The sequence below is a fragment of the Streptomyces sp. SD31 genome, from assembly GCF_052068475.1.
Classification (GTDB): Bacteria; Actinomycetota; Actinomycetes; order Streptomycetales; family Streptomycetaceae; genus Streptomyces.
The window spans coordinates 457,241-513,350 of sequence record NZ_JBQHCX010000001.1 but is presented as its reverse complement, the minus strand read 5'-3'; the positions used below and the strand labels follow the sequence as shown (position 1 = coordinate 513,350).

Genomic DNA, 56,110 nt, shown 5'->3' with positions numbered 1-56,110 from the left:
TCCTGAACCACGGCCCCGAACTGGCCCAGTCCGACCGGGGCCTCGCGCCGCGGGCGCTCCACGACATCCGCGCCGCGGTGGCCGCGGGGCGGTTCGAGGTGGAGGACCCGGACCTCGCGCTGGCGGTGACGGCGGGCGCCGTGCTGGCACTGGGCGCGCTGCTGCACGCGCAGCCCGACCGCGACGACGCGAAGTCCTCGGACATGGTCGCCCACGGCCTGCTGCGGCAGTTCGGCATCCCCGCCGACGAGGCCGAGCGGATCTGCTCGCTGGAACTGCCGGATCTCGACCTTGTCGACAACCTCGTCGGCTGAGCACGGCGTGCTGCGACAGCGCCGGGTGGGCCGGGACGCGCTCGGTGCGCGTCGGGCGGTACCGAGGCGGGGGCCGGGCGGGTGTGTGGTGGGGCGGCGTGGCGCCGGGAGGCATCGTGCTGGACGCCTGCCTCTCCAGAGCGGCGCCCAAGGCGGGCCGGCGGTGTCGAAGGCCGCCGACGCCTGAGGGTCCCCGGCCCCGAGGCGGCTGCTGGGTTCGGCGCGGTCGCCGGCGGGGCGCCGGAACCGAGTCCGCCGGTCGGACCCGGCGGGCTCGGTGTCACTCCTGTGCCGTGCCCAGGTCACGCTCCAGCGCCCGGCCTATCCTGGCAGTGAGTGGCAGGAGGTCCCCGTGTGAGTGCGTATCGGGGTCGTACGGTCATCGCCGCGGCCGCGCTGTCGCTGGTCGTGTCGCTGACTGCCTGCGGTACGGCCGGGGAATCCGCCGGGTCGGGCGGGGTCGGCTCCGGTGAAGGCGGCTTCACGGTCGGGCTGTTGTTCAGCCAAGTCGTCCAGACCCGCTGGGAGAAGTTCGACAAGCCCCTGATCGAGAAGAAGCTCAAGGAGCTGTGCGAGGACTGCCGGGTGGAGTACGGCAACGCCGAGGGCGACGTGGCCGCCCAGCAGCAACTGGTGGACACCCTGATCAACAAGGACGTCGAGGTCCTGATCCTCAGCGCCGTGAACTTCAGATCTCTGCGCTCCGCGGTCGAGCGGGCACACGACGCGGGCATCCCGGTCATCGCCTACGACGGCCTCGTCGAGGGCCCGATCTCGGCCTACGTCTCCTTCGACAACGAACGGGTCGGCAAGCTCCAGGGCGAGGCGCTCCTCAAGGCCATGGGCGACAAGGCGGACGGCGGCCGGATCGTCATGATGAACGGCCCCCAGACCAGCCCGACCAACATCGCTTTCAAGAGGGGCGCGCTGTCCGCCCTCGAGGGCAAGGTCGAGATCGGCAAGACGTACGACATCCAGGGGTGGAAGCAGGAGAGCGCCCACGCCAACATGGTCCGCGCCGTCGCCGCCCTGGGCGCCGACGGCATCGACGGCGTCTACGCCGCCAACGACGGTCTCGCCTCCGGCGTCATCTCCGCCCTCAAGGCGTCCAGTATCGAGCCGCTGCCCCCTGTCACCGGCCAGGACGCCGACCTCCCGGCCGTGCAGCACATCATCAGCGGCGAGCAGTACATGAGCGTCTACAAGCCCTTCAAGGCCGAGGCCGACGCGGCCGCCGAGATGGCCGTCGCCCTCGGCCGCGGCGAGAACCTCGACGACATCGCCGAGACCACGGTCGACACGGCCACCACCAAGGACATCCCCGCGATCCTGCTCGACCCCATCCCCGTGACCGTCGACGACATCAAGGACACCGTGCTCAAGGACGGCGTGTACACGACCGACCAGATCTGCACCCCGAGGTTCGCGGCCGCTTGCGAGAGGGCCGGGCTCATCGAGTGACGGAGTGCGCTCGCCGGGCACGCCGCACGGCCGGCCCCGCTGGAGCGCGGGGCCGGCCGGATGGGTCGGAGGCTGGTGCCCACGTCCCGAACGGATGGGTCAGAGGGTGGTGCCCGGGTCCCCCGGGCGGATGCGGCCGCGCCAGCCGCCGCTCGGGCCGCCGCCGCTCTCGACGTAGTCCTTGAAGCGACGCAGGTCGCCCTTCACCCGTCGGTCGATCATGCCCAGCGCGTCCGCGCCCTTCTCGGCGGCGCCGGTGGGCTCGACGTCCATCGTGAGCTCCACCCGGGTGTGCGAGTCGTCGAGGCGCTCGAAACGGACCATGCCGCGCTGCTCGGTGTCACCGCCGATGGACCGCCAGGTGATCCGGTCGTCCGCCAGCTGGTCGACGATCTCCGTGTCGAACTCGCGCCGGATGCCCCCGATGCTGGTGGTCCAGTGGTTGTGCCGGTCGTCGAGCTGCGTGACCTCCTCGACGCCCTCCATGAAGTTCGGGAAGTCCTCGAACTGCGTCCACTGGTCGTACGCCCTGCGGAGCGAGACGTCCACGTCGACTGTTTCCTTGACCGTGCTCATTGATGCCTCCTTGTCCGCTCTTCACCGAGGCCGATCTGCGGCGGGCGGGCCGGCCTCGCTGTGCGTGTGCGAAGCGCCGGGTACCCGGGAAACCCGACGCTTCACGTGCCCCGCCCGGGGTACCCCGGGGCCATGAGAGTCAGCGCGCTGGACGTCGGCTCCAACACGGTCCGGCCGACCGTGTGCAAGTAGGGGACGGGGTGCCGCTTCCGGTGCACACCGTGGTGCGCGACACCCTTGCTGCCGCTCGGCGCCAACCGTCCGTTCGTCGCGCGGGTCCTGCGCCGACGTGACCTGCGCCGGGCGCCGCCGGCAGGGACCGTGGTGAGGTGCCGTCGGCGGACCTCACCACGAAGCCACGAAGCCACGAAGCCACGAAGCGACCGGCGGTCAACTCCTCATCCCGGGTGCTCGGACCGCTGATCCGGGGGCACGCCCCCGCCTTCGCCGCCGCCCTTGTCGCCCTTGTCCGTGCCATGGGCCTGGCCGCCCTCGGCCCGACTCTGGCGGGCCTTGAGTTCGGCGCTGTCCTGGGGCGTGGCACCGCCCTTGGCGCTGCGCCGCTGTTCCGGCTGCTGTGGGTTGGACATGTGCGGGCACCTCGCTCGCGTCGTAGGCGTCGTTCGGATCGACCGAGTTCCCCGGAGGGTCCGTCCGAAGCCCCGGCATACCGACCGGACCGCAGGGCACCCAGCCCCTCATGGGTGCGAACCACGCCGAGGCCCCGATCCTCGAAACACTCGCCCGGTACCAGCACGTCGACGAGTTGGGGTTCACTCCCCCAGGCCACAAACATGCACGCGGCGCGGATCCACGCGCCCGCGCCGTGCTGGGCGATGCCGTGTTCTTCGGCGACGTCCTGGCCAACGGCGGCCTGGACGACCGGCTCGCCAGGGGCGGCGTGCTGGAGCGGGCCGAGAACCTCATGGCCGACGCGGTGCACGCGGACCACACCTTCTTCTCGACCTGCGGCAGTTCCCTGTCCGTGAAGGCCGCCATGCTGGCGGTGACCCGCCCCGGCCACCGGCTCCTCGTCGGGCGCGACGCGCACAAGTCGGTCGTGGCCGGGCTCATCCTGTCCGGCGTCGAGCCGGTGTGGGTGGAGCCGCAGTGGGACGCCGCCCGGCACCTCGCCCACCCCCCGTCCACGGCCGCCTACGACAAGGCGTTCGCGGAGCATCCGGACGCGGACGGAGCCCTGGTCACCAGCCCCACGCCGTACGGCGCCGCGGCCGACCTCGGAGGCATCGCCGAGGTCTGTCACCGGCGGGGAAAGCCGCTCATCGTGGACGAGGCGTGGGGAGCGCACCTTCCCTTCCACGACGATCTGCCGGCGTGGGCCATGGACGCGGGCGCCGACATCTGCGTGACCAGCATCCACAAGATGGGCAGCGGACTGGAGCAGGGCTCGGTCTTCCACCTCCAGGGCGACCTCATCGACCCCGCCGAACTGGCCTCGCGGGCCGACCTGCTCGGCACGACCAGCCCGAACGTCCTGATCTACGCCGGCATCGACGCCTGGCGTCGGCAGATGGTCCAGCACGGTCATGAACTCATCGGCGGGGCCCTGGAGTTGGCGGCGCGGACCCGCACGGCCATCGAGGCGATCGACGGCTTCCACGTCAACGACGCGACCGACTTCTGCGGCCCGGGACTGGCCGCCGACTTCGACCCTCTCCCCGTCGTCATGGACATCGGCGACCTCGGCACCAGCGGCTACCGGGCGGCCGACTGGCTGCGGGCTCACCATCACCTCGACGCCCACCTCTTCGACCACCGGCGTATCAGCGCGCAGCTCACCCACGCCGACGACGAAAAGACCACCGCGCGGCTGCTCACCGCCCTGCGCGAGCTGGCCGACCACGCCGGCGAACTACGGGACGACCCGCAGGTCGCCGTCCCATCCCCGGCCGAGCTGCGGATGGACCAGGTCCTGCTGCCCCGGGACGCCTATTTCGCGCCGCACGCGAAGGTCTCCGCGGCCGAAGCCGTCGACCGGATCGCCGCGGAGATGATCACGCCCTACCCGCCCGGCATCCCCGTGGTCCTGCCGGGCGAACGCCTCACCCAGCCGGTACTGGAATACCTGGTCACCGGGGTGGAGGCGGGGATGTTCCTTCCGGACGCGGCCGACCGGCGCCTGGACACCGTACGGGTGGTCGCGGAGCACTGAGTACGGGTCCTCGCGGAGCACTGACGCCTCGCGAGCGCCACCCGCCCTACGCCCGGGACCGGGCCCGCAGACACCGGCGCAGCTCCTCGGCGTACGGCACGACGACGCCCAGCCCGATCACGGCGGCGAGCCCGGCGAGATACGCGGCCGACGGCGGACGTTCCTTGGGCAGCAGACGCCAGTCCTGCGGATGCGGTCCGCCGCGCAGAGTCGAGCGGACCTGGTCGGGATGGAGGCAGGCGGTGAACGCCAGGGCGGTGAGCGGCAGCACTTCGAGGAAGCTGTGGATGTGCTGCTCGATGGGGCGGACCTCGCGCCGACCGGTGGCCAGCGACACGTCGTACAGCGCGGTGGCACCGTGCGCCACGGCGGACGCGCCCATCGTGCTGAGCACCAGGGGATTGACGCGGGCGAGCCACCCCATGACGACCCACAGGGGGAGAATCCCGAGGAGCAGGAACCGGCGGGCGGCGTCCTCCACCTCGGGGTGGACGGTTCCTGTGCACCCGTTGTTACGCCCGTCGGGTCGCCGGGTACTCGCCAGCGCGTTTGCAGTACCGCACCACACGTGCCACCCGGGAGAGGCGATGCCTGATTTCGGATACTTCCTGTCGTGCGAGGAACACACCCCGGCAGAGCTCGTCGATCAGGCGCGGATGGCCGAGCAGGCGGGCTTCGGCTCCCTGTGGATCTCGGACCACTACCACCCGTGGAACGACAACCAGGGCCAGAGTCCGTTCGTGTGGACGGTGATCGGCGCGCTGTCACAGGCCGTCTCGCTGCCCGTGGAGACGGCCGTGACCTGCCCCATCGTGCGCACCCACCCCGCGGTGATCGCCCAGGCGGCCGCCACGAGCGCCGCACAGTTGGGCGGCCGGTTCCGGCTGGGGGTCGGCACCGGTGAGGCCCTCAACGAGCACATCCTGGGCACCCACTGGCCCGAGGCGCCGGTACGCCTGGAGATGCTGGCGGAGGCCGTACAGATCATGCGGCAGCTGTTCACCGGCGAGGAGACGAGCCACTACGGCAAGCACTACACCGTGGAGAACGCCCGCCTCTACACCCTCCCCGACGAGCCGGTACCCATCGACGTCTCCGCCTTCGGTCCCCTGGCCGCCGAGACGGCGGCCCGCATCGGCGACGGGCTGATCACGACCACGCCCGACACCGCCCTGATCGAGCGCTTCCGCCGCGCCGGCGGCGGCACCAAGCCGGTGTACGGGGGACTCAAGGTGTGCTGGGGCACGGACCGGCAGGAGGCGCTGCGCACCGCGCACCGCCTGTGGGCGAACGAGCAACTCCCCGGTGAACTCGCCCAGATCCTCCCCACCCCGCGCCACTTCGAGCAGGCATCCGAGCTGGTCACGGAGGACCAGGTGGCGTCGGCCGTGCCGTGCGGTGACGATCCGGATACGCACATCGAGGCCCTGACCGCGTTCATCGACGCGGGGTTCGACACGGTGTACGTCAGCCAGATCGGCAAGGAGCAGCGGAGCTTCTTCGACTTCTACCGTACGAAGATCCTCCCGCAGCTGCGTGGCTGACGGCACCGGACGGACGGCTCAGGTCGTGGAGCGGCGAACGGACCAGACGGGGCTCGCTCTCATCGTGGTCGACATGATCAACACCTACGACCACGAGGACGCCGAGCTGCTCGTGCCGTCCGTCCGGCGGATCGTGCCCGTCCTGGCGGAGCTGATCGGCCGGGCCCGCGAGGCGGACGTACCGGTGATCTACGCGAACGACAACTTCGGCTCGTGGCGCTCCCACCACGGGGAACTCGTTCAGACCGCGCTGGCCCGGCCGCACGCCGACCTGATCGAGCCGATACGGCCCGACGACGAGTCGCTGTTCGTGGTGAAGGCCCGCCATTCCGTCTTCTACGAGACGCCGCTGGGCTACCTCCTGTGGCGCCTGGGCGTCGGACAAGTGGTGCTGACCGGTCAGGTCACCGAGCAATGCGTCCTGTACTCCGCGCTGGACGCACACATCCGCCATCTGGAGGTCACGGTGCCCAAGGACGCCGTCGCCTCCATCCATCCCCATCTGGCGTCCGCCGCCCTGGAAATGATGGAGCGCAACATGGGCGCCCGCATCCTCACGGCGAAGGAGGTCGCCTTCTGAGGCCACTGTGACGGCGGCTCCTGGCGGGGACAGCGGGCCCCTAGGGGAGCGCGTGAGCATGCTTTTCCACCCGATATTCCCAATCTCGAGGTAGGTGTCGCCCTGACCGAGGCGGGCCTGAGCCACCCGGGGTTCTACAGCGTCGTCGCCGAACTCGACGGGCGAATCGTGGGCAGCAACTTCCTCGACGAGCGGTCGGCCGTCGTCGGGGTCGGGCCCATCACCATCGATCCCGCGGTGCAGAACCGGGGTGTGGGCCGCCGGCTGATGCTGGACGTGATGGGCCGGGCCGCCGAGCGCAGGGTGCCGGGGATCCGGCTGTTGCAGAGCGGGTACCACAACAGATCGTTCTCGCTGTACGCGAGCCTGGGGTTCGTGTTCCGGGAGACGGTGGCATGCATGCAGGGGCCCGCGTTCTCGCGCGCGGTGCCCGGGCACACTGTCCGGGAGGCCACGGACGCGGACCTCGGAGCATGCAACGAACTGTGCCGGCAGGTCCACGGCGTCGACCGGGGCGGCGAGGTCGTCGACGCGCTCAAACAAGGTACGGCCCGGGTCGTCGAGCACCAGGGGCGCGTCACGGGTTACGCCACGGATCTGGCGTTCTTCGCGCACGCGGTCGGCGAGACCAACAGCGACCTCCAGGCCCTGATCGGCTCGGCTTCCGCCTTCGGCGGCCCCGGCTTCCTCGTCCCCGCGCGCAACAGCCAGCTGCTGCGCTGGTGCCTCGCCAACGGCCTCAAAGTGGTGCAGCTGCTGAGCTTGATGACCATCGGGCTCTACAACGACCCCACCGGGGAGTATCTGCCCTCGATCCTCTACTGAGAGGAGGACGCGGCGGCCCCACGGACACGGGACGGCGCCGACCGCAGTTCGGACTCGCCCTAGGCCGTGACGGTCACCTCGTCTCCGACGCTCACCCTGCCGGGCCGGAGCACGGAGAGCTTCGCGCCGAAGGCGACTCCACCCTCGGTCGCCCGCCGGTAGCCGGCGAGGGTGCGCAGTGGCTCCGGGCCCGCTCGGCGCCCGGACTCCTGCTCGACCAGGGTGACGGCGCAGCGGATGGCGAGCTTCGCGTAGCCCAGCTCGGCGGTGCCCGTCGTGAGGCGGTGGGCCCGGTCCTCGGTGTGCGGCTCGTCCCAGCCGTCGATCACGATGTTCGGGCGGAAGCGGTTCATGGGCAGGGGCGCGGCGCCGCGTTCGGCCAGTTTGCGGTTGAGCAGGGCGAGGGTGGCGCGGGACAGGACGTGCAGCGCACAGCTGTCGGCGTAGCCGGAGGTGCCCGGGATGCAGCCGTCGGTCACTCGGTCGTGTTCCGGCGGGACCCGTACGAGGCGACTGCGCACGCCGAGCACGTCGGAGAGCCATGCGGCGGCCGTGTCGCCCTGGTCGATGCCCTGGTAGGCCGTACCGAACAGGTCCACGGGGCGGCGCGCACCCGACGTGTCCACGGCGAGGTCCAGCTGCTCGGCGTCCGGCGCGCGGAGGGTGAGCCGTCCGCCGTCGTCGCTGACGGCGGGCCGGATCAGGGCCAGTCGAGGATCGCGGCGCTGGCTGCGGTACCCGCCCTCTTCACCGACGACCATGAAGCTCCGGTCGTGCGCGAGCCCGGCGGGCGTCAGCAGCGCCTCGCGGGCCGACACCCCGGCACACCCCTTGACGGGGTAGTACGACAACTCGACGACGCGGGCCATGGCGTGCCCTCCGTTCCCCAGGGTCCAGGCGGTGACGAGGGCGAGGGTAAAGCCGTCGCAGCTCTTGGCGCCCGCATGCGAACGCGTAGGGAACTGCGCGGCGACGCCGACGGCAGCCCCGGACCGCTGACCTGGCGCCTGCTGTTCTCCTGCGCCCTGCCGTAACGACAGGCCCTAGTCGGCGAACCCGTCGCGCACGTTGTCGAAGACGGGGCGGAACGTGTCCCATTCGGCGTCCGGGGCCGACAGGTAGATGTCGTACTCCCGGCCGCCCGCCTCGCCGTACCCGAGGTCGATGGCGCGGAAGACGCGGGCCCGGCCGTGGAAGGTGAACTCCCACACCGCGGCCGGCTTGTCCTTGAACGTGGTCTTCTGCATCCGCAGCCTGCGGTACGTGGAGTAGTTGGCCTTGGTGTTCGCCTCGATGTCCTTGAAATGCTCGATGGGGTGCGAGCCGGCCGGGTCCACCATGCCGATGGTGATGCCGGCCAGGCCGGTCGGATCGGTGTAGGTGACCTCGTCGGCCGCACCCTTCTTCCGCTTCCAGCCGTCCGGCACGGGAAAGGAGACGCCGAGCTGCTTGTCGCGGACCAGGTGGTAGCCGTCGGGGACGGGCGAGGGGGAGGTCGACGGGGTGGGGGCGCTGCTGGTCCTGCGTGTGTCGGCCGCGTCACCGTCGCCACCCTGCGAGGACACGTAGAGCGTGCCGGCGGCGGCGAGCGCGGCCAGCGCGACGGCGACGGCCCCGAGGGTGCGCCGCCCTCGCTTCCGGCCGCCCCGGCCGTCCTGGTGCGGTGGCGCAGGCAGGGGCGGCTGCGGCGGAGACGTCGGCGCGGTGTCATGAGTGCCGGCGGGGTCGTCGTGGGCGGCCCCGGCCGACAGCGTGGTCGTCGGGCCGCCGGACCAGGTGGCCCGCAGGGCTCGTTCCGTCTGCTCCGCCGTGGGCCGGTCCTCCGGGTTCTTCGACAGCAGGACCTCGATGAGCGGTTCCAGCGGGCCGGCCTGCCGCATCGGCTGCAGCGGGTCCACGGCGATGGCGTACGCCGTCTCCATGGCGGTGTACCGGCGGTACGGCGGCCTCCCCTCGACCGCCTGGTACAGCGTCGCGCCCAGTGACCACAGGTCGGAGGAGGGGCCGGGCTTGTGGCCGCGGATCCGCTCCGGGGCCATGAAGTCGATGGAGCCGACCATCTCCCCGGTCTGCGTGAGCGTCGAGGTGCCGGCGGTCTGCGCGATCCCGAAGTCGGTCAGGACGACCCGGCCGCCGGCGCCGAGCAGGACGTTGCCGGGCTTGATGTCGCGGTGCAGGACGCCGGCGGCGTGCGCGGCCCGCACGGCGGCGATCATGCCGAGGCCGATGCGGGCGGCCTCCTCGGGCGGCAGGGTGTGCCCGCCCTTGAGGACGTCGCCGAGGGTGGGCGCCGGGACGTACTCCATGACGATGCAGGGCCGGCCGTCGTCCTCGACGACGTCGTGCACGACGACCACGTTGGGGTGGACCACCCGGGCGGCGCTGCGTGCCTCGCGGCGGGTGCGCTCATAGAGCGTGGCGACCTCGGCGTCGGACAGATGCGGCTGCGTGTGCAGTCGCTTGAGCGCGACGCGGCGTGCGAGCACCTCGTCCTCGGCCAGCCACACGGTGCCCATACCGCCACTGCCGACGGGCTCGACGAGCCGGTAACGCCCGGCGACCAGCCGCCCCTCGTCCGCCACAGCCCTGCCCTCCGCCTTGCTCTGCCCCCTTCATGTCACTTCGCCCTGCACAGTAACCGACCCAGTTGAGAGGCCGGAGGCGGGTCCGGCGGCGGCAGGCCTTGGACGAGGGCCGAACGGACCCGGCGGTGGGTGGGATGCCACCTCACCCATGCGGGCGTATTGTCCGCTTATGGCTCCCCGGATGTCACCGACGGCAAGGGGTGAGGGCGTGGGGGGCGCCGCCCGCGCCGTGGCCGACCCGGGCTCCGGGCCGCAGGTGCTGGCGCCGGTCCTGGTGGAGGCCATGCGGGACACGGGTGCCTGTGTGGGCGCGGTGTATCTGCTGCGGCCGGGCGAGCGGGTGCTGAGGCTGGCCCTGTTGAGCGGAGTCCCGTGGGAGATCGCCGCGCCGTGGGCGAGGGCCGCCCTGGGTGCTCCGACGCCGGTGGCGGACGCCCTGCGGGAGCGTCGCCTGGTGTGGCTCGGCGGTCAGGAGGAACTGGCCCGCCGGTACCCGCAGACGGCCCTCGTACTGCCGTACCCGTTCACGCTGGCCGCCGCCGCGATCACCACCGACGGCACGCAGTGGGGCGGACTCGTGCTCCAGTGGCCAGGGTCGCACCCCGAGGAGCTGCGCCCGGCGGAACGCGACGCGATCGGCGAGGTCTGCCACCGCCTGGGCCTGCTGCTGCGGGCCGCCGCCGACAGCGGCCGCCCCGTACTGCCGCCGACCGAACCGCTCCTGGTGCCCCCGCCCGGAGCCGGCGCGTCCGAGGCGTCCCCGGCCCAGGTCGCGGTGGCTTTCGCCGCCCGCCTTCCCGGCGGCTGCTGCGCGTTGGACGTGGACGGGCGGATCGGCTTCGTCACCGCCACCGCCGCCGACCTCCTCGGCGTCGGCACGTCCGATCTGCTGGGGGCCCGGCCGTGGGAGGCACTGCCCTGGCTGAACGACCCCGTCGCCGAGGACCACTACCGGGCGGCGGTGGTCAGCCGCCGGCCCACGTCCTTCACCGCCCTGCGCCCACCGGACACCTGGCTGTCGTTCCGCCTCTACCCGGACGCCTCGGGCATCAGCGTGCGCATCGTCCCCGTCCCCGCGACGGGCGCCCCGGACAATCCGCGGCCGCCGGGCCCCGCGCCGCCCGCCGCCACCGGCCGGGCCGCCGCGCTGTACCACTTCATGCACCTGGCGGCGACGCTCACGGAGGCCGTCGGCGTGCGGGACGTCGTCGACCGGGTCGGCGACCAGGTGCCGCACGGCACCGGAGCCCGGGCCCTGGCGCTGATGACCGCGGAAGAGGGCAGGCTGCGGATCATCGGCCACCGCGGCTACACCGACGAACTCATGAGCCGTCTGGACGCCGCCCCACTGACCTCGCCGACCCCCGCGGTGCAGGCCCTGACCAGCGGCATCCCCAGCTTCTTCGCCACCTTCGCCGACTTGAGACGCGCCTATCCCCCGGCGGTCCTCCAGGACGACATGGCCGCCTGGGCCTTCCTCCCGCTGATCACCTCCGGACGCCCCGTCGGCTCGCTCGTCCTCGCCTACGACCGCCCCCATCCCTTCCCTCCCGAGGAGCGCGCCGTCCTCACCTCCCTGGCCGGCCTGATCGCCCAAGCACTGGACCGCGCACGCCTCTACGACGCCAACCACGAACTCGCCCACAGCCTCCAGGCCGGCCTGCTGCCCCACGCCCTGCCCCACATGCCCCGGCTCGACGTGGCCGCCCGCTACCTCCCCGCCGGCCGCGGCATGGAGATCGGCGGCGACTTCTACGACCTCATCCGCCTCGACGACACCACCGCCGCCGCGGCCATCGGTGACGTCCAGGGCCACAACGTGCAGGCCGCCGCGCTCATGGGCCAGGTCCGCACGGCCGTGCACGCCATGGCCGGCTCACCCCCCGGCGAGGTCCTCGCCCGCACCAACCGCCTGCTCACCGACCTCGATCCGGGCCTGTTCACGAGTTGCCTCTACGTCCATCTCGACCTGGCGCACCACAGCGCCTGCCTGGCCAGCGCCGGCCACCCGCCGCCCGTCCTGCGCCACCCCGACGGACACACCGAGGTCCTGCGCCCGCCGCCCGGCCTCCTGCTGGGCATCGACCCCGCCGCCACCTACCCGGCCATCGAGATCGCCCTGCCGCCGGGTGCCGTCCTCCTGCTGTACACCGACGGCCTGGTCGAGGTCCCCGGCGTCGACCTCGACGAGGTCACCGACGCCCTCGCCGCCCGGCTGGCAGGGGCCGGCACCCTGGAGGTGGAAGCCCTCGCCGACACCCTCGTCCACGACGCCCGGGAGTACGCGCACCGCAGCGACGACGTCGCCCTGCTCCTCATCCACGCCACCGCCTGAAGTGCCTCGGGCAACGCGCGCGGCGTTCGGCGGACCCGGGCGGGACGCCCGGGACATGATGACGGGCCAGGAGATGACCGGGCAGCGGGCCGGCCGCCGGGGAGCCGGTGCCGCCACCTTTTCCTGAACTGCCGCACGGGGTACGAGCCGTGGCCGCCGATGGCGCGAACGGCGTCACGGGCCGACGACCAGGGCGCGACACGGCGCCGTCAGGGGCGTGTCCCGGGCGTCGGCCCGCACCGAGCGCCAGCCCCAGGACCGTAGGGCCCGAAGGGTCGCGGTGTCGCCGCGGTCGACCAGCGTGACGCCGAGCACGGCGGGATGGCCGGCGAGCCCGGCGGCGCGGTCGGCGAGCAACCGCCGCTGCAGGCGCCGGGCGAGGTTCCAGTCACGGCCCGGGTTCTGGGTGTGCACCCGGGAGTCGACCAGGAGCCCGGCGACCGCGAAGAGCCTTCCGCAGGCGGCGAGCCCGAGCAGATCCCGGGGGAGGTACCCGTCCAGGCCTCGCCACCAGGGCCCGTGCGCGGACACCGGAAAGCCGTAGGCGCACCCCGTCAGTGCAACTCCTTCCCGCTCCGCGACCAGCAGGGCGAAACCCGGTCGCTGCACCTCGGCGGCGAGCCGCCGCAGGAACAGCTCGCGCTCCAGGTTCCACGCCTGCGGATCGGCCCCGGAGGTCTGCGCGTACAGATCGCCGAGTTCCTTGCGCCGGTCCTCGATCTGCCCTCGGGACAGCGGGCGGATCCGTTCCCCTTCCAGGGGCGACGGCGCTTGCCGGCCCGGATGGGCGGGCACGTTGACGGCCATGAGGCGGATCCTGCCCCGGGCCCGGACACGGCCGGCCCGGCGTCGTGGCTCACCGAGAACGGCGCCGCCTGGCAGTGGGCGCGCGAAGAGCCCTCGGCACTTTCACCGTACTCCCGCCCAGGTCCGGCCAGGAGCATCCGCGCAGGCGCACCGGCGAGCCGGGCCGGGGACCGGGCGCAGGAGTAGCGTGGGACGAGACGACCAGGACAAAGGTGAGCACAGTGCCCGGTACCGATCCCCCACCCGCCACGGGACTGCTCGCGGACGGAGCCCACGAGTCCCTACGTCCCGGGACGGCACTTCTCCGGTTGGAGACGACACGCGACCGCCAAGGCGTCCTCGACGGCGCGTGGTGGCCGCGCTCCCGTGACGTCGCGGTCGAACTGCCCGGCCTGGTCGGCGCGCTGACCGAACACCTCGGGCCCATCGCCCGGCTCGGCCTGGACTCCGCCGCCTGGGACGGACTGCCGACGCGCCTGGTCGTCGACGGCCGGGTCGTGCACCTCGACGCCTCGTCCGTGGGCGACGACACCGTCCTGGTCACCCGGGGCGATCAGGACCTCTTCTCCCTGCTCGTCGTACCGCCGGACAGCCCGCCCGACGCGGCGCGCGCGGCGATGGCCCAAGCGGTGCGCGCCGACAACCTCAAAGGGGCCCGGCAGATCCTCGTCGACACCGTCGGTGCCGAGCCCCTCTCGGCCCCCTTCGGCAGCGCGGACACGGGGCAGCCATGATCCACGCGGCCGATGTCCGGGAGTGGCGCGAACACGACGTGGTCGACCCCAAGGGCCACAAGATCGGCACCCTCGAAGCCGTCTACGTGGACACGGCCACGGACGAACCCGCCATGGCGACGGTCCGTACGGGCCTGCCCACCCGTCAGCGTCTGGTCTTCGTCCCGCTCGACGAGGCGATCCTGGGGCCCGACTACCTCAAGGTCCCGCACGCCAAGGGGACGGTACGGAAGGCGCCTTCGATCGGGACGGACGACGTCCTGCCCGCCGAGCAGGAGGAGACGATCTTCCGCTACTACGACCTCGCCTACCGGCCGGGGGTCCACGGCGAACGTCAACTCGCGCGCCGCTGACCGCCAGGAGGTGATCGGGTCGATGGCGACGTCGTTTCTGCTACTCCTGCTGGTGGCCGTGGCCCTGGGAGTCATCGGTGCGGCGGCGGACGGCCTGGGCTATCTGCTGGCCATCGGGGTCGTGATCTTCGTGGCCGATGTGGCGTTCTTCGCAGTGGTGGGATTTCGGCGCGCCCGCCGGCGCCCGGTGCGCTGATGACCCTTGAGCAGCCCGGCCAACGCGGCGGAAGAAAGTCTGTCGCGGCTGGACCACATTCTCCGCTTGCCGGAGTTAGGGTTGTGCCGCGTCCGCGAAACGAAGGTGCCATGCCCGCTGAGAACGCCCCCGTCGCCGGAAACCTCGACGACGACGACTACCCCGCCTACACCATGGGACGAGCCGCCGACATCCTCGGCGCCACCCCCGCCTTCCTCCGGGCCCTCGGGGAAGCCGAGCTGATCACCCCCCTGCGTTCGGAGGGCGGCCACCGCCGGTACTCCCGCCGCCAGTTGCGGATCGCCGCCCGCGCCCGAGAACTCGTCGACCAGGGCACCCCCGTCGAGGCCGCCTGCCGCATCGTCTCTCTGGAGGACCAGCTCGACGACGCCCTCCGCCGCAACCGGGAGACGCGCCGGAAGCAGGACGAGCACGGCGCAAATATCTAGTCCCGCCGGTACAGAATTAGGGGCCCCGGCGGGATGAGAATTCCCGAACGGACCCGAAAATGTACGGGCGCCTGCCGCCCGACCTGTGTTAGCGTGATAGCAGTTGCAGTTTTGGTTGCCAGAGACTTGTTTCTTTGCAGAGCTTTCCGGATCTTTCCGGAGGGGTGATCATCGCGGCGACTCGGATCCGTAAAGTGCGGAATCCGGCACTGCCCCCCAAGGGAGATTCAATATGGCATCTGGCACCGTGAAGTGGTTCAACGCGGAAAAGGGCTTCGGCTTCATCGAGCAGGACGGCGGCGGCGCTGACGTGTTCGCCCACTACTCGAACATCGCCACCTCCGGCTTCCGCGAGCTTCAGGAAGGCCAGAAGGTTACCTTCGACGTCACGCAGGGCCAGAAGGGCCCGCAGGCCGAGAACATCGTTCCCGCCTGACGCTGACGCGACATGTGGCTGGGGCCCGCGCTCTTGTGGTGCGGGCCCCAGCTCATTGTTATCCCCGCGTTCCCGGAGTACCCGTTGTTCCCGGAGTACCCGGAGTTCCCGGATTATTGACAGCCCCGGCTTCAGCGCCGAGCGGCCTTTCGCATTCCCTCGGCTCATTCTTGTGAATCCGCGCGCGGCTCGTGATCGCGCGGTCGGACTTCCTCGATACGCCGTATCGAGGAAGGTTCCTCAATGAACCGCACCCGTAGTACCGGCGGCAGCTCAGGTCGCTTCCGTACCGGCAGAAACTCCACCCGCTCGGCAGGCAGCCCTCGCGGCAACCGCTCGCGCGCGCAGGAGACCGGTCGGCAGAGCCCTCGCGCGCGCTCCGCCGCACGGCCGCAGGAGTTCACCCTGCCGGTCACTCTCACCGAGCCGCTCCCGGCGGTCGAGACCTTCGCCGAACTGAAGCTGCCCGCCCGTCTGCTGGCCGCGCTCGGCGACGAGGGCGTGACCGTGCCCTTCCCGATCCAGGCGGCCACGCTGCCGAACGCGCTCGCCGGACGGGACGTGCTCGGCCGAGGGCGCACCGGTTCGGGCAAGACGCTCGCGTTCGGCCTGCCCGTGCTGGCCCGGCTCGAGGGACAGCGGGCCCAGCCCCGGCAGCCGCTCGCCCTCGTCCTCGTACCCACCCGGGAACTGGCCCAGCAGGTCACCGACGCGCTCACCCCCTACGCCCGCGCCCTGCGCCTGCGCCTCGCCACCGTGGTGGGCGGCATGGCGATCGGCCGCCAGGCCAGTGCCCTGCGCGGCGGCGCCGAGGTCGTCGTGGCGACGCCCGGCCGCCTCAAGGACCTCATCGAACGGGGCGACTGCCGGCTGGACCAGGTCGCCGTCACCGTCCTGGACGAAGCCGACCAGATGGCCGACATGGGCTTCATGCCGCAGGTCACCGCGCTGCTCGACCAAGTCGGTCCCGACGGCCAGCGGTTGCTGTTCTCGGCCACCCTGGACCGCAACATCGACCTCCTGGTACGCCGCTACCTCCACGACCCCGTGGTCCACTCGGTCGACCCGTCCGCCGGCGCCGTCAGCACCATGGAGCACCATCTGCTGCACGTGCACGACGACGACAAGCACGCCACCGCGACCGAGATCGCCGCCCGCGACGGGCGGGTGATCATGTTCCTGGACACCAAGCACGCGGCCGACCGGCTGGCCAAGCACCTGCTGTCCGTCGGCGTGCGTGCCTCGGCCCTGCACGGCGGCAAGTCCCAGCCGCAGCGCAACCGGACGCTCGCCCGGTTCAAGGACGGCCTCGTCACGGTCCTGGTGGCCACCAACGTCGCCGCCCGCGGGATCCACGTCGACGACCTCGACCTCGTCGTGAACGTCGACCCTCCCGGCGACCACAAGGACTACCTGCACCGCGGCGGCCGTACCGCACGCGCCGGCGAGTCCGGCACCGTCGTCACCCTCGTCCTGCCGCACCAGCGGCGCGCGATGGACCGCCTGATGGCCGACGCCGGCATCACACCGCGTTCCGCCCGGGTGCGTCCGGGCGAGGCCGAACTGCAGCGCATCACCGGCGCCCGTACCCCCTCCGGTGTGCCCGTCACCCTCCCCGCACCGGTCCCGGAGCAGAGCGAGCGCCCGAAGTCCGCCGGCCGCGGGCGCAGGGGACAGGCCGCCGGCCGCGGTGAAGGCGGACGGGGCGGCGGCCGTGGCGGCAGCGGACGTACCAGCGCCCGACCCCGTCGCTCCACGCCGCGGAACAACCCATAGCCAAGGCACCGGGACTCAACTCCCGGCGGTCGGGGCGAGCCCTCGCCCGTCCTGCCCGCCCCGACGAAGAGGAGAAGCCCTTGACGCCGACCGCTGCGCACACACGGCGGGCCCGCACCGCCGACGGCACCGGCCTGACCGCCAGTGACGCCATGCACGCGCCCGGACCCCACGTAGACGATCACATGACCGTCGACGTGGCCCTGTCCGTGCTGATCAGCGCCCGCGTCCCGCACCTGCTCCTCCAGGACGAGGACGGGCGGTGCACGGGCCTGGTCACCCGGGCCCAGCTCGCCGCGCACCGCGGTGGTGGCTCGTGGTACAGCGACCGGACGCGGCTGCGGGACATCCCGCTCGACCGCGGACCGTTCACCTCGTCCGTGGCCGTACTCAGCGAGGCGGACGCCGCCATGCGGGTGCGGACCCTGGATGTGTCACCCGTGATCGACGAGCACGGCTACGCCCTGGGCGTCCTCGCTCGGATCTGCTGACCGCCTTCGCGCGGTCGACCCCTACGGCGTTTCTCGCCCAACTCTGTGGAGGCATCCATGCGTTGTGTCATCGCCCGTTTCCCCTTCGACCTGACCAAGAGCGAGGTCGAGCACTCGATGAGCGGCGTCACGCCCGAACCCGTCACCGGCGTGGCCGTGACCATCGAGCAGCGCGTCTACCCCGTGATGCAGGTCGGCGAAGTGATCACCAGGCAGAACCGCCGCGACTTCACCACGGGTGAGATGCGCCGCGCGCTGACCCGCCTCGGCTTCACCTGCCACGAAGCGGCTCCCGCCAGGCCGGCCCAGGCCACTCAGGCTGACGAAGGTGCGCTCGGCTGGTGACGTCTGGGGTCCCGACCCGCCGCGGGACCCGTGGTCGGGCTAGGCTCCTGAGGCATGACGCACCCTGACGACCTGCTCGTCTCGATCGCCGCGATGGTGGAGTCGCGGCACAGCAGCCAGATGTCCCTGACCGTGGTGATCCCGGGAGCCGTCATCACGGGACGGCTGGCCCCGGAAGCCCTGTGGAAGGAGCGGGTGGCCGAAGTCCTGCGGGACTCAGCGCACCTGGGGCAGTTCGCCGCCGCTTTCACCTCGCACCAGGCAGGCGGCGACCGCCCGCCGGAGCACGACAGCCGGCCCACCCACCTGCACTTCCACGTCGCCCGGATTCTCCAGGGCAGCTTCGGCATCCCCGACACGGGTGGCATGTACCGCGTCGCGCTGGAGGACGTGAGCGCCTGGACCATCGGGGACATCGGCTATTCGGACCAGTAGGAGCCTGTGAAGAAGCCCCCGGCCCCTCCCGCTGTGTGCGGGGAGGGGCCGGGGGCTGACGCGCTACTCGGTTCGCGTGGCGTCGTCACCCGTCACGTCGGTCACCGTCCAGCGCTGGTTGGCACCGGAGTTCGCGAGCCATACGCCGACGGAGGCGCCGTCGCTCGTGGACTGGCCGGAGACGTCCGCGAGCCGGCCGGTGGCGGCGTTGACGAGGGTCCAGGTGCCGTCGCCGGTCGTCGACATGATCCACTGGGCGGCGCTGTCGCGGGTGCCCTCGTCGGGCTCGGCCACCAGGGCGCCGTCGCGCACCGCCAGGCGCTTGCCCGCGGTCGCCTCGGTGAAGGCGTACCGCTTGCGGTTGTCGGTGCCGCTGATCTGCTCCAGCCGCCACTGCTGACCGCTGGGGTCGGCGGCGTCGGCGGTCTTGATGACCAGGCCGGTGCCGTTGTCGGCGATGGTGAGGTCCTTGCCGCTCTGGGCGCCGGTCAGCCGGTAGGTGTGGCCCTCGCGCAGCTCGGCCGCGTCCTTCGCGACGCCGGACACGCCCTTGACGAGGAACGACGTCACGGACTGGGCGGGCACGGTGAGCGTGGCCTGCTTGCCGGTGACCCGGACCGCCCGCTGCCGCTCCAGCTTGCCGTCGGCGCTGGTCACCACCGGGGTGACGGTGGCCCGGGAGGAGATACGGCCGAACTTCGACAGGTCGAGGGTGACCTCGCGCGCCTCGGTGGTGCTGTTGACGTGGACGACGGTCGCCGCGTCGCCCTTCTTGGCGATCGCCGCGGTGCTGGAGGTGTCGTTCGTCTTGATCAGCCGGTCGCCGGGCTTGATGTAGTGGGTGAAGTTCCGGGCCGTGTCGAACTTCGTGTTGGTGTAGATCGGGCAGGACTCCAGGGTGTCCTTCGACGTGCAGCTGAACGACAGCTGGATCGAGCCCCAGTTGCCGCCCTTCGCGGACTCGCCGCCCGGCTTCATGTTGTCGTAGTCCTCGACGGGCTGCCAGAACACCCAGGCGCGGGGCTCCAGTTCGCGCAGGTCGTCGACGATGCGCTGGGCGAGGCCGAGGCCGGGCCGCATGTCGGTGAAGCTCTGGCCGTCGCCCCAGTCGCCCTCGACCTCGCTCATCCACAGCGGCTTGTCGGCGGCCTTGGCCAGGTCGCGCACGGTGGTGCGCTGGCCGGTGCCGTAGGTGTGGACGTTCATCTGGGCGACGAGGTCGCGGACCTCCTGCGGGTAGGAGTTCCAGTTCGTGGCGAACGTGCCGGGGTTCGTCTCGTCCATCGCGGAGATCTCCGCGCCGGTCTTCGACTCCTCCAGGGTCGGGGCCAGCGCGCGCAGCACCTTCTGCTGGAGCTCGGGGCCCATGTGGGCGCCCTCCTGACGGCCGCCGACGGGCTCGCCGTCCGCGCCGAGCTTGGTGCCCCAGTAGTTGGTGTTCGGCTCGTTGAACGGGTCCAGGGTGTCGACCTTGATGCCGTGCGCCTTCTCCAGGCGTTCGGTGGCGCCCACCAGGTACTTGGCGAAGTCGTCGACGGACTCCGTCTTGAGCTGGTCCTTGCCCGCGTCGAAGTTGCCGGAGACGTAGCCGCTCTCGGTCATGAACCACGGCGGGGAGTTGCTGAACGTCTCCCAGTGGGTGATGTCCTTCTTGATGCGGTCGACCCACCAGCGCTGCGTCTTGTCGGCCTTGTTGTTCCAGTCGGCGGGGTCGTCGGCGTCCCACCAGTCGACGTCCTCGCGGGTGGTGCCCGCCGGGGCCTTCCACCAGCCCTCGACCGCGCCGCCGGCGCGCAGGTAGTCCTTGACGTCCGGGGCGTTGCCGCCGCCGATGTTGTAGCGGGCGATGTTCAGGGCGAGGCCGTCGTCCCCGAAGAGGAGCTTCGCCAGCTTCTCGCGTATCGCGGGCGGGTAGTCGCCGGTGGCGTTGGCGAACCAGACCAGGCTGGTGCCCCAGCCCTCGAACTTCTCGTGCTTGTAGGAGGGGTCGGGCTGGACGGTGACCGCGGCGGTCGCGGTCGTGTCCGCGTGCGCGGCGGGCAGTGCGGTGGCGGCCAGAACGGTCCCGGTCGCGAGGGCCGTGACGCCGATCCCCAGGAGGCTTCTCTTACGGGTGCGGTGTGCCATCTCGAGTACTCCAGCTCTTCTGTGCGCCGCGCGTCCCGGCGGGGCACAGAGATCGGGACCGCAGGGTGCGGTTCGGTGCGGTTCGGTGCGTTCTCGTATGGTTTTGGCTCGTAATGTTTACGTAAACATCCGCTGGCGGGATGTCTACACTGTGCGAATCTCAGCGGTCAAGGAGTTGTCGATGGACGCACGCACCGCGGGAGGACGTACGCGCAAGCGCGCCGCCCGCCCCCGCCAGGGCGCCTCCATGGCCGACGTCGCCCGCCTCGCCGGCGTCTCCTCGCAGACCGTCTCCCGTGTCTCCAACGGCTTCCCGGGCGTGACCGAGGAGACCCGGCAGCAGGTCATGGCCGCGATGCGGGAACTGGGCTACCGGCCCAACAGCGCCGCGCGGGCGCTCAAGCGCGGCGAGTTCCGCACCCTCGGCGTGATCACCTTCTCCCTGTCCACCATGGGCAACATCCGCACCCTGGAGGCGATCGCGACCTCCGCCGCCCAGCACGGTTACGCCGTCACGCTGCTGCCCGTGGCCGTCCCCACCCAGGACGAGGTGAACGGCGCCTTCTCCCGACTCGGGGAACTCGCCGTGGACGCGGTCATCGTCATCATGGAGATCCATCTGCTCGACTCGGCGACCGTCTCGCTGCCGCCCGGCGTGCAGGTCGTGGTGGCCGACTCGGACGCCGGCGACCGCTACACCGTCGTCGACACCGACCAGGCGGGCGGCGCCCGCGACGCCGTACGGCATCTACTGGACCTCGGCCACGACACGGTGTGGCACCTGGCCGGGCCCGAGGGCTCCTTCGCCGCCCAGCGCCGTGCCAACGCCTGGCGCTCCACCCTCACGGAGGCGGGCGCCGTCCCGCCACCCCTGGTGCGCGGCGACTGGTCGGCCGAATCCGGTTACCGGGCCGGCCTGCGACTGGCCGAACAGCGGGACTGCACGGCGGTGTTCGCCGCCAACGACCAGATGGCGCTCGGTCTGCTGCGTGCCCTGCACGAACGCGGCCTGAGGGTGCCCGACGACGTCAGCGTCATCGGCTTCGACGACATCCCCGAGTCCGCGTCCTTCCTGCCCCCGCTCACCACCATCCATCAGGACTTCGCGGAAGTGGGCCGCCTCTGCGTCGAGGGCGTCATCGACAAGATGCGGCACACCGGCACCGCACACGGCACCACCCTCGTCCCGACCCGCCTCGTGCCACGCCGGAGCACGGGGCCGCGGCCTGCGCACCGGGGCGGCTAGGACGCCTTTCGGCTGATCGTCGAACGGTTACCGGCTGATGGAACTTCGGCGGGCTCCTGGGAGTTGGCAGGAGGACGCGCGGAACTCACGCGGACGACCGGAACGACACGGCTGAAGCCGAGGTGGCACGGATGGCGATGTGGGATCGGATCAAGGACCAGGCGAAGGGTCTGCAGCAGCAGGCACAGGGGGCGCGGGGCGCGTCCGCCGGTGGACACGGCCGGCCGGGTTCGGGGTCCTCCGGGGGATCGAAGGCTCAGCTGGTGAGCGCGCTCAAGTCCCAGCTCACCTCGCTGAAGACGGAGCTGAAGAGCGGTGCCTACCGGGACGCCAGCATGGCCATGTGCGCCCTGGTCGCCGCGGCCGACGGCCAGGTCGACCCGGCTGAGCGCCAGCATGTGGAGTCGCTGATCCTGAACAACGACGTGCTGCAGAACTTCCCCTCCGAACAGCTGCGGCAGCGCTTCAACAAGCACGTCGACCAGATGGGGTTCAACTTCCAGCAGGGCAAGGCCGAGGCCCTGCAGGAGATCGCCAAGGCCGCGAAGAAGCCGACCGAGGCCAGGGCGGTCGTACAGACCGGATTCGTCGTCGCGGGTGCGGACGGGTACATCGCGCCGGCGGAGGAGCAGGTCCTGCGCGAGGCGTGCTCAGTGCTCAACCTGTCTCCCCAGGAGTTCGGCCTCTGACCGTCACTCACCGAGGCGGCCCCGCCGGGAAAGGGGCCGCCCGGCCGGCGCCGACAGGTCGCGGTAGTGGCTGACGTGGATCGAGCCCATGAGGGCGATGCCGACCGTTGAACCGGCCTCGTGTCGTTCATCGCGGAGGCTTTGAGGTTACGTAATCCCGGTCAACCGATCGCGTCCAATGCATGAAATCCCCTGGCGTCGCTCAGCTCGGCCCAAACCGTCTTGCCGTGCCGGGCGTGCCGCGTACCCCAGTGCTCCGCGAGCTGCGCGACCAGCAGCAGGCCGCGTCCCCCCTCGTCGAGGACGCGGGCCCGCCGCAGGTGCGGGGTGGTGTTGCTGTCGTCGGAGACCTCGCACAGCAGGGTGCCGTCGTTGATGAGGCGCAGCCGGATGGGCGGGCGGCCGTAGCGGATGGCGTTGGTGACCAGTTCGCTGACCACCAGTGCCGCGGTGAAGTCGAGGTCCTGAAGGCCCCAGCTGCCGAGCTGCTCGGAGACGCTCGCCCGGGCCCGGGAGACGGCGGCGGGATCGGCCTCCAGGTCCCAGGTGACGACCTGCTGGGCGCCCAGAGCGTGGGGGCGGGCCAGGAGCAGGGCGACGTCGTCGTCCGGGCGGTCCGGCAGCAGGGCCTGGAGCACCGCGTCGCAGGTGGCCTCCAGGGATGCGGCGGGCCGGGCCAGGGCCTGGCGCAGGAGCTCCAGGCCGGTCTTGATGTCGTGGTCGCGGGACTCCAGGAGGCCGTCGGTGTAGAGGGCGAGCAGGCTGCCTGAGGGCAGGTGGGCCTCGGTCGCCTCGAAGGGCAGGCCGCCCAACCCGAGCGGTGGGCCGGGGGGCAGGTCGAGGATGTCGACGGAGCCGTCCGGGGCGACCACGGTGGGCAGGACGTGCCCGGCGCGGGCGAGACAGCATCGGCCGTCGACGGGGTCGTAGACGGCGTACAGGCACGTGGCGCCGTTTTCCCCGCCGGCGTCACTGTCCGGGTCGGCGGACAGGCGCAGCACGACGTCGTCCAAGTGGGTGAGGAGTTCGTCGGGCGGCAGATCGATGTCGGCGAGCGTGCGTACGGCAGTCCGCAGCCGGCCCATGGTGGCGGCCGCCTGGATGCCGTGCCCGACGACGTCGCCCACCACCAGCGCGACCCGGGCCCCGGACAGCGGGATGACGTCGTACCAGTCACCGCCCACACCGGCCCCGGCGCCGGCGGGCAGGTAGCGGCAGGCGACCTCGACGGCCGACTGCTCCGGCGTGTCCTGCGGGAGCAGGCTGCGCTGCAGGGCCAGGGCGGTGGCGCGGGCGTGGGTGTAGCGGCGGGCGTTGTCCACGGCCACGGCCGCCCGGGCAACGGTCTCCTGAGCGAGCAGCAGATCCTCGTCGTCGAAGGGATCGCGTCCCCGGTGCCGGAAGAACTGCGCGACGCCCAGGGTGGCGCCCCGGGCGCGCAGCGGTACGACCAGCGAGGAGCGGGCGGCGTCGGTCCGGTGCAGGGAGGGCTGCCCGAGGGTCAGGGCGCGCTCCGGTGGGGAGCCGGCCGGACAGGTGTGCAGCTGCTGGGTGCCCACCGCCGGTTCCGGGTTCTCCTCGCCCGCTGAGCGCTGGGCGACCCGGCGCAGTACGAGCGTGTCCTCGGCCGCGGTGTCGGGTTCGGTGAACGCGGAGTCGAGCAGGTCGACGGTGACCCGGTCGGCGAAGTGCTCGGTGGCCAGGTCCGCCAGTTCCTGGCTGGTGCGGGCGATGTCCAGGGTGGTCCCGATGCGCATGCCCGCCTCGTTCACCACGGACAGCCGCCACCGCAGCCTGCGGTCCCGTTCCTCCTGGAACGCCAGGACACCCTGCTCCGAGATGCGGTCCACGTACACGGTCGACGTCGCGATCAGCTTGCGGGCCGCCGCGCTGACCAGTGCGGCATCGCTGGTGAGCCGGGGCATCTCTGCGAGCAGCCGGTCGAGGATCAGACTCTGCCCGAGGCGGAAGGCCCGCAGAATCCCGCTGAGGGGCTTCCCGCGCCGGGCCAGCCGACGGACGCGCTCCGCGTCCGCGGGGGGCAGTGCGATCCGGCTCGGCTCGACTCCCTGCTCGATGCCGAACAGGCCGGCCATGACGTGCTCGGTGACGTTCTCCAGCGCGATCCGCGCGATGTCCGGGTCGTCCCACAGCTCGGGAACCTCACGCCGCAGGCACCGCTCCACGTCGTGGATCAGCTGGTCCGCTCTCGGGCCGAGCTCATGTGCGGCACGGGACACCAGGGTGTCCGCGGTGAACTCCACACCACCGACGGTACGCCCCTGGAAGTCCCGTTCGCGCCCGCTCGTGCAAGGCGTCGTCCAGCTCGGCACCCTCGCCGATGTCGTCGGCGCTGCCCGGCCGGGCCTGAATGGACGGATCAATTGATGAGTTCATCAGAACTGCGAGGGCCGTCGTCTGCGCGGGTAGGCTCGGGCCCATGCCTACGTCAGCCCCGCCCGGCAACCGGTTCGAGCGGCGCCGCGCCGAGACCCGCCGGGCGCTCGTCCGCGCGGCCCGGCGGATACTCGCCGAGACCGGCGACACCAGCGCCAGCATCCAGGCGATCGCCGAGCGCGCGGACGTCGGCTTCGGCTCCTTCTACAACCACTTCGAGTCGAAGACCGAGCTGTTCGAGGCGGCCGTGGTGGACGCGCTGGAGGAGTTCGGCCAGACCTTCGACCAGCACCTGGCCGGGATCGACGACCCAGCGGAGCTCGTCGCGGCCGGCTTCCGGCTCAGCGCCCGGATGGCCGAGTCCCACCCGGAACTCATGCAGGTGCTGCGCCGCCGGGGCCTCGGCCATCTCCACTCGGAGAACGGCCTGGCCGTGCGCGCCCTGCGCGACCTCCAGGCCGGCATCACCTCCGGCCGCTTCACCGCCCTGGAGCCGGTGGTCGCCCTGTCGGCGCTGGGCGGCACCCTGCTGTCCCTGGTGGAGCTGCGGTTCGCCCGCCCCGACCTGGACGGCGACGAGGCCGCCACGAACCTGGCCGAGATGGTCCTGCGCATGCTGGGCGTCCCGCCGGAGGACGCCCACGAGGTGGCCCGCCGACCGTTGCCCGACCTGGGCTGACCAGCAGGACGCCAGGCTTCACGCGTCCCCGGACGCGCCCTCGGGCCGGAAGGTGACCGACCGGCCCGAGAAGCGGGCGGTGAGGCCGTCGGCCGTGGCGGTGACCGAGCGCAGGCGCAGCCCGTCGGGAATGTTCCGCAACTGGATCGGCCGCTCGAAGACCTTGTCGAGCAGCGCGTTGCCCGCACCGGGCAGCACACCACCCGCGACCTGGAAGTCCGTGAACGCGATGCGGTTGCCGGAGGCCGCCGAGACGGTCGTCGTCACAGTGACCTCTGTCCCGAGGGGCAGCAGCACGGCCGCGCTGACCTGACCCGGGCGACCGCCCTCGGAGACCTCCAGGGCGAGGGCGTTCGACACGTCCTCGTACGACAGGAACGCGGTCGCCTCCGCGCTGCGGGCCCGTGCCTCGCTGCCGTCGTCGGACTTCGTCAACCCGTGGAGCCGCAGGGAGAGTTCGCTCACCGGCAGCGGGCGGGTGGTGTCGCGGGCCGGTATGTCGTGCGCGGTGATGTCCACCTGACGCAGCGTGCCGGAGGCCGCCTGGGTCACGGCGGGGATGCCGCGGACGTGGACCTCCGGCGGCAGGGGTGTGCCCATGCCTTCCTGGAACGCCTTGGCCGTGCGGGACTCGATGCGTGCCGCGACGGCCCGGTCGACCGCGACGGGCACAAGGGCCGACGCGACCAGGACGGCGGCGACGGCCGTGCGTCGTCGCCGGGTCCAGCGGGGTTCGTACGGCTGCGTCGGCTCGGCCCGGGTGCCCTCGCCGTAAGCGCCCTGGGAGTAGGGGGCGTTGGGGTCATTGGGGTCGTAGGGCGGGCAGAGCGGCTCGTATCGCGAGTGGTCGTCGTACCCGTCGTGGAACTGCCGCTGGGGCCGGTGCATGGGCGGGGTCCTCCTCAGTGGGGTCGGTGGGTCCGGTCGGCCGAGTGGGGCCGCTCGGTGTCGCGCAGACGGCGGAGCGTGGCGGCGGCGGTGTCGCCGTCGACTCCGGCGGCGATCAGGGCGGCGGTGGCGGCGCCGGTGCCGTCGTCGGCCCAGATCCCGGAGTTGACGGCGGCGAGGAGGGCCAGCAGATGGGCCTCGATGGCGCTGCTGAGGGGGCCGGGCGGGACGGCGGTGTGGAAGACGCCCTGGCGCCGGCCCTCGGCGAGGATGCCGGCGACCGTCTCGCGGGCCGGGGCGAGGACTTCACGCACCTGGTCGGGGCCGAGGTCCTGGCCGGACAGGTCGATCAGGGTGCGGTAGCAGTCGCCGACCGGCCAGAGGGTGAGAACGAAGCGAGCCAGGGCACTCGCCGGGTCGGGGCGGGGCGTCGCCATGGCGGCGATGGCGAGGCGCACCGCCTGCGCGGTCTCCTCGGCGAGCCCCTCCACCAGCGCCGCGCGGCCGGCGAAGTGCGTGTAGACGGTGCGCCGTGCCACGCCGGCGGCCTGGGCGATGTCACCGAGGCTGCTGTCGGGGTTGCGGCCCAGTTCCCGTCGGGCCGCTTCCAGGATGCGGGCGCGGGTCGCACGCGTCAGGCGGCGCCGGCGTCCGGGTGGTGGGGCTGTCTGGCTGCTCACGTCGGCACCTCGGTGGGTGGGGTGGGGCGGGGAACGGGCGTGGGGGCGCGGTCACGGAATGGGACCGACTCGATATTTGCACATCGACGGGCAAGAAACTAGGCTGCTCATCAATGTGCAAATAACTCGCACCGCACCCTCTGCCCCTGGGAGCCCCCTCGTGCCCTTCCTAGCCAACACACCCGTGGAGAAGATGACCGGGCCGTACGCACGGCGTTGGTGGGCGCTGCTCGTGCTCTGCCTGAGCCTGCTGATCGTCGTCATGGCGAACACGTCACTGATCGTGGCCGCGCCGGACATGACCCGGGATCTGGACCTCAGCAGCAGTGACCTGCAGTGGGTCATCGACGGCTACACCGTCCCGTACGCCGCGCTGATGCTCGTCCTGGGCGCGATCGGCGACAAGTACAGCCGCCGTGGCGCCCTCGTCACCGGCCTGCTGATCTTCGCGGGCGGATCGGTGATGGGCAGCCTCGTCGACCAGACGGAGCTCGTCATCGCGGCCCGCGCGATCATGGGCATCGGTGCCGCCGTCGTGATGCCGGCCACCCTGTCCCTGCTGGTCGCGACCTTCCCCAAGGCCGAGCGTGTCAAGGCCATCACCGCCTGGAGCGCCACCTCCGGCCTCGCCATCGCCGTCGGCCCGCTGGTCGCCGGCTGGCTGCTGGAGGACCACGCCTGGGGCTCGACCTTCCTGATCAACGTGCCCATCGCGGCCGCAGCCGTGGTCGGCGCGCTCGTCCTCGTGCCGCCGTCCAAGGCGGAGGGCATGGGCCGGATCGACTACGTCGGCGGGCTGCTGTCGATCGCCTCCATCGGCTCCCTGGTCTACGCGACCATCGAGGGCCCGCACTTCGGCTGGGGCACCGGTCCGATCACCGCGGCCGTCGTCGCCGGGGTCGGCCTGGTGGCCTTCGTGGCCTGGGAACTGCGGCACCCGCACCCGATGCTGGACGTGCGCAAGTTCAAGCTGCGCCCCTTCACCGGCTCGATGATCGCGGTGCTGTTCTTCTTCTTCGGCACCTTCGGCGCGATCTACTACTCCACCCAGTTCCTGCAGTTCGTCCTCGGCTACGACGCCCTGGAGACCGGCATACGGCTGCTGCCGCTGGCCGGAGCGGTCTTCCTCGGCGCCGCGGTCACCGGGAAGCTGACCCCGAAGCTCGGGGTGAAGGCGATGGTGGTGACCGGCATGGCCATCGGTACCGCCGGTGTCTTCCTGCTCACGCAGATCGACAAGGGCTCGACGTACACCGACTTCCTGGCGCCCATGATGATGCTGGGCTTCGCGATCGGCCTGAGCGTCTCCCCGGCCACCGACACCGTCATGGGCTCCTTCCCGGAGTCCCAGCTGGGCGTCGGCGGCGGCGCCAACGACACCTCGATGGAGCTGGGTGGCTCCCTCGGCATCGCGCTGCTGGGCTCCCTGCTCGGCACGGCGTACCGGGACGAGCTGACCGACCTGATCGGCGGCCGGCTCCCGGCCGCGGCGCTGGAGACGGCCAAGGACTCGGTGGGCGGCGGGCTCGCGGTCGCCGAGGAGGTCGCGAAGAACCCCGCCGGCGGGGCGCAGCAGGCGCAGGCCCTGGTCGACGCCGTCCACGAGGCGTTCGCCCAGAGCATTGCCCACACCAGCCTGGTCGGCGGGATCATCATGGCCGCCGGAACGCTGATCGTCCTCGCGGTCCTGCCGGGCCGGCGCAAGGCCGACGAGGCCCTCCGGGAGAACGCACGGGAGACGGAGCGGCAGCCGCAGGAGGAGCGCGCGGGCGTCGCCTGAGCGGCCGCCACCCCCGAGACGGGCCGTGCCTTGAGCGGCGCACGGCCCAGGACGGTGCCGGGAGGGGACGCCCGGCACCGTCCTTCTGCTGTCCGGAGGAAGGTGCACGCCGAGACGTACGCCCGGAACGCCCGGCCTCCCACCCCGCGCCGCCGACGCGGCAGCAGGATCGTCCCGTCACAGCCATGCGGGGAGGGCGACGAGGTCGGGCCGCGTCGTACGCCCCGTTGCCCAGGCACATGGGCTCGGGTCCAGCCGGGAAGGGCGGTCGGCGCGCTCAGGTCGTCGTCGGCGAGCCGGTCGGCGGCGGAGAGCAGCCGGGCCGTGCCTTCGCGCATCCAGGGCAGGTGACGGTCAGGTCGTGGTGGTCACGGCGGCCATTGCCGTCCTGGCGCTCCCTGCAGTCCCCGGTCGGAGTGGCCGCCCTGATCTTCACAACCGACCGGCCGCCGATTAATGTTTCGCCGCTGCCGTGTGGATGAGTGATGACGCCGTCCGTTCACCTTGGGGGAGAGGTCCGGCGGCCACTCATTCACTGTGGGGGCACATTGAACACGCGTACGCGCCGCATACTCGCGGCGCTCACCGGCGTCGCCGCGCTCGCGGCGGGCCTCGTCACGGCGGTTCCGGGGCCGGCGGCGGCCGCCTCCGGCAGCTGGCCGGCCGGCGATGGGAAGTTGCTGTACACCGAGTTCCGCGGGGAGATGGCGTTCGTCAACCCCGACGGCACCTCATGGCGCTCCTTCAGCCCGACCGGCGACCAGGGCACCTGGTCCGCGGACGGCAGCCAGGTCGCGTTCGTGAACCCTTACGACGACCACATCCGCACGGCGTGGGCCGACTCGGAGAGCACCGGCGTCGACATCGCCATGCCGACGGGCAGCGGATGGCATCCGGCCGACCCGACCTTCCGGTACGGCGGCGGCGAGATCGTCTTCACGGCGGGTGGCCGACTACGGCTGACCGCGGCCGACGGAACCCGCGCGCCCAAGGCGCTGTTCGCCGCCGACGTCGACGGCTGCGACTCCAAGCCCAGCGGCGCCGTCAACGGCATGCTGGCCTTCGTACGCACCGGCGCGGACTGCGCCACCACCGGCACTCCCGCCGTGTGGGTCCACAACGGCCGTACCGGCGCGTTCACCAAGCTGGCCGACGACGCGAGCGACCCGAGCATCTCCCCGGACGGCCAGTCGGTGGCCTTCACCCGCTCCGTCGACGGACACAAGCAGCTCTTCACGGTCAGGACGGACGGCACCGGGCTGACCCAGCTCACCACGGACGCCGTCGACCACAACCGGCCCGCCTGGTCGCCGCGGGGCGACCGGATCGCGTACGACATCCACTTCACCGGCAGCCCGGACACCGGCCCCAGCGGCCCGCAGGTGTGGATCCACGACCTCGGCACGGGCACGCGGACGCAGGTCGCCCAGGCCAACGGCACCGACGTGGCCTGGCAGCCGCTCCGTGACAACGCGATCTCCCGCGTCTGGGGCACCGACACCTACGACACCAACATCGCCGCGTCCAAGTGGACCTGGAACACGGTCGGCACCACCAAGCCCGGCCTGAGCAATGCGGGCGCGGCCGTGCTCATCAGCAAGTCCGACGCGGCGTACGCCACCACGGCGACGTCACTGGCCGGCAAGAAGCGCGGGCCGGTCCTCATGACCTCCGGCACGGCGGTGGACTCCTCGGTGCAGACGGAGCTCAAGCGCATGCTGCCGAAGGGGAAGACCGTCTATCTCATCGGCGGCACCAAGATCCTCAGCAGCGCGGTGGCGTCCAAGGTGACCTCGCTCGGGTACGTGGCCAAGCGGCTGTCCGACGTCTCGCGCTACTCCACCTCGGTGGCCGTGGCCAAGGCCGTCACCGGCACGCCGAAGTACGTCTTCCTGGCCACGGGCACCACCTACCACAACGCCCTCGCGGCGAGCTCCGCCGCCGGTTCCATGGGCGGTTCGGGGACCGCCGTCGTCCTGCTGACCGAGGGGTCGACCATGACCGCGTCGGTCCACGGCTACCTCAACAAGTACAGCCCGGGCACGACGAAGATCATCACGGTGGGGACCGACGCGGAGTCGGCGCTGACCAAGGCGTACCAGGCCGGCAAGATGCCGAACTGGCCCAGCTCGTACACCTATTACCGGGTCGCCGGCAGCACCCCGCAGTCGAACGCCGCGCGCCTCGCCCACTTCTGGTGGTCGCTGCCCTCCGACGCCGCGGTGGCCTCCGTGAGCAGCTGGCGCGGCGGCGTCTCCGCGGCGTCGGCGATGACCACCTACGGTCCGCTGCTGTGGACGGACGTGACCTCGCTGCCGTACGACACCAAGCGGTACCTGATGGGGATGTCGTCGAGCCTGCACCACGTGGCCGTCTTCGGCGGCAACGGATCGGTCGACGCGTCCGTCCTGCCCAAGATCGGTGCGGCGATCGGCGTGGGTACCCACTACGTCTACACGCCGTACTACAAGGGCGTGGCGCCGCAGACCACGGCTGCTCAGCCGCAGTCCGCCGGGGCCGGGTCGGCTCCGAGCCCGGACCTCGACTCCCTGCGGGTGACGGCCACGAAGTAGCCGGTACGGCCTGAAGAGGGCCGCGCGGCATCGTGGGGGCGCCCGGCGCATTGCCGGACGCCCCCACGCGCCTTTCAACCGGGACTCAGCTGCCCAGGACCGAGCCGAACTCGGCGTTCGGGTAGGTGAAGCCGAAGGCCCTTTCGCTGAAGGAGGTCGCGCCGGTCGTCGTCAGTCCGGTGGCCGAGCCGCGCAGCACCCAGTCACCGCCGTCCCGCGTCGACCCGGCGAAGACGTCCTCGCCCTTACCCGCGATCGCCACGTCGGCCGCGCCGTTGCCGTCGACGTCGGCGATCCGCACGGCGGAACCGAACCAGTCCTCCGCCTCGGCGGCGCCGGGCACACCGCTGGTGGTCTGGTAGAACGCCTGCGCTCCGGTGCCGGTCAGGCCGGTCGCCGTGCCCTTGAGCAGGGCCACACCGCCGGTCTGCGACACGGTGCCGACCGCCTCGCCGGGCACGCCGACCGCCACATCCGCGTAGCCGTCGCCCGTGACGTCGCCGACGGCGAGGGACGCGCCGAAGTTGTCGCCGGGCTCGTTCGAACCGGGGACGCCGGCGGTGTTCTGGTCGAGGGTGGCGGTGCGGTGGGCGCCGAGGCCCTCCGGGCTGCCGTAGCGGACGTGGACGAAGCCCGCGGCGTCCGAGTACTCGCCCGTGCCGGCCGCCGACGCGGGGATGTGGCCGGTGACGAGGTCGGCGTAGCCGTCGTGGTCGACGTCGCCCGCGGCGGCCGCGACGGTGGGAGCCTCGGTCGCGTCCGCGGTGCCGGAGGCCGGGTCGGTCACCCAGACCTCGTCGAGGCTGTCGGCGCCCCAGGTGTGGACGCCGGTGTGCTGGCAGCCGCCCGTGGTGCCGTCGCAGTTCTCGGGACCGGTGACGACGAGCTGGGCGCGCCCGGCGCCCGTGAAGTCTCCGGCGGTGAGGATGCGGGGCTCGATGTAGGAGGAGAAGTACTTGGAGTACCGGGCGTCGGTCGGCGCCGTACGGCCGGCCAAGTCGTCGTACACCCACAGCCTGTTGCGGCTGAGCGCGGCGAGCTGCGGGGTGCCGTCGCCGTCGAGGTCGGCGACGACGACCTTCTTGCCGAAGTCCTTCTCGGCGTCCCACTGGCTGGTGGCGAGCGGGCTGGCGATCGTGATGCCGTCGCCGCTCAAGCCGTTCGCACCGCCCCACAGGACGGTGAGGGTGCCGTAGGAACTGCCGTTGGGCACCCGCTCGCCGGGCGCGCCGACGACCAGGTCGGTGTACCCGTCGCCGTCCAGGTCGCCGGTGGCGTAGGTGCTGCCGAAGAGTTCGTTGGACATGGCGTCACCCGGGACGCCGGGGGAGTTCTGGGTGAAGGTCGCCGAACGGGCGGGGGACACGCCGCCGGCGGAGCCGTAGAGGACGGTGACCGAACCGGCGGCCGGGTAGCTGCCGACGGGGGCTCCGGGAGTGGCCACGACGAGGTCGGCGACACCGTCGCCGTTGAAGTCGTCGGCCTTGGGGGTGACCGCGCTCGCCGTGGGGACGAGGGCGAGGGACAGGCCCGCGGCCGCCGCGGCGACGGCCACGGCGACGGACATGGTGCGTAGGCGCAAGACTGCTCCAGTTTCGGAGGACAGAGGTAGGCGTGGGGGGCCGTGTACATGACGCTCAAGGGGAGCCAAGGGTTGTACACGGACGGACACGCGTTCGGGCAGACCTCGACCGCCCGCTCACAGCCCCTCCGGGTCAGGGGGTTCCCTCTTCTTCGGCGGCGTGCGGGTGCAGGGGAAGTGCCGTGGAGACTTCGAAGCCGCCTTCGGGGCGGTGACCGGCGCAGAGTTCGCCGCCGATGGAGCGGGCGCGTTCGCGCATACCCATGACGCCGAAGCCCGGGCCCGGCGCGGCCTCAGAGGCTGCGAGGGCCGCGGGGCCGTCGTTGCTGACCGTGATCATCAGGCGGGAGCCGGAGTACTCGAGCCGTACGTGCGCGGTTTCCGCGGCGGCGTGCTTGGTGACGTTGGTGAGCGCCTCCTGCACGATCCGGAACGCGGTCAGGTCGACGCCCGGTGACAGGGGCTGCGGCTCCCCTTCGGTGGCGACCGTGACCGTGAGTCCCGCGGACTGGCACGCCGAGACCAGTTCGGGCAGGCGGGCGAGGCCCGGCGACGGCTCCAGTGGGGTGGAGGCCGGGTCGTCGTTCTGCCGCAGCAGCCCGAGCGTGGCCTTCAGCTCGCGCAGCGCCGAGGAGGTGGTGCCGGTCAGATCCGTGAGGATCTTCTTGGTCTGCGGCGGGTTGTCGAGCGCGAGGTGCGCGGCCGTACCGGCCTGGGCGTTGGCCAGGGCCAGGTGGTGGGCGACGACGTCGTGCAGCTCGCGGGCGATACGCATGCGCTCTTCGGTGACGCGTAGACGGGCCTCCTCCTCCCGGGTGCGCTCGGCGTGCTCGGCGCGGGCCTGCACGGCCTGGAGGTAGGCGCGCCGCAGCCGCGTCATGTTGCCGGCGGCGAGGGGCAGCAGCAGCCAGAAGAACGGGCCGATCGTCCTGAGCAGCAGCGACACGTGGTCCATGGAGTCGGAGATCGCCGCAGCGACGGTCACCGCCACCATGGTGGCGACGCCGTAGGCACGGGTGGTGCCGCGGTCGGTGAGGGTGGCCAGCCAGTACAGCGCCGCCATGACGGGTGCCAGCAGCAGCGGCGTGAGCAGGTATCCCAGCCCGATCACCGCCGTGGTGCAGGCCGCGTTCACGACGACGGCGGCGCGCGGGTGGGTGCGGTGCTTCAGCAGGGCGAGGCAGGCCACGCCCAGGAGGACGGAGGCCGTCCTGTCCTGGTCCGGCGGGTCGGCACCGGGCAGGGTGAGCATGCCACCGAGGGTGGCGCCGCCCATCAGCGCCATGACCAGTGCCAGGTCGACGACGAAGGGGTGACGGCCCGCGAACTCGTCGAGGCGGTCCGCGTAACGCCGCTCCGGGCTGGTGCTCATCGTGCTCTCCGGCTCTCCGGTCGGTGGGCTGGGTCCATGGTGGACATCTCCTGGGACGAACGGCCGACGGGACCGCCCGTGTCCTTCGTCACGGGCGGTCCCGGTGGGGGGAGGGCGGCCGGGTCAGGTGCGCGCCGGTTCCAGGTCGGCGGGTACGGAATCCGGGGTCTCGGACCGTTGGCTCAGCGCCTCGCCCTCCACATCCACCCGGGGCAGGATCCGGTCCAGCCACTTCGGCAGCCACCAGGCCCGGTCGCCGAGCAGGGCGAGGACGGCCGGCACGATCGCCATCCGTACGACGAAGGCGTCGAGGAGCACGGCGGATGCGAGGCCGAACCCGATCATCTTGATCATGGAGTCGCTCTCCCCGATGAACCCGGCGAAGACCGCGATCATGATCAGGGCGGCGGCCACGACCACGCGGGCGCTGTGCCGGAAGCCGGACGTGACCGCCTGCTCGGCCGACTCGCCATGGACGTACGCCTCCCGCATCCGGGAGACGAGGAAGACCTCGTAGTCCATGGCGAGCCCGAAGACGATGCCCACCAGGAAGATCGGCATCAGGCTCATGATCGGCCCGGTCTGCTCCACGCCCAGCAGCTCGGCGCCGTGCCCCTGCTGGAAGACCACGACGACCGCGCCGAGGGAGGCCAGCACCGACAGCAGGAACCCGAGCGCCGCCTTCAACGGGACGAGCAGCGACCGGAAGACCACCAGCAGCAGGACGATCGCGAGCCCCACCACGACGATCAGATACGGCACCAGCGCGGCCTGCACCTTGTCGGCGATGTCGATGTTCATCGCGGTGGTGCCGGTGACCTCGAAGGTCGCCCCGGTCCCGGCCTCGATCCCGCTCCGCTCGTCCCGGATGGTGGTCACCAGGTCCTTGGTCTTCTCGTCGGTCGGCGCGGTGGAGGGCACGACCGAGAAGACGGCGGTGTCACCGGCGTCGTTGAAGCGCGCCGGGGAGACGGACACGACCCCCTCCGTGCCGCCGATCTCCTCGGCGACGGTCGTGACTGCGCCCTTCGGATCCGCGTCGCCCTTGGCGTCCACGACGACGGTCAACGGCCCGTTGAAACCCGGCCCGAAGGCCTCGGCGAGCGCGTCGTAGGCCCGGCGTTCGGTGGTGGAGGTCGACTTGGCCTCGTCGCCGGGCATGCCCAGCTGAAGCTCCGTCATCGGCAGTGCGAGCGCGCCGAGACCCACGACGCCGAGCAGCAGCACGGGCAGGGGCCGGCGCAGCACGAACCGCGCCCAGCGGGTACCACCGTTGTCGTCACGGGTTTCCTCTGTACGGCCGCGCTTGCGGGCCCGCCGCGGCAGCACGGCGTTCGGCCAGAACCCGAGGAAGGCAGGTACCAGCGTCAGCGCGATGAACACGGCGACGACGACCGCGCCCGCCGCGGCCAGCCCCATCTTGGTGAGCATCGGAATCCCGACGACCGAGAGCCCGGCGAGCGCGATGACGACGGTGAGCCCGGCGAACACGACCGCCGACCCGGCCGTACCGACGGCCATCCCGGCCGCCTCCTGCGGCGTACGGCCCTTGGCCCACTCCTCCCGATACCGCGAGACGACGAACAGGGCGTAGTCGATGCCGACCGCGAGGCCCAGCATCATGGCGAGGGTGCCGGTCGTGGTGGACAGGCCGAGGGCGTCGGACAGGGCGAGGATCGTGGCCATGCTGACGCCGACGCCGATGACGGCCGTCAGGAGGGGCAGTCCGGCGGCGAGGAGGGACCCGAAGGTGACGAGGAGTACGACGGCGGCGATCGCGATGCCGATGACCTCGGCGGCGCCGCCCGCACCGCCCCCGTCGTCCATCGCACTGCCGCCGGCCTCGACGGTCAGCCCGGTGTCGCGGGCGTCGTCGAGACTCTTCTGCAGCTGCGCCTTACTGGCGTCGGTGAGGTCGTTGGCACCGACCTTGTAGGTGACGGTCGCGTACGCCGTCGTCCCGTCCTCGCTGACCGCCTTCGCCTGGAACGGGTCGACGACGGACGCCACCTGCGTGCCGTCGCCCAGCCCGGCCACGGCCTCCTCGACGGCCTTCTTGTTCTCGGCGGCCGTCACCTTCTCGCCGCCCGGCGCGACGAACACGACCCGCGCGGTGGCGCCGTCGGCCGTCGCACCCGGGAAGCGCTCCTCCATCAGGTCGAACGCCTTCTGCGACTCGATGCCCGGCATGGAGAACTCCTCGTCGGAGGCTCCCGGCGCCTTCAGGGCACCCAGGCCGACGGCGGCCAGGACGGCCGCCCAGACCAGGGCGACGTACCAGCGCCGCCGGAAGGCCAGACGGCCCACGCGATAAAGGAAAGTAGCCACGGCAGGGGGTCTCCACATCTGGGACTCGAACGTCTGCCCAGGCTGTCCGGAGCGGGGGTGCCCTGTCGTCGTGCGGCTGCCGACAATCCGGGCTACTGAGAACGCAGTACGGACCGGGGTGCAGGTCCACCGCGGGGACTATGGGGGCGCTGCCTTCTCACCGCAGGAGGCGGCCTCCAGCAAGGTCGCGGCAACTGTGACCCCGCGAGTCGAGGTCGCCGACCTCCAGCCCGTCGGCAGTCATCCCTGCCCGTCACCGCACCGCCCGGCCGGGCTGGTCTGGGAGCAGAACGGAACGGGCCTTGGAAGCCGCAGGCTTCTCAGTGGCCGCCAGGGTGCCAAGGTGAACGGGCGGCCACCAACCGTGGTGGCCGCCCGTGCGTTGTGGTGGCGTCCGCGCCCTGGACCGGTCTCCGGCCGAAGGCACCGCCAGTCCGGGATCAGTCGAAGAGTGCCACCCTCGGATGCACCGTGCCCTCGGCCTCCGGGTCGAGGACGGTGATCCGGTATGCCTCGGTGAGGGCGTCCCCCGCGTGCAGCGTGCGCTGGGCGGTGGTGAGGTCGGTGAACAGGGTGCCGGTCTGGGTGCCGAGGTTCACGGGCTCCCAGCAGCCGGTGGCGGTGCGCCGCTCGACCCGGATGTCCGAGGGGTCCAGGAACGGCCCGGCGTCCGGGGACTCCACCAGGAGCTGCGGCGCTACCGTGCGATCCGCCGACGATTCGTTGCGGTAGGTGACCGTGACCTCGTGACTGGCGTCGTCGGCGACGAGGGCGCTCGTGGGCAGGTCCACGAACTCGGTCGGTATGGCGGGCGTCCGGCTGGGCAGGGCCGTGGACGTCGCTGTGGGGGTGGTCTGGGGCGTGGCTGCCGCGGCTGGTCCTGCCGTGGCGAGGCCGGCGAGCGCCACCATGAGGGCCAGGGCGGCGACCCTGGGGCGGCTGTTCTTCAATGACACGTTCGCTGATCCTTCGGATTCGCTTCGGTGACTCGGGTGACTGGTGTTCCCCCCGCCCATGGCCAACGACCAGGGACATCAGCAAGATTACTCAGGGCACTGGAGATGGCACCGGGTGCCCGGCGGATTGACCGAACGGCCGAGGGCGGTGGCCCGGATCCCCGGCCGGTCCCGGCCGAACGGCCGCGGCGGGCAACGCGATTGCCGGTCGCGGCCGGTGCGGCCCGACGTGTTCACGTCGTTGCTCGTGACGTCCGTCGTCGTCCACGGGCCCACCGAACCAAGGCAGTTCGCGGGCGAGCGCAACCCCACTCGCCCGCGATCCGCCAAGGGTCACAGAGCCGCGGCCTCCTCGGTGGTCAGGAAGCGCAGGTTCTGCACGTACTCGTTGACCAGCATGGGCACGCCGTCGGAGGCCAGGTACCACCTCGGCTTGCCCGTGCTGTCGGCGATCACGCGGCCGTTGACGCGCAGGTTCTCGAAGGTGACGTCCTTGACGAGACGGTCCTCGCCGAGGCCCATCATCACCGAGAGGTCGGCGTTCTTGCCGTTGTAGCTGAGGTCCTTGACGTAGACGGACTCGATGCCGCGGCCGGGCGAGGTGTTGTACTTCGGGTTGTACTCGACCCGCATGTGGATGAGCTGGCCCCAGCGGAAGTCCTCCACCCGGATGTTGTCGAACTTCACGTCCCGGACGAGGTTGCTGTCGCCGACCATGAACGCGATGGCGCCCTGGTAGGTCACCTGCGGCTCACGGTGGTCGAGGATGTCGATGTTCTCGAAGGTCAGGTTCTCCAGCATCTCGGGGGTGTCCGAGTTGCCGTGCACGCCGATGTTGATCGGGTGGGCGACGTCGGCCCACAGGCTGCAGTTCTTGACGGTGATGTTGCGGGTGTCGCCGTAGAAGTCCCAGCGGTGGGTGTAGAGAGCGACGCTGTCGTCGGACGTACGCAGGAAGCAGCCGTCGATGGTGACGTTCTCGGAGCAGTAGAGCTGGATGCCGTCGCCCCAGCCCTGGTGGCTGAAGGCGCGCAGGTTCTTGATGGTGAGGTTCTGCGATTCGGCGACCCGGACGTTCTCGTAGCGGGGGTTGAGGATCGTGACGCCGTCGATGGTGACGTTCTCGGTCTTGCGGAGGAAGAGCGCCCCGTTCGGGGAGTTGTAGAGCACGCCGCGGCCGGTCAGCCGGGAGTTCTCCACGTTCTCGAAGATCACCTGTGAGGTGAGGACGGCGCCGGGGGCCAGATAGACGGTGGTGCCGCTGGGCACCTTCAGCAACCGGTCGGAGGTGGTGTGCAGACCGGGCCCGAAGTACATGACGTGCTTGTCGCCCTCGGCGGGCGGGTTCTGCTCGAGCGGGTTCGCGAACAGGTGCAGGCAGTCGAAGATCTTGTCGTCGACCTGGACGACGACGTTGCGGGGCCGGTCCAGGGTGAAACGCGCGGTGCTGCCGAGCACCTCGGGCTTGATGCCGTACGAGTCCGGGCGGACGCGGAACTTCTCGGCGCTGCCGGGGTTGTAGGTGACCTCGACCTCGACGAGGCCGGAGAAGTCGAAGGCGGCCCAGGAGGAGCTCTGCGCCCTGTTGCTGCCGGTGCCGGGGTCGATGAGCGCGAGCCTGGCCAGGTAGACGTCGAGTCTCTGCCAACTGCCGCCGGCGGCCCGGACCTTGACGGTGAAGGCGTTGTTGACCGGGACGGACGGCAGCGTCGGGTGGATGACAACGATGTCCCCGCCATTCTCGTCCCCGGCGGTGGCGGAGGTGGCCGCGTTCGCCGTACCGGCGAGGCTGTTCGCGAGACCGGCGGCCGCGAGGACTCCGGCGGCCTGGAGGGTGGATCGGCGGGAGAGGGGTGAGGTCATGAGGACTCCTCGGTGATGGCAACCGGTTGCCGAGATGAGGCGGGCCCGATCTTGTGGCCGTATGGGAGGCCTGGTCAAGGTCTACGACCGGTTTTCGAAACAATCGGGGAGCCGGTCCGACCCGCCGTGTGGCAACCGGTTGCCGCGACTCCTCAGCCGGAAGCGCGAGTTCTGCCCCGACCGACACGAGCACCGACACGACCACCGCCGCGGGGCCTTTCGCGAAACCCGACACCGACGTACGCCGAAGTAACGGAAGTACGCCGGAAGTACGCCGGCCCCAATACGCCTGCCGGAAGTACGAAGCGCTCACGGTCGAGGGCCTGGCGATCCGGCCGGACGTCCCGCAGCCGACCCGGCTCCGGTTCGCGGCGAGGCCACCGGGGACGGCTGCTGCACCAGCCAGGCCACCGAAGCGGACTCGGCGCCCGCCGCGGCGGGCTGCGCCTGCGGCTGACCAGGGCGCCCGGCACGCCGGCGCGGACGGCGACGTAGGGTCTGGTTCATGGTGACTGCGACGGTCCGCGAGTGGCACGAAGAGGAAGGGTGGGGCGTACTCGACTCCCCGGAAACGCCCGGCGGTTGCTGGGGGCACTTCTCCGCCGTCCAGATGGACGGGTTCGCCACGCTGTCGCCCGGACAGAAGGTGGACCTCACCTGGGAGGCCCCTGGCTTCTCCCAGGACGGGTACGACTACCGCGCCGTGAGCATCACGCCTCAGCAACCCTGAACAAGCGGACCGCAACGCCGTACGGCGCGGTTCCCACCGGACGCACCGCATCCGATGGGAACCGCCGGCTCCGGACACCCACGGCTCAGCCGAAGTTCACATCGCTGCACAGGAAGTACGTCTGGTCCATGTGTGACGCCTGCCAGATGGTGTAGACGACGTGGCGGCCGCTGAGGCCGGAGGTGCTCACGTCGATCGAGTAGTTCTGGCTCGGGGCGTACTCCCCGGTGCGGGCGACCAGTTGGAGGTCGCTCCAGCGCAGCGGCTGAGTGGTGGGGTCGAAGCCCTGGCGGGTGACGTACACCAGGAAGTAGTCCGCGCCGTGGCTGGCCTGGTCGTAGAGCCGCACGGTGAAGTCGCTCGCCACGTCCGTCGTCTTCCAGGCGCCCACGGCGTCGAGCGAGTTGTAGCGTCCGCCTTCGGTCCGACCCCCGCTGCACAGCTGGCCGTCGGGGATGACCGCCTGGAAGTCGCCCGCCGAGCCGTTGCGGTACAGGCCGTTCCAGTTCCACATGGCGTTCGGGTTGTCCTGCCAGGCCTGCCAGCACATGGGGTCTTGCTGCTCCATGGCCGGGTTCTGGAAGTCGCTGCCCCAACGCAGCCAGCAGCCGTAGTTGCGGGACGCCGGGTCGACGACCGAACCGTGGGCGGCGGCCGTCCCGCTCCCGGGGATCAGACAGAGGAGCAGGGCGGCGAGCACGGTGAGGAGGAGCGCCGGGCGGGGCACGGGGCGCTGTGTGGGGGCAGGCGCGAGAGGGTGAGTGATGTGATCATGACAAGCTCGACGATGCAGCACGGTCTCCCTCTTTCAAGGTGGGGGGATGGGGGTGTGGGTGGCAGTGCGGGCTATGGGAGCGCTCCCATACCACACCCAGGCTGCGCCCCCACATACCCCCTCCGCAACGCCGGATCGCGCCACTTTCCCTCCCCTCGCCCGCCTACGACCGAGGCGTGCCCGTCTCCGTCGCCCTGACGCCCCCGGACGGATCCGGCGACGGTTCCGCCCCCTGCGACGTCGGTGTCGCCGACGGCGCGCCGGTCGGGGCCGCCGGACTGCTCGGCGTACGGGACTCGTCGGTCCGGGAGTCCGTGGGCTCGGACGTGGCGGACTCGGACGGCACCGTCGGAGTCGGCGACGCCGATCGCGGCGACGACGCCGACGGTGTCGGGATCGCCGACGGGGCGGGAGGCGTCGTACGGCCGCTCGCGGGCGGAGGGGCGAGAGGGGGCGCGGGGGAGGTCGGTCCCTGCGAGGTCCCCAGGTGGAGCGGCAGCGCGACGAGCACCGCGACAGCGCAGGTCACGCCTGCCCCGATCGCCGTACGCACCAGTCGTCGGCGGGACGCCCTGCGGCGGATCGCCGCGTAGCTGCCAGGAGGTGGGGCGAGGTAGTCCGAGGACGGGCGGAGGATCACCGCGAGAGGGTCGTCGGGGGACAACTCCGGGCCGTCCGCTTCGTCGTCAAAGCGTGTGGTCAAGGCTTCTCCTCAGATGGACGCGAAGCAGTTCGCGGGCCGCGTGGAGGTCGGCCTTGACGGTCCCTTCCTTGCGCCCGGTCAGCACGGACACCTCCCGGATCGGCATGTCAGCGTAGTAGTGGAGGAGGATCGGGGTGCGCAGGCGTTCGGGGAGGGACTGGACCAGCAGGCGTACGGACGGGTCCGCCTGCTCCGTATGCGAGTTGACCGCCGCTTCGGTGGTGACCCGGTGCATCGCCCTGCGCTCCCGCTCCAGCTTGCGCCAGTGGTCCCGGACCAGGTTCGCCGCCGTGACGTAGAGGAAACCGCGCGGCTCCTCCACCCGGCTCCAACGGGCCCAGAGCCGGGTGAAGGCCTCGGAGGCGATCTCGTGGGCCGTCTCGTCGTCGTCGACGAGCCGGCGGCACCAGCCGGCGAGGCGCGGATAGAGGGCGGCGAACAGCTCGGACGCCGCCTTGTCTCGGGACCGTTTCAACGCTCTACAACGCTCTCCATGGTCGTGCGGAAGCCTGCACTGTCACTTGGGGGGATGCCGGACCGTGAGCCTGCGTTCCACGGGCCCGTCAGGGCTCGCAACCCTCAACTCGTCGTGGCCCTCAACTCGTCGGCCCTCAACTCGTCGTGGCCCTCAACTTCGCGAACACGATCACGTTGTCGCGGTACTCGTCCCCGGCCCGCGGCCCTCCGCAGGTGATCAGCCGCAGCTCCGGGCGGTCGACGTCCCCGTACACGTCGTCCGCCGGAAACTCCGCCTTGGCGACCGTCCGTACGGCACTGACCGCGAACTCCGCCGACGTGCCGTCCTGCCTGCGCGCCACGATCCGGTCGCCCCGGTGCAGCCGGGCCAGGTGGCGGAACACCCCGTCCCCGTGGGAGCCCACCGTGACATGGCCGAGGAGGACCGACGGGCCGACCTGCCCCGGCGTCGGCGAGTGCCGGTACCAGCCCGCCCGGTCGTCGGCCGTGATCGGCGGCACCTGCACGGTGCCGTCCGACGCCAGCCCCAGCCGGATGACCGGGGTGTCGACCTCGATCGCCGGGATCTGCAGCCTGACCGGCACCGAACGGCCAAGGGGATGCACCGAGTTCACGGATGGGGATGGCCGCGGAGTCGTCGCCGTGTCGGCCACGCCCCCGTCCGCACCCCTCGTCCGCCGGGAGTGCGCGCTCGCGGCCTGCCCCGCCTCGTGGCCGCCGCAGCCCACCAGCAGCGAGGCCATCGCCGCCGTGGCGAACGCGCGCCTGGACAGCGGCATCATGCGCCGTTCGTCCGCCGACGCCGTACGACGAAGGCCGTCGCGCCTCCGGCGAGGAGCACCGCGGCGGCTCCCCCGCCGATCAGCCCGCTCTGTCCGTTGCCGGAACCCGAAGCCGGCGCCGTGACTCCGGTGTCGGGCGCCCCCGACGGTACGACGGAGACCTGGCCGCCGTCCGGCGCGCGGGTCGGCTCGGCCGACGGCTCCGCGGGGGCGGGGGTCGCTTCCCGGGGCGGCTCGGTGGCGCTGGGCGTCGGAACGGCCGTCTCCGAGGGGACGGTGGCCGTGGGGCTGGGGGCCGCGGTCGGGGAAGCACTGTCGGCGAACGCGGGGGTGATGCCTGCCAGCAGGGCCGTGCAGGTCAGTGCCAGGGCGCTGAGGACGGTTCGACGCATTGAGTCGCTCGCTTTCGTCGGCCCGGCCGGTACTTGCGTACGGGGCGGGCTGGGTGACGGTCGAGCGGAGAGACGACGCGGCAGCGGGGCGGGTTGTAAAGAGAAGGCAAAGTCATGCGACGGGTCGACCTGCCCGACAGCCCGACCACCAGGCCCACCGTTGTTCATGGTCAGTTGTTCATGGTCGTGAATCTGAATCACGTACACATCTATTGACGCGTATGCGACAGGCCCATACGGTCCCGGACATCGAACCTTGAGAAAGCGCTTTCCCTATCTGCCACGACGTGTATCAGAAAGGGGTCAGCCCATGCACCCGCACCCGAGACGGAGTCTGCACCCGAGACGGCGCCCGCACCCGAGCCCCGTCAGGCGCACCACCCCCGCCCTGGCCTCCGCGGCCCTCCTCGCCACCACCCTCGTCGCGCTCGCCGGCACCACCGCCGAGGCCGCGACCACCCGCTACGAGGCCGAGACCTCGCCGGCGGTCTGCACCGGCACCATCGACTCCGACTGGGCCGGTTACTCCGGCACCGGATTCTGCAACGGCACCAACGCCACCGGCGCCTACGCCCAGTTCACGGTGAACGCCCCCGCGGCCGGCACCGCGACCCTGAACATCCGCTTCGCCAACGGCACCACCACCGCCCGCCCCGCCTCATTGATCGTCAACGGGACCACCGTCCAGACACCGTCCTTCGAGGGCACGGGCGCCTGGACGACCTGGACGACGAAGACGCTCACCGTCCCGGTCAACGCGGGCAGCAACACCATCCGGCTCAACCCGACCGCCTCCGGCGGCCTCCCCAACATCGACTACGCCGACGTGGTCACGAGCGACACGACCCCCGCGCCGACCGGCCCTGTCCTGTACGTGGCGCCGAACGGCACCGACGGCGCGGCCGGCACGCAGTCGGCGCCCACCACGCTCACCTCGGCGATCAGCCGTATCTCCGCGGGCGGCACGATCTACCTGCGCGGGGGGACGTACAACCAGTCCGCCACCGTCACCATCCCGGTGGGCAACAACGGCACGTCCAGTGCCCGTACGAAGCTGTCCGCCTACCCGGGCGAGACGCCGGTGCTGAACTTCTCGGCGCAGAGCGAGAGTTCGTCGAACCGCGGGCTTCAGGTGATGGGGTCGTACTGGCACGTCTCCGGCATCGTCGTCGAGCGGGCCGGTGACAACGGCATCTTCGTCGGCGGCAGCAACAACGTCATCGAGCGCACGGTGACCCGCTTCAACCGCGACACCGGGCTCCAGCTCGGCCGGATCGCCTCCTCCACCCCGACCAGCCAGTGGCCCTCCAACAACCTCGTCCTCAGCGCCGAGTCGCACGACAACGCCGACTCCGACGGCGAGGACGCCGACGGCTTCGCCGCGAAGCTGACCGTCGGCAGCGGCAACGTCTTCCGCTACGCCGTCGCGCACAACAACATCGACGACGGCTGGGACCTCTACACCTACTCCGACTACGACCCCATCGGCACGGTGACCGTCGAGGACTCCCTCTCCTACGAGAACGGCACCCTCAGCGACGGCTCGCAGGCCGGCAACGGCGACCGCAACGGCTACAAGCTCGGCGGCGAGGACGTTCCCATCAACCACGTCGTCCGGCGCAGTTTCGCCGTCGACAACGGCAAGCACGGGTTCACGTACAACAGCAACCCGGGATCGATGACCATCTCGAACAACGTGAGCATCGACAACACCGAACGCAACTTCAACTTCGACGCCGGCACGTCGGTGTTCCGCAACAACACCTCGTGCCGCGGCGGCAGCGGCACGAACGACCGGATCATCGGCGACTCCGACGGCTCCAACCAGTTCTGGTCGGGCACGAACGGCTCCCGGTGCTCCACGTACAGCGGCGCCCTTGGCTGGTCCTTCGCCTCGGACGGGCGTCTCGTGGTGACCTTCGGCGGCACCCGGGTCACACCGTGATCGGCGAGAGCGGGAGCTGACGCGGCTGCCGTTGCCTCCGGGGCATGTGCGCGGGACGCCGTGAAGTACGGCGTCCCGCGCTCCCTGAGCCGACGCAGCACTACCGCGCCCTCCGTGAACGGTCCTTCTCGTCGACGAGAGTCGACGAGAAGGAGGTGTGCACGGGCCGGCCGGGAATCATGGGGCCGGTGGTTCGAAGACTCGCAGACGTGAAGAGGAGCCGAACATGTCCGACGCGCCGGCCGCCGACGCACCCGCCGATCCCCCCGTACCCGATCCCCCCGTGCGCGAGCTTCGCCTGGTGGTCACGGCGGCCGACTACGACGAGGCGCTGCACTTCTACCGGGACGTGCTCGGCCTCCCCGAGCGTGCCGCGTTCGCCTCCCCCGACGGCCGGGTCACGATCCTCGACGCCGGCCGGGCCACGCTGGAGCTGACCGACCCGAATCACGCCGAGTTCATCGACGAGGTCGAGGTGGGCCGACGGGTGGCGGGCCATGTCCGGGTCGCCTTCCAGGTGGACGACTCCACGGCCACCACGGCCAGGCTGGCGGCAGCCGGAGCGGAGGTCCTCGCGGAACCCACCCGCACCCCCTGGAACTCCCTCAACTCACGCCTGGAAGGACCCGGCGCCCTCCAGCTGACGCTCTTCACGGAGCTGGACGGGCCGGATGACCCGGGCGACGCGGCGAAACGCGCGTAGACGGCGAAAGCGGACGCCAGTTTGACGCTTCCGGAGGAGCTTATTCGCCCGTTTCGGTGATAATTGGGGCATGAGTACGACGACGTTTGTACTAGCGGCCACGTCGAGTGAAGTACTCAACGTGATCGCCGCCTTTGCGGGTGGCCTGTTCATCGCCGGCGCCTTGATCTGGGCCGTGCAGCTCGGCATGCGGGTCCGTGACAAAGAGCTGCCCCGGCCTACGCCCGACGAGCAGCCGCACCTCCCCGACACCGGTCCGGTCCATGAGGAACGCGAGATGAGGGAGCCGGACGAAGTGCCGCACGCGGAGGGCAGGGAACGGCTCCTCCCGCACGAGCTGCACCACGCGAGCAGCAGGCGCAGCGAGGACCAGCACCGCAAGCGCTGGCTGCCCGGAAAGAGCGGGTCCTTCGGCGGGGGCGGTTACGGCTGAGCCTGGAAATCCAGGCGACGGGAGCCTCTGCCCGATGTCATCCTGCCCGGACCCGTACACGTGTAGGGGTCCGGGCAGGGGAGCGGATTGAGCAGACGACGCTACGTGGCCAGGGGTGTACCCGGCGGCTACCGCATCTGGGACAACCACGGCCGCCGTTTCTGGGGCAACCTCTACGAACTCTGCCCCGACGACCTGCTGACCGAGCTCAACGGCGGCAAGGACCCGACCCGGATCAGCGCCCTGCTGAGGCGCTACCGCGCGTTGAAGCGCTAGCGCCGGCCCTGGGGACGTCCGGTGCCGTGGCGAGCGCCAGGATCACGAAGAAGTCGACCCCCACCATGATCACCGACCACACCGGCGTGTACGGCAGGAACAGGAAGTGGAGCACCATGCTCAGGGACGCCACGAAGATGCCGGTGATCCGCGCCCACCAGGCGCCCTTGAGGATGCCGTAGCCGACGCAGGCGACCACGACACCGAGGGCGAGCAGGACCCAGCCCCAGGCCGTCAGGTTGATCGCGAAGACGTAGTCGCCGATACGGCCGTAGACGTCGTCCTCGGCGATCGCGGAGATGCCCTGGAGGATGGCCAGCAGACCGTTCACCAGCATCAGCACACCGGCGAAGACGAGCCCGCCGGTGGCCCAGCCGGGGGCGGGCTGATATCCGCCGGGGGCGGTGCCGGGTTCGGGCCCGGCCGAAGGCCAGGTCGCCTGGGATGCAGGCGTTCCAGCAAACCCCGGGGATCCCCGGGACCCAGCGGGGCTGTGCGCCGCATCGGTCGCGTGCGACGACGGCGACTGCGGCTGTTGCTGCTGGCTCATGGCTGCCGTACCCCACTTCTCGCGTGTTCCGCGATCGGGTTCTGCGGTCGGTACGACGATGGGTGGGCCCCGGGGCGGCCACCACGGGGGACGGGCCGATCGGGTGACGTCCGGACTCCTGGAGTGCCCCTGGAGCGCCCTGAAGTGCGGACAGCGGCGCACGGATCTTCACTGAGGGAACCGGACCGGAACCGACCCGCTGGAGGCGCCATGCCCGGTCACCGAACGCGGTGGAACACAACCGCGGTCCTCACGACCACCGCCACCGTGGCCGCCACCCTCACCCTGACGACCTCCTGCACCGATGACGACACACCCTCCTCGGTGGCCAGCAAGGCGGCATCGGCCTTCGCCTCGGCGACGGCGGAGGCGGGCCGCCGACTGGACGACATCAAGGGCGGCGTCGACGCCAAGGACGCGGTGAGCCTGGGCGATCCGAAGACCGACGCGGACGGCCGTACGACCGTGGAGGTCACGGCACAGAACACGACCGACTCGACGAAGTCCTTCGCCGCGCAGATCAACTTCCGCGACACGGACGGCAAGCTGCTGGACGCGACGGTGGTGACCGTGTCGGACGTGCCGCCGAGCGAGACCGCAAGGGCCACCGCACGCAGCACGCGTGACCTGGACGGCGAGGTGAGGACGGAGGTGGCCAGGGCGCTGCGCTACTGACCGGCGCATCCTCCACCGGGGTGAGTTGACCGCCTGGCTCAAGACGTACCCCAGCGAGGATGCAGGCATCGACGAGGCGTGGGTCGCGAGCAGCAGCCCGAACCCGCCGCCCAGCGCCGCGCCACCGTCACGAGCGACTGCCCCGACTGCCCACCCCGGCGGCCCTGGGTGTGCTGTGCGGACAGGGTTGGTGACGCGGGTAGGCCGCATCGGGGTGGCCCCGGCCATGAGCCGCCGGACAGCGCCTAAAGCGGTCCGCCCTCAGCGTCCGACACCGTGTCCGGCTGGGTGTCCGCCGAGCCCGTCACGATGATGTCGATCTGCTCGCTCGCCGCGCTGACCCCGTTGAACGTGGCCGTCGCCTGGAGGCGGCCCGGGCCGGGCGGGAGGGGATGGGACGGTACGCAGAACCATGTGCCGGCGGGCGCGGCAGTGGTCGAGCAGACCTCCTCCTCCTGCGCGTCGCGCACCGTGACCTGGGCTCCCGGGTAGGCCGACCCCGACATCTTCGGCAACGCGCCCAGCGGCACGCCCGACTGAGGGCGGGACAGGACCGGCGCGGGCAACCCGACCGTCACGGTGCAGGTGCCCTTCTGCCGCACCGTGCCGTCCGCGTCCCGCAGGACCAGGACGCAGTCCGGGAGCCGGGTGCCGGGCTCGGCGTTCGCGGGGACCGACAGGACGAAGGGGAACGTACGGCCCCTCCAGGTCGCCAGTGCCGACGGGTCAGACCCCGACTCGTCGGCCACCGAGTCGTCTGTTGCCGAGTCTTCCGTCGCCGACTCCTCTGCCGTCACCCCATCGGCTGCCGACCCCTCAGCCGCAGCAGGCGACCCCACAAAGGTGTACGTCCCGCTCATCCCGCCCAGAGCCACGGCCCCCCGGTACCCGCCCGCGGCGAACGACGTGCCCGTCACCCTCGTCTGCGCCGGCGCCGTCAGGGTCAGTACCGAGCCCTCGCCCAGCGGCGCCCCCTCGTAACCCCCGACCTCGACGATGCCCTCCCGCCCGGGCTCGATGGTCGCGGTCGCCCACAGGTCACGGCCGACCGAACGGGTCGGGCCTTCACCGCCGTAGGCCGTCCCGGCCACAGCGGCCATTCCGGCCGTGGTCAACACGCCCGCAGCGGCGAGCAAGCCAAAGATCGTCGTCTTCCAGGACCTGCTCATCGTCGGCGGAGCTCCTCACACGTACATCGGCGGCACCCCTGCCCGCGATTCTCGCGGCCCGCTCCGCGGGTGACGCGCGCTGTTCGGCCGTACGCGCCGCGCACCACCCGTCCGGGCGCCGACCCGTACGCCGCACACCGCCCTGTCTCAGGTCACTCGTCCGTCTCCGGCTCCGCATCCGGCTCCGGGTGCCGTACCGCCCTCCTCACGTCCTCCTCGACCTGGTTGCGCGCGGCGCCCTGTTCCTTCGCGTACTCGGTCACCGCGCTCTGGACGTCACGGGCGAGGTCGCGCCAGGCGCGCCAGGCGGTCTCGTACGTGTCGGTCTGGAGCTCGGTCCACGGGGTGTGGGCGGGGGGCCCGTAGTGGTCCCGTAGCTCCTCGACCCTGCTGTGTGCCTGGTCCGCCGCCCGCTGCATGGCGACCAGTTCGTCGAAGGTGCGTGCCACGCGTCCGGATCCTTGGGCAGCGGGCGGGCGCTGCCCGGTTCGCCACGCGAGCGACCCGCGCCTCTCACTCGGACGGCGTCGGCGCGTGCCGCCGGCCGGGCCTGCCCGGGCCTGTCCGCGCGACCTCTACGCCAGCCAGACCGTCGTGTCCGGCCCCAGCAGCCGCCCCTCCAGCGGCCCGCTGCCGATCAGCACCTCCCCCGGCGGCAGCTCGACCGCCGTACCGGAGAGGTTGGCCACGCACCGCCAGCCGTCCGAGCGGGCGAAGTGCAGGACGCCGGGCGGGCTGTCCGGGGCCCACTCCAGCTCCTCCCCCGCCAGGAGCTTGCGGCGCAGGCGCAGGGCCTTGCGGTAGAGCTCCAGGGTGGAGCCCTCGACGCCGTCCTGGGCCTCCACGGCGTACGCCGCGAAGCCCGACGGCTGGGGCAGCCAGGACCCGCCCGCGCCGAAGCCGTACGACGGTCCCGTCATCGTCCACGGCAGCGGCACCCGGCAGCCGTCGCGGCCCTTGCGGACGCGGCCCGTCTGTTCCCAGATCGGGTCCTGGAGGACCTCGACGGGCAGGTCGGCGACCTCGGGCAGGCCGAGTTCCTCGCCCTGGTAGACGTACGACGAACCGGGCAGCGCGAGCATGAGGAGGGTCGCGGCGCGGGCCCGGCGCAGGCCGGCGGACTCGTCGACGGCCGGTGCGCGCCCGCCGGAGAGGAGCCAGGCGTTGTCGTCGGTGCCGGGCGGGAGCATCAGGCGGGAGGTGTGGCGTACGACGTCGTGGTTGGACAGGACCCAGGTCGCCGAGGCGCCCGCCGCGCGGGCCGTGGCGAGGGAGTCGGTGATGACCCGCTTCAGCTCCTCCGCGTCCCAACCGGCTTGCAGGTACTCGAAGTTGAACGCCTGGCCCAGTTCGTCCGGGCGGGCGTACAGGGCGCGGCGGGCGGCCGGGTTCACCCAGGCCTCGGCGACCGCCATGCGGGGCGGGCGGTAGGCATCGAGGATCTTGCGCCAGTCGCGGTAGATCTCGTGGACCTCGTCGCGGTCGTAGAAGGGGTGGGTGCCGGGCTCGAACCGCGGGAGCGCGTCCTCGTGGCTGAGCTCCGGGGCGCCGAGGTCGCGCAGCGGCTCGCTCAGGTCCTTGGCTAGCGCGTGGGCCACGTCGACGCGGAAGCCGTCGACGCCGCGGTCGGACCAGAAGCGCAGGGTGGTGCGGAAGTCGGCGCGGACGTCGTCGTTCTCCCAGTTCAGGTCGGGCTGTTGGGGAGTGAAGAGGTGCAGGTACCACTGGCCGTCGGGGACGCGGCGCCAGGCGCTGCCGCCGAAGACGGACTGCCAGTCGCTGGGCGGGAGTTCGCCGTGCGGGCCGCGGCCGTCGCGGAAGACGTAGCGGTCGCGGGCGGGTGAGCCGGGGCCGGCCCGCAGCGCCTCCTGGAACCAGACGTGCTGGTGCGAGGTGTGGTTGGGGACCAGGTCGACGATGACTTTCAGGCCGAGGCGGTGGGCCTCGGCGGTCATGGCGTCGAAGTCGTCGAGGGTGCCCAGGCGCGGGTCGACGTCGCGGTAGTCGGCGACGTCATAGCCGCCGTCGGCCAGCTCGGAGGGGTAGAAGGGGCTGAGCCACAGGGCGTCCACGCCGAGGGCAGCGAGGTGATTCAGGCGCTGGGTGACGCCCTTGAGGTCACCGAGCCCGTCGCCGTCGCCGTCGGCGAAGCTGCGGGGGTAGACCTGGTAGATGACGGCCTGGCGCCACCAGTCGGGGTTGCGGGACGAGAGGTCGGGGGAGCCAGGGGAGTCGGGGGTGTCGGGCGTGGGGGTGCGGACGGTCACGCGGACTCCTCGTGGTGGGTACGGGCGGGTGCATACGGACGACAGTGAGAACTCTGTCCACTTGGCCGGAAAAGCGAACACCACGAAGTGCGGAATAGATCATTCCCCGCGTGACGCAATCGTGATTGACCTTTGAACTTCCCTTGCGTTCCCGCAGGTTGACAGCGTTCTCCCGTCGCCCGACGATGTGCTCACGCTGTGGCGCATGTGACCAATGAGCCCAGCGATTCTTCTTCGAACACTCACCCCACGATGGGATACGCATGTCCATAGCGAGACGTGTCATGGCGCGACGCCTCCTGGGGACGGGCGCCGCGTCGTTCGTCCTGTGCGCGGCCACCGTCGCCTCCGCCTCCGGCGCCTGGGCCACCGGTTCGCACGGCGGCGACGGCTGGAAGTCCGGCGGCACCTACCAGCCCGGCACCGGCGCCGGCACGGAGACGGCCACCGACCGCTGCCAGTTCTCGCTCGACGGCACGAACTTCTACGACTCGGTCAAGGTCGACGACCAGAACCTGAAGGTCACCGACGACGGCAAGGTCCACATCACGGTCCGCGCCGCCGCCGACGCCACGACCTGCACCGCCTCGCTCGCCTCCTACCTCGCCCACGGCCCGACCTTCGCCACCTCCGGCGAGCAGGTCTTCGTCGACTTCGACACGGTCACGGTCAAGCCCGGCGGCACCGACACCCTCGACATCGCCGTCCCGGACGCGGGCTGCTTCGCGCAGATCGACCTCTACCGGGGCGCGGTGAAGTTCGACGGCAAGCTCGACGCGAACGACGGCTTCGTCCACGGTGACCTGCCCAAGGGCCCGGACCGCCCGGTCATCAAGGACAAGCTGATCGCGGCCTGGAACGGCGGCACGAAGGACTGCACGACCGAGCCGCCGGCGACCGAGGAGCCGCCGACCACGCCGCCGGCCGAGCCGTCGGAGCCCGCGTCGGAGGAGCCGTCGACCCCGGCGGAGGAGACGACACCGCCGGCCTCGGAGACCCCGTCGACCGAGACCCCGGCCCCGGAGCCCTCCGAGTCGACGTCCGCCCCGGCGCCCTCCCCCAACGGCGGCGGTGACCTCGCCGAGACCGGCGGCAGCAGCGCGACCGGCCCGATCGCCATCGGCGCGGTGGTGCTGGTGGCGGGCGGCGCAGCGTTCGTCGTGGCGTCGAAGCGGCGTCGTACGGCGCGTTCCTGATCAACGGCATGTGAAGGGGCCCGGGGTGAACACCCCGGGCCCCTTCGCTGCGTGACAGCGCGTCAGGCGCCTTCCGCCGTCAGACGCGTTCCCCCGTCAGACGCGTTCCACCGTCGCCAGGTACAGCTGCACGAAGCGGGCCACGTCCACGTCCAACGCCACGTCCACCAGGGTCTGTTCGCGCATGCCGGTGTGGATCTCGGACTCGCCGGGGCGGGGGCGGCGGTCGACGAGCGTCTGGCCTCGGGTGGGGCCGGGGGCGAGGGAGACCTCGACGGGGAGGAGGCGGGTGGTGATGCCCGCCGGGTCCACGACCGTGCAGACCGCGCCCGCGTCGCCGATGCCGCCGGCCTCGGAGTCGGCGTCGACGTCCGGCGTGGCCGGGCGGTGGGCCAGCAGGTCGCCGGCGAGCCGGGCGCCGGGTTCCGTGCTCGCCCGCAGGCGCCGTACGTCCGCCCCCGGGACCACGACCTGCTGGAAGACGTCCAGGCCGTACATGGTGATCGGCACCCCGGCCGTGAGCAGGATCGCGGCCGCCTCCGGGTCGTGCCACACGTTGAACTCCGCGACCGGCGTGGCGTTCCCGCAGGCCACCGCGCCGCCCATGAAGACGATCCGCTCGATGTTGTCGGTCACCTCCGGGTGCGTGCGCAGCAGCAGGGCGATGTTGGTGAGGGGCGCGGTGGGGACGAGGGTGACCGGGCGCGGGGACGCCAGGATCTCGCGGCGCAGCAGCGTCACCGCGTCCACGTCGGCCGGGGCGCGGGTCGGGGCGGGCAGGCCGAGGTCGCCCATGCCGTCGTCGCCGTGCACATGCCGCGCCGAGCGTGCGAGCTCGATCAGCGGGACCCCGGCGCCCCGCGCGACGGGGATGTCGGGGGCGCCGGCCTGCTCCAGGACGGTGAGGGTGTTGCGTACGACGCCGTCCACGTCCGTGTTGCCCGCCACACAGGTGACCGCGCGCAGGTCGAGCCCCGGATGGCGTACGGCGAACAGCAGCGCCAGGGCGTCGTCGACACCGGTGTCGCAGTCGATGATCACCGGGATGGGCTGCCCTTCGGCGTTCGTCACGGCGGGGTTCCTCTCACGGGCGGCGGCTCTGCGGTGGCGGGGTCCGGTGAAGCGACCTTACGGTGTGATGCAGGTGGAGTGCGTCGCCGTATGGCGTCGTCGTACGGCTTGTGCGTGCGGCGTCATGCGGCGTCCACCACCGCGTCCCACAGCTCCGGGCCGCGCGCCGCCACCCGAGCGGCGATCCGGCCGAGCAGCTCCGCGGCGGGTACGGCGCCCGGCCTGCGCCCCTCCCGCAGTCGTACGGCCACGAGGTCACCGTCCGCCGCGGCCTCCCGCTCCCCGATGACCGCCTGGTACGGCACGAGGCGTGCCGCGCGGATGCGGGCGCCGAGGGTGCCGCGCTCGGGACCGGCGAGTTCCGCGCGCAGGCCCTGGTCGAGGGCCCTGCGATGCAGCCGCTGGGCCGGTGCGAGCTGGGCCTCCGACACGGGCAGGATCAGCAGTTGCACCGGGGCGAGCCAGGCCGGGAAGGCGCCGCCGTGCTGTTCGATGAGGTGGGCGACCACTCGTTCGACGCTGCCGATGATGCTGCGGTGGACCATGACCGGGCGGTGCTTGGCGCCGTCGGGGCCGATGTAGTGCAGGTCGAAGCGTTCGGGCTGGTGGAAGTCGATCTGCACGGTGGAGAGGGTCGCCTCACGGCCCGCCGGGTCGGCGATCTGGACGTCGATCTTGGGACCGTAGAACGCCGCCTCGCCCTCGGCATCCTCGTACGGGATGCCGGAGGCGTCGAGGGCCTCGCGGAGCAGGGCGGTGGCCCGCCGCCACAGCTCGGGGTCGGCGACGTACTTGCCGCTGCCGGCGCCCGCGCCGGGGAGCGAGAGACGGTGGCGTACGGCCCGGATCCCCAGGTCGGCGTAAGCGCGGGTGATGAGTTTCAGCGCGGCGCGGGCCTCGTCCACCACCTGGTCCAGGGTGCAGAAGACATGGGCGTCGTTGAGCTGGATCGCCCGGACGCGGGTGAGGCCGCCCAGGACCCCCGACAGCTCGGAGCGGTACATGCCGCCCAACTCGGCCATCCGGAAGGGCAGTTCGCGGTAGCTGTGGGCGCGGGAGCGGTAGATCAGGGCGTGGTGGGGGCAGAGGCTGGGGCGCAGGACGAGCTGCTCGGCGGTGTTTTCCGCACCGCCGAGGTCCATCGGCGGGAACATGTCGTCGCTGTAGTGCGACCAGTGCCCGGAGATCTCGTACAGCTCCCGCTTGCCGAGGACCGGTGAGTACACATGCCGGTACCCGGCCGCCCGCTCGGCCTCCCGGACGTACTCCTCCAGGGTGTGCCGTACGACGGCGCCGTCGGGCAGCCAGTACGGGAGTCCCGCGCCCATCAGCGGGTCGGTGTCGAACAGGTCGAGTTCGCGGCCGAGGCGGCGGTGGTCGTGCATGGCTACTCCTCCAGGGGATACGGACGAGCACCCACGACGAAGCCCCGGGGCACTCGCCCCGGGGCTTCGGATTCGCTCAGGTGTCAGCGCGCCGGGACGGGGTCCGGCGTCGTCGTGAGGGACGGGATGGCGCGCTGCATGCCGGGACCGTAACAGGGGGTGGGCGGGGATGTCGCGATGATTTCCCGATTCACATCACCACTGTGAAGCCGTGCGGTTACGCTCAGCTACAGACCGGACTCTGGGGGTGCCCGCCTTGGTTCACATTCGTCAACTCGACCCCACTGCTTCGCCGTTGGACTACTACGGCTGGGAGCTGAGGAGAAGGAGGGAGGAAGCGGGGCTGACCCTGAAGCAGTTGGGCTCGATCGTCTTCTGCACGGGGTCGTTGATCGGCCAGATCGAGACGACGCTGAAGGTGCCGACGCGGCCGTTCTCCGAGCGGGTGGACGTGGCGCTGGGAACGGACGGGTGCTTCTCGCGGCTGGTGGGGCTGGTGCTGCGCAGCCAGCTGCCGACGTGGTTCCAGCCGTTCGCGGACATGGAGGCGAAGGCGACGTACATCTCCACGTATCAGAGCCAGCTGGTGTACGGGCTTCTCCAGACGAAGGCGTACGCGGCGGCGCTGCTGTGCGTGGACCACCCCGACAAGGTCGAGGAGATGGTCGCCGCCCGTATGGATCGGCAGCGCATCCTGGAGCGCGAACAGCCGCCCGCGCTTTGGGTGATCCTGGACGAGTCGGTGCTGTACCGGATGGTCGGCGACCGGGACGTCATGCGCGAGCAACTCGCCCACCTGTTGAGCTTCCGGAACAACCAGTCGGTGCACATCCAGGTGCTGCCGTACTCCGTGGGTGCGCACACCGGGATGATGGGCTCGTTCACCCTCCTACGCTTCGACGAGCACCCCGACCTCTTCTACTGCGAGAGCTACGACCAAGGGCACATGACCCCCAACCCGCAAGTTATTAGGGAACGTTCCGTCGGATACGCTCGCTTGCAGGCT

55 protein-coding genes (2 of these 55 cut by a window edge) are annotated in these 56,110 nt (G+C 71.5%); 30 read left to right on the top strand and 25 right to left on the bottom strand.

What is annotated here, in order from left to right:
• A protein-coding gene (locus ACTMVF_RS02310) for a TetR/AcrR family transcriptional regulator (protein WP_441269245.1) crosses the window boundary here: on the top strand, window positions 1-314 show its 3' portion. It extends 337 nt beyond the left edge of the window; 314 of the gene's 651 nt are visible here — the last part of the coding sequence; its start codon lies off the left edge, out of view; its stop codon occupies window positions 312-314.
• Window positions 315-668: 354 nt separating this feature from the next.
• Complete coding sequence (locus ACTMVF_RS02305; RefSeq protein ID WP_441269244.1) at window positions 669-1,775, top strand: sugar ABC transporter substrate-binding protein; 1,107 nt, start codon at window positions 669-671, stop codon at window positions 1,773-1,775.
• A gap of 99 nt (window positions 1,776-1,874) precedes the next feature.
• On the opposite strand, the gene ACTMVF_RS02300 is transcribed toward ACTMVF_RS02305, so the two are convergent.
• The gene (locus tag ACTMVF_RS02300) at window positions 1,875-2,351 is read right to left on the bottom strand and encodes an SRPBCC family protein (RefSeq protein WP_441269243.1); all 477 of its coding nucleotides are present in this window, start codon (window positions 2,349-2,351) and stop codon (window positions 1,875-1,877) included.
• A 398-nt stretch (window positions 2,352-2,749) separates the two neighbouring features.
• Window positions 2,750-2,941, bottom strand: coding sequence for a hypothetical protein (locus ACTMVF_RS02295; RefSeq protein WP_441269242.1), 192 nt, complete (start codon window positions 2,939-2,941; stop codon window positions 2,750-2,752).
• Between the two features lie 110 nt (window positions 2,942-3,051).
• On the opposite strand from ACTMVF_RS02295, the gene ACTMVF_RS02290 reads away from it, so the two are divergent.
• A complete protein-coding gene (locus ACTMVF_RS02290; protein ID WP_441269241.1) occupies window positions 3,052-4,524 on the top strand; it encodes an aminotransferase class I/II-fold pyridoxal phosphate-dependent enzyme in 1,473 nt (490 codons plus the stop codon).
• Window positions 4,525-4,570: 46 nt separating this feature from the next.
• Here ACTMVF_RS02290 and ACTMVF_RS02285 read toward each other — a convergent pair whose 3' ends face one another.
• On the bottom strand, window positions 4,571-5,005 hold the full coding sequence (locus ACTMVF_RS02285; RefSeq protein WP_441269240.1) for a diguanylate cyclase: 435 nt from the start codon (window positions 5,003-5,005) through the stop codon (window positions 4,571-4,573).
• 106 nt (window positions 5,006-5,111) lie between these two features.
• Here ACTMVF_RS02285 and ACTMVF_RS02280 point away from each other — a divergent pair, with 106 nt between their 5' ends.
• From ACTMVF_RS02280 to ACTMVF_RS02270, 3 genes are all read left to right on the top strand, one after another.
• On the top strand, window positions 5,112-6,068 hold the full coding sequence (locus ACTMVF_RS02280; protein WP_441269239.1) for a TIGR03557 family F420-dependent LLM class oxidoreductase: 957 nt from the start codon (window positions 5,112-5,114) through the stop codon (window positions 6,066-6,068).
• Window positions 6,069-6,093: 25 nt separating this feature from the next.
• On the top strand, window positions 6,094-6,648 hold the full coding sequence (locus ACTMVF_RS02275; RefSeq protein WP_441269531.1) for a cysteine hydrolase family protein: 555 nt from the start codon (window positions 6,094-6,096) through the stop codon (window positions 6,646-6,648).
• A gap of 75 nt (window positions 6,649-6,723) precedes the next feature.
• Window positions 6,724-7,473 (top strand): GNAT family N-acetyltransferase, encoded by a 750-nt coding sequence (locus tag ACTMVF_RS02270; RefSeq protein ID WP_441269530.1) that lies wholly within the window; start codon window positions 6,724-6,726, stop codon window positions 7,471-7,473.
• Window positions 7,474-7,532: 59 nt separating this feature from the next.
• On the opposite strand, the gene ACTMVF_RS02265 is transcribed toward ACTMVF_RS02270, so the two are convergent.
• Both ACTMVF_RS02265 and ACTMVF_RS02260 read right to left on the bottom strand, forming a co-directional pair.
• Window positions 7,533-8,342 carry an MOSC domain-containing protein gene (locus ACTMVF_RS02265; protein ID WP_441269238.1) on the bottom strand — a complete coding sequence of 270 codons (810 nt, stop codon included), beginning with the start codon at window positions 8,340-8,342 and terminating at the stop codon, window positions 7,533-7,535.
• A 174-nt stretch (window positions 8,343-8,516) separates the two neighbouring features.
• The gene (locus tag ACTMVF_RS02260) at window positions 8,517-10,055 is read right to left on the bottom strand and encodes a serine/threonine-protein kinase (protein ID WP_441269237.1); all 1,539 of its coding nucleotides are present in this window, start codon (window positions 10,053-10,055) and stop codon (window positions 8,517-8,519) included.
• Window positions 10,056-10,239: 184 nt separating this feature from the next.
• Between ACTMVF_RS02260 and ACTMVF_RS02255 the strand changes: the two genes are divergently transcribed.
• A complete protein-coding gene (locus tag ACTMVF_RS02255) occupies window positions 10,240-12,393 on the top strand; it encodes a SpoIIE family protein phosphatase (protein ID WP_441269236.1) in 2,154 nt (717 codons plus the stop codon).
• Window positions 12,394-12,567: 174 nt separating this feature from the next.
• Here the strand turns inward: ACTMVF_RS02255 and ACTMVF_RS02250 are convergent, their stop codons facing one another.
• A complete protein-coding gene (locus ACTMVF_RS02250; RefSeq protein ID WP_441269235.1) occupies window positions 12,568-13,200 on the bottom strand; it encodes a hypothetical protein in 633 nt (210 codons plus the stop codon).
• 221 nt (window positions 13,201-13,421) lie between these two features.
• Between ACTMVF_RS02250 and ACTMVF_RS02245 the strand changes: the two genes are divergently transcribed.
• The 9 genes from ACTMVF_RS02245 to ACTMVF_RS02205 all read left to right on the top strand — a co-directional run bounded on the left by ACTMVF_RS02245 (window position 13,422) and on the right by ACTMVF_RS02205 (window position 18,415).
• Window positions 13,422-13,934 (top strand): DUF5994 family protein, encoded by a 513-nt coding sequence (locus ACTMVF_RS02245; RefSeq protein ID WP_441269234.1) that lies wholly within the window; start codon window positions 13,422-13,424, stop codon window positions 13,932-13,934.
• A complete protein-coding gene (locus tag ACTMVF_RS02240; RefSeq protein ID WP_441269233.1) occupies window positions 13,931-14,287 on the top strand; it encodes a PRC-barrel domain-containing protein in 357 nt (118 codons plus the stop codon). The genes ACTMVF_RS02245 and ACTMVF_RS02240 overlap by 4 nt, the downstream gene beginning before the upstream one ends.
• 22 nt (window positions 14,288-14,309) lie before the next feature.
• Entirely contained in the window at window positions 14,310-14,483 is a 174-nt protein-coding gene (locus ACTMVF_RS02235; RefSeq protein WP_441269232.1) for a hypothetical protein, read from the top strand.
• A gap of 110 nt (window positions 14,484-14,593) precedes the next feature.
• Entirely contained in the window at window positions 14,594-14,932 is a 339-nt protein-coding gene (locus tag ACTMVF_RS02230; RefSeq protein ID WP_441269231.1) for a helix-turn-helix domain-containing protein, read from the top strand.
• A gap of 232 nt (window positions 14,933-15,164) precedes the next feature.
• A complete protein-coding gene (locus ACTMVF_RS02225; protein WP_007383480.1) occupies window positions 15,165-15,368 on the top strand; it encodes a cold-shock protein in 204 nt (67 codons plus the stop codon).
• 243 nt (window positions 15,369-15,611) lie between these two features.
• Window positions 15,612-17,144 carry a DEAD/DEAH box helicase gene (locus ACTMVF_RS02220; RefSeq protein WP_441269230.1) on the top strand — a complete coding sequence of 511 codons (1,533 nt, stop codon included), beginning with the start codon at window positions 15,612-15,614 and terminating at the stop codon, window positions 17,142-17,144.
• A 152-nt stretch (window positions 17,145-17,296) separates the two neighbouring features.
• Window positions 17,297-17,635, top strand: a complete 339-nt coding sequence (locus ACTMVF_RS02215; RefSeq protein ID WP_441269529.1) for a CBS domain-containing protein — start codon at window positions 17,297-17,299, stop codon at window positions 17,633-17,635.
• A gap of 57 nt (window positions 17,636-17,692) precedes the next feature.
• Window positions 17,693-17,980, top strand: a complete 288-nt coding sequence (locus ACTMVF_RS02210) for an SCO5918 family protein (protein ID WP_441269229.1) — start codon at window positions 17,693-17,695, stop codon at window positions 17,978-17,980.
• A gap of 54 nt (window positions 17,981-18,034) precedes the next feature.
• Complete coding sequence (locus ACTMVF_RS02205) at window positions 18,035-18,415, top strand: hypothetical protein (RefSeq protein ID WP_301998816.1); 381 nt, start codon at window positions 18,035-18,037, stop codon at window positions 18,413-18,415.
• A 63-nt stretch (window positions 18,416-18,478) separates the two neighbouring features.
• Here ACTMVF_RS02205 and ACTMVF_RS02200 read toward each other — a convergent pair whose 3' ends face one another.
• Window positions 18,479-20,542, bottom strand: coding sequence for a glycoside hydrolase (locus ACTMVF_RS02200; RefSeq protein ID WP_441269228.1), 2,064 nt, complete (start codon window positions 20,540-20,542; stop codon window positions 18,479-18,481).
• 247 nt (window positions 20,543-20,789) lie between these two features.
• On the opposite strand from ACTMVF_RS02200, the gene ACTMVF_RS02195 reads away from it, so the two are divergent.
• Both ACTMVF_RS02195 and ACTMVF_RS02190 read left to right on the top strand, forming a co-directional pair.
• Window positions 20,790-21,788 (top strand): LacI family DNA-binding transcriptional regulator, encoded by a 999-nt coding sequence (locus tag ACTMVF_RS02195; RefSeq protein ID WP_441269528.1) that lies wholly within the window; start codon window positions 20,790-20,792, stop codon window positions 21,786-21,788.
• Between the two features lie 131 nt (window positions 21,789-21,919).
• On the top strand, window positions 21,920-22,477 hold the full coding sequence (locus ACTMVF_RS02190; RefSeq protein ID WP_403338437.1) for a tellurite resistance TerB family protein: 558 nt from the start codon (window positions 21,920-21,922) through the stop codon (window positions 22,475-22,477).
• Window positions 22,478-22,638: 161 nt separating this feature from the next.
• Here ACTMVF_RS02190 and ACTMVF_RS02185 read toward each other — a convergent pair whose 3' ends face one another.
• On the bottom strand, window positions 22,639-24,741 hold the full coding sequence (locus ACTMVF_RS02185) for an ATP-binding SpoIIE family protein phosphatase (protein ID WP_441269227.1): 2,103 nt from the start codon (window positions 24,739-24,741) through the stop codon (window positions 22,639-22,641).
• 176 nt (window positions 24,742-24,917) lie between these two features.
• On the opposite strand from ACTMVF_RS02185, the gene ACTMVF_RS02180 reads away from it, so the two are divergent.
• Window positions 24,918-25,553: a TetR family transcriptional regulator gene (locus ACTMVF_RS02180; RefSeq protein ID WP_441269226.1), complete on the top strand. Its 636-nt coding sequence runs from the start codon at window positions 24,918-24,920 to the stop codon at window positions 25,551-25,553.
• Between the two features lie 18 nt (window positions 25,554-25,571).
• On the opposite strand, the gene ACTMVF_RS02175 is transcribed toward ACTMVF_RS02180, so the two are convergent.
• Together ACTMVF_RS02175 and ACTMVF_RS02170 are read right to left on the bottom strand one after the other, a co-directional pair.
• Window positions 25,572-26,441: an LmeA family phospholipid-binding protein gene (locus ACTMVF_RS02175; RefSeq protein ID WP_441269225.1), complete on the bottom strand. Its 870-nt coding sequence runs from the start codon at window positions 26,439-26,441 to the stop codon at window positions 25,572-25,574.
• 14 nt (window positions 26,442-26,455) lie between these two features.
• The gene (locus tag ACTMVF_RS02170; protein ID WP_441269224.1) at window positions 26,456-27,121 is read right to left on the bottom strand and encodes a TetR/AcrR family transcriptional regulator; all 666 of its coding nucleotides are present in this window, start codon (window positions 27,119-27,121) and stop codon (window positions 26,456-26,458) included.
• 160 nt (window positions 27,122-27,281) lie between these two features.
• Between ACTMVF_RS02170 and ACTMVF_RS02165 the strand changes: the two genes are divergently transcribed.
• Both ACTMVF_RS02165 and ACTMVF_RS02160 read left to right on the top strand, forming a co-directional pair.
• The gene (locus ACTMVF_RS02165; protein WP_441269223.1) at window positions 27,282-28,901 is read left to right on the top strand and encodes an MFS transporter; all 1,620 of its coding nucleotides are present in this window, start codon (window positions 27,282-27,284) and stop codon (window positions 28,899-28,901) included.
• A 548-nt stretch (window positions 28,902-29,449) separates the two neighbouring features.
• The gene (locus tag ACTMVF_RS02160) at window positions 29,450-31,474 is read left to right on the top strand and encodes a cell wall-binding repeat-containing protein (RefSeq protein WP_441269222.1); all 2,025 of its coding nucleotides are present in this window, start codon (window positions 29,450-29,452) and stop codon (window positions 31,472-31,474) included.
• A gap of 85 nt (window positions 31,475-31,559) precedes the next feature.
• Here the strand turns inward: ACTMVF_RS02160 and ACTMVF_RS02155 are convergent, their stop codons facing one another.
• The 5 genes from ACTMVF_RS02155 to ACTMVF_RS02135 all read right to left on the bottom strand — a co-directional run bounded on the left by ACTMVF_RS02155 (window position 31,560) and on the right by ACTMVF_RS02135 (window position 39,575).
• The gene (locus ACTMVF_RS02155; protein ID WP_441269221.1) at window positions 31,560-33,056 is read right to left on the bottom strand and encodes an FG-GAP repeat protein; all 1,497 of its coding nucleotides are present in this window, start codon (window positions 33,054-33,056) and stop codon (window positions 31,560-31,562) included.
• A 133-nt stretch (window positions 33,057-33,189) separates the two neighbouring features.
• The gene (locus tag ACTMVF_RS02150) at window positions 33,190-34,428 is read right to left on the bottom strand and encodes a sensor histidine kinase (protein WP_441269220.1); all 1,239 of its coding nucleotides are present in this window, start codon (window positions 34,426-34,428) and stop codon (window positions 33,190-33,192) included.
• Between the two features lie 123 nt (window positions 34,429-34,551).
• Window positions 34,552-36,756, bottom strand: coding sequence for an MMPL family transporter (locus ACTMVF_RS02145; RefSeq protein ID WP_441269219.1), 2,205 nt, complete (start codon window positions 36,754-36,756; stop codon window positions 34,552-34,554).
• A gap of 440 nt (window positions 36,757-37,196) precedes the next feature.
• Window positions 37,197-37,712 (bottom strand): signal peptide protein, encoded by a 516-nt coding sequence (locus ACTMVF_RS02140; protein WP_441269218.1) that lies wholly within the window; start codon window positions 37,710-37,712, stop codon window positions 37,197-37,199.
• Window positions 37,713-38,045: 333 nt separating this feature from the next.
• Entirely contained in the window at window positions 38,046-39,575 is a 1,530-nt protein-coding gene (locus ACTMVF_RS02135; protein ID WP_441269217.1) for a glycosyl hydrolase family 28 protein, read from the bottom strand.
• A 505-nt stretch (window positions 39,576-40,080) separates the two neighbouring features.
• Between ACTMVF_RS02135 and ACTMVF_RS02130 the strand changes: the two genes are divergently transcribed.
• A complete protein-coding gene (locus tag ACTMVF_RS02130; RefSeq protein WP_441269216.1) occupies window positions 40,081-40,305 on the top strand; it encodes a cold-shock protein in 225 nt (74 codons plus the stop codon).
• An 85-nt stretch (window positions 40,306-40,390) separates the two neighbouring features.
• Here the strand turns inward: ACTMVF_RS02130 and ACTMVF_RS02125 are convergent, their stop codons facing one another.
• Window positions 40,391-41,032, bottom strand: coding sequence for a lytic polysaccharide monooxygenase auxiliary activity family 9 protein (locus tag ACTMVF_RS02125; RefSeq protein WP_441269215.1), 642 nt, complete (start codon window positions 41,030-41,032; stop codon window positions 40,391-40,393).
• Between the two features lie 224 nt (window positions 41,033-41,256).
• Between ACTMVF_RS02125 and ACTMVF_RS02120 the strand changes: the two genes are divergently transcribed.
• Window positions 41,257-41,673 carry a hypothetical protein gene (locus tag ACTMVF_RS02120; protein WP_441269214.1) on the top strand — a complete coding sequence of 139 codons (417 nt, stop codon included), beginning with the start codon at window positions 41,257-41,259 and terminating at the stop codon, window positions 41,671-41,673.
• Window positions 41,674-41,766: 93 nt separating this feature from the next.
• On the opposite strand, the gene ACTMVF_RS02115 is transcribed toward ACTMVF_RS02120, so the two are convergent.
• From ACTMVF_RS02115 to ACTMVF_RS02105, 3 genes are all read right to left on the bottom strand, one after another.
• A complete protein-coding gene (locus ACTMVF_RS02115; protein ID WP_441269213.1) occupies window positions 41,767-42,258 on the bottom strand; it encodes an RNA polymerase sigma factor in 492 nt (163 codons plus the stop codon).
• 136 nt (window positions 42,259-42,394) lie between these two features.
• Window positions 42,395-43,042: a class F sortase gene (locus ACTMVF_RS02110; RefSeq protein WP_441269212.1), complete on the bottom strand. Its 648-nt coding sequence runs from the start codon at window positions 43,040-43,042 to the stop codon at window positions 42,395-42,397.
• Entirely contained in the window at window positions 43,039-43,434 is a 396-nt protein-coding gene (locus tag ACTMVF_RS02105; RefSeq protein WP_441269211.1) for a sortase-dependent protein, read from the bottom strand. Before ACTMVF_RS02105 ends, ACTMVF_RS02110 begins: the two co-directional genes overlap by 4 nt.
• A 310-nt stretch (window positions 43,435-43,744) precedes the next feature.
• Between ACTMVF_RS02105 and ACTMVF_RS02100 the strand changes: the two genes are divergently transcribed.
• The 4 genes from ACTMVF_RS02100 (at window position 43,745) to ACTMVF_RS02085 (ending at window position 46,791) form a co-directional block, all read left to right on the top strand.
• Window positions 43,745-45,379, top strand: coding sequence for a carbohydrate-binding protein (locus tag ACTMVF_RS02100; protein ID WP_441269210.1), 1,635 nt, complete (start codon window positions 43,745-43,747; stop codon window positions 45,377-45,379).
• Between the two features lie 226 nt (window positions 45,380-45,605).
• Complete coding sequence (locus ACTMVF_RS02095) at window positions 45,606-46,082, top strand: VOC family protein (RefSeq protein ID WP_441269209.1); 477 nt, start codon at window positions 45,606-45,608, stop codon at window positions 46,080-46,082.
• A 70-nt stretch (window positions 46,083-46,152) separates the two neighbouring features.
• Window positions 46,153-46,515 (top strand): DUF6479 family protein, encoded by a 363-nt coding sequence (locus ACTMVF_RS02090; RefSeq protein WP_441269208.1) that lies wholly within the window; start codon window positions 46,153-46,155, stop codon window positions 46,513-46,515.
• Between the two features lie 87 nt (window positions 46,516-46,602).
• Window positions 46,603-46,791 carry a hypothetical protein gene (locus tag ACTMVF_RS02085; RefSeq protein WP_441269207.1) on the top strand — a complete coding sequence of 63 codons (189 nt, stop codon included), beginning with the start codon at window positions 46,603-46,605 and terminating at the stop codon, window positions 46,789-46,791.
• Here ACTMVF_RS02085 and ACTMVF_RS02080 read toward each other — a convergent pair.
• Complete coding sequence (locus ACTMVF_RS02080; protein ID WP_441269206.1) at window positions 46,751-47,341, bottom strand: DUF7144 family membrane protein; 591 nt, start codon at window positions 47,339-47,341, stop codon at window positions 46,751-46,753. The genes ACTMVF_RS02085 and ACTMVF_RS02080 overlap by 41 nt on opposite strands.
• Before the next feature lie 210 nt (window positions 47,342-47,551).
• Between ACTMVF_RS02080 and ACTMVF_RS02075 the strand changes: the two genes are divergently transcribed.
• A complete protein-coding gene (locus ACTMVF_RS02075; protein ID WP_441269205.1) occupies window positions 47,552-48,016 on the top strand; it encodes an FxLYD domain-containing protein in 465 nt (154 codons plus the stop codon).
• Between the two features lie 245 nt (window positions 48,017-48,261).
• Here ACTMVF_RS02075 and ACTMVF_RS02070 read toward each other — a convergent pair whose 3' ends face one another.
• The 3 genes from ACTMVF_RS02070 to ACTMVF_RS02060 form a co-directional block, all read right to left on the bottom strand.
• On the bottom strand, window positions 48,262-49,185 hold the full coding sequence (locus ACTMVF_RS02070; RefSeq protein WP_441269204.1) for a carboxypeptidase regulatory-like domain-containing protein: 924 nt from the start codon (window positions 49,183-49,185) through the stop codon (window positions 48,262-48,264).
• Between the two features lie 152 nt (window positions 49,186-49,337).
• Window positions 49,338-49,634: a hypothetical protein gene (locus tag ACTMVF_RS02065; RefSeq protein ID WP_441269203.1), complete on the bottom strand. Its 297-nt coding sequence runs from the start codon at window positions 49,632-49,634 to the stop codon at window positions 49,338-49,340.
• Window positions 49,635-49,760: 126 nt separating this feature from the next.
• Window positions 49,761-51,452, bottom strand: coding sequence for a glycoside hydrolase family 13 protein (locus ACTMVF_RS02060; protein WP_441269202.1), 1,692 nt, complete (start codon window positions 51,450-51,452; stop codon window positions 49,761-49,763).
• A 263-nt stretch (window positions 51,453-51,715) separates the two neighbouring features.
• Between ACTMVF_RS02060 and ACTMVF_RS02055 the strand changes: the two genes are divergently transcribed.
• Entirely contained in the window at window positions 51,716-52,648 is a 933-nt protein-coding gene (locus ACTMVF_RS02055) for an LAETG motif-containing sortase-dependent surface protein (protein ID WP_441269201.1), read from the top strand.
• Between the two features lie 96 nt (window positions 52,649-52,744).
• On the opposite strand, the gene ACTMVF_RS02050 is transcribed toward ACTMVF_RS02055, so the two are convergent.
• Together ACTMVF_RS02050 and thrS are read right to left on the bottom strand one after the other, a co-directional pair.
• Window positions 52,745-53,719: a nucleoside hydrolase gene (locus ACTMVF_RS02050; protein ID WP_441269200.1), complete on the bottom strand. Its 975-nt coding sequence runs from the start codon at window positions 53,717-53,719 to the stop codon at window positions 52,745-52,747.
• 122 nt (window positions 53,720-53,841) lie between these two features.
• Complete coding sequence (gene thrS, locus ACTMVF_RS02045; protein ID WP_441269199.1) at window positions 53,842-55,104, bottom strand: threonine--tRNA ligase; 1,263 nt, start codon at window positions 55,102-55,104, stop codon at window positions 53,842-53,844.
• A gap of 256 nt (window positions 55,105-55,360) precedes the next feature.
• Here thrS and ACTMVF_RS02040 point away from each other — a divergent pair, with 256 nt between their 5' ends.
• Window positions 55,361-56,110, top strand: the 5' portion of a protein-coding gene (locus tag ACTMVF_RS02040; protein WP_441269198.1) for a helix-turn-helix domain-containing protein. The gene runs 99 nt beyond the window's last position; only the first 750 of its 849 coding nucleotides appear in the window; it begins with the start codon at window positions 55,361-55,363; its stop codon lies beyond the right edge, outside the window.

Coding starts and splice junctions, on each gene's coding strand:
- ACTMVF_RS02300 (WP_441269243.1), bottom strand. CDS start 2,351: ATGAGCACGGTCAAGGAAACAGTCGACGTGGACGTCTCGCTCCGCAGG.
- ACTMVF_RS02295 (WP_441269242.1), bottom strand. CDS start 2,941: ATGTCCAACCCACAGCAGCCGGAACAGCGGCGCAGCGCCAAGGGCGGT.
- ACTMVF_RS02290 (WP_441269241.1), top strand. CDS start 3,052: ATGGGTGCGAACCACGCCGAGGCCCCGATCCTCGAAACACTCGCCCGG.
- ACTMVF_RS02280 (WP_441269239.1), top strand. CDS start 5,112: ATGCCTGATTTCGGATACTTCCTGTCGTGCGAGGAACACACCCCGGCA.
- ACTMVF_RS02265 (WP_441269238.1), bottom strand. CDS start 8,342: ATGGCCCGCGTCGTCGAGTTGTCGTACTACCCCGTCAAGGGGTGTGCC.
- ACTMVF_RS02255 (WP_441269236.1), top strand. CDS start 10,240: ATGTCACCGACGGCAAGGGGTGAGGGCGTGGGGGGCGCCGCCCGCGCC.
- ACTMVF_RS02250 (WP_441269235.1), bottom strand. CDS start 13,200: ATGGCCGTCAACGTGCCCGCCCATCCGGGCCGGCAAGCGCCGTCGCCC.
- ACTMVF_RS02240 (WP_441269233.1), top strand. CDS start 13,931: ATGATCCACGCGGCCGATGTCCGGGAGTGGCGCGAACACGACGTGGTC.
- ACTMVF_RS02235 (WP_441269232.1), top strand. CDS start 14,310: ATGGCGACGTCGTTTCTGCTACTCCTGCTGGTGGCCGTGGCCCTGGGA.
- ACTMVF_RS02230 (WP_441269231.1), top strand. CDS start 14,594: ATGCCCGCTGAGAACGCCCCCGTCGCCGGAAACCTCGACGACGACGAC.
- ACTMVF_RS02225 (WP_007383480.1), top strand. CDS start 15,165: ATGGCATCTGGCACCGTGAAGTGGTTCAACGCGGAAAAGGGCTTCGGC.
- ACTMVF_RS02220 (WP_441269230.1), top strand. CDS start 15,612: ATGAACCGCACCCGTAGTACCGGCGGCAGCTCAGGTCGCTTCCGTACC.
- ACTMVF_RS02215 (WP_441269529.1), top strand. CDS start 17,297: ATGCACGCGCCCGGACCCCACGTAGACGATCACATGACCGTCGACGTG.
- ACTMVF_RS02210 (WP_441269229.1), top strand. CDS start 17,693: ATGCGTTGTGTCATCGCCCGTTTCCCCTTCGACCTGACCAAGAGCGAG.
- ACTMVF_RS02205 (WP_301998816.1), top strand. CDS start 18,035: ATGACGCACCCTGACGACCTGCTCGTCTCGATCGCCGCGATGGTGGAG.
- ACTMVF_RS02200 (WP_441269228.1), bottom strand. CDS start 20,542: ATGGCACACCGCACCCGTAAGAGAAGCCTCCTGGGGATCGGCGTCACG.
- ACTMVF_RS02195 (WP_441269528.1), top strand. CDS start 20,790: ATGGCCGACGTCGCCCGCCTCGCCGGCGTCTCCTCGCAGACCGTCTCC.
- ACTMVF_RS02190 (WP_403338437.1), top strand. CDS start 21,920: ATGGCGATGTGGGATCGGATCAAGGACCAGGCGAAGGGTCTGCAGCAG.
- ACTMVF_RS02180 (WP_441269226.1), top strand. CDS start 24,918: ATGCCTACGTCAGCCCCGCCCGGCAACCGGTTCGAGCGGCGCCGCGCC.
- ACTMVF_RS02175 (WP_441269225.1), bottom strand. CDS start 26,441: ATGCACCGGCCCCAGCGGCAGTTCCACGACGGGTACGACGACCACTCG.
- ACTMVF_RS02150 (WP_441269220.1), bottom strand. CDS start 34,428: ATGAGCACCAGCCCGGAGCGGCGTTACGCGGACCGCCTCGACGAGTTC.
- ACTMVF_RS02135 (WP_441269217.1), bottom strand. CDS start 39,575: ATGACCTCACCCCTCTCCCGCCGATCCACCCTCCAGGCCGCCGGAGTC.
- ACTMVF_RS02130 (WP_441269216.1), top strand. CDS start 40,081: ATGGTGACTGCGACGGTCCGCGAGTGGCACGAAGAGGAAGGGTGGGGC.
- ACTMVF_RS02110 (WP_441269212.1), bottom strand. CDS start 43,042: ATGATGCCGCTGTCCAGGCGCGCGTTCGCCACGGCGGCGATGGCCTCG.
- ACTMVF_RS02105 (WP_441269211.1), bottom strand. CDS start 43,434: ATGCGTCGAACCGTCCTCAGCGCCCTGGCACTGACCTGCACGGCCCTG.
- ACTMVF_RS02100 (WP_441269210.1), top strand. CDS start 43,745: ATGCACCCGCACCCGAGACGGAGTCTGCACCCGAGACGGCGCCCGCAC.
- ACTMVF_RS02095 (WP_441269209.1), top strand. CDS start 45,606: ATGTCCGACGCGCCGGCCGCCGACGCACCCGCCGATCCCCCCGTACCC.
- ACTMVF_RS02090 (WP_441269208.1), top strand. CDS start 46,153: ATGAGTACGACGACGTTTGTACTAGCGGCCACGTCGAGTGAAGTACTC.
- ACTMVF_RS02080 (WP_441269206.1), bottom strand. CDS start 47,341: ATGAGCCAGCAGCAACAGCCGCAGTCGCCGTCGTCGCACGCGACCGAT.
- ACTMVF_RS02075 (WP_441269205.1), top strand. CDS start 47,552: ATGCCCGGTCACCGAACGCGGTGGAACACAACCGCGGTCCTCACGACC.
- ACTMVF_RS02070 (WP_441269204.1), bottom strand. CDS start 49,185: ATGAGCAGGTCCTGGAAGACGACGATCTTTGGCTTGCTCGCCGCTGCG.
- ACTMVF_RS02055 (WP_441269201.1), top strand. CDS start 51,716: ATGTCCATAGCGAGACGTGTCATGGCGCGACGCCTCCTGGGGACGGGC.
- thrS (WP_441269199.1), bottom strand. CDS start 55,104: ATGCACGACCACCGCCGCCTCGGCCGCGAACTCGACCTGTTCGACACC.